The following is a 56839-nucleotide window of genomic DNA, read 5'->3' as shown; positions in this document are numbered from 1 at the left end:
GCTCAGGCTCCCCGCGCTGTCGAACACGTGCACCGATGACGTGTCCTCCACGTGCACGGGCGATGTGTTCTCCACATGTACAGGCGATGTGTCCTCGACGGCGGCTGCCGGCGGCCGTTCCCCGGCGGGGGGAGCACCGGGTGGGACGCCGATGGAGTGCAGCCCCGCCAGGCCCTGCCCGGTGGTGGCGCCGGGGTAGTGCGCGGGAATGTAGAGGGTGAAGCGGGAACCCACCCCCAGCTCGCTCTCGGCGACGATCTTGCCACCGAGCATCCCGGCGATCTCCCGGCTGATGGACAGGCCGAGGCCCGTGCCGCCGTACTTGCGGTTGGTGGTTCCCTCGGACTGCTGGAACGCCTCGAAGATCAACGGAAGCTTCTCGGCGGCGATGCCGATCCCGGTGTCCTTGACGGAGAACGCGACGACGGCTTCGGCGTTCAGAAGCGTCTGCTCCTCGAACCGCTCCCCCGGCACCCGGTCCACGCGCAGCTCCACGCTGCCGGAGTGGGTGAACTTCAGGGCGTTGGACAGCAGGTTGCGCAGCACCTGCTGGAGGCGCTGCTCGTCGGAGTACAGCTCGGTCGGCATGTTCTCGCCGACGGCGATCTCGAAGCCCAGGCCGCGGTCGATGGTGAGCGGCCGGAACGTGGCGTCGACGTAGTCGAGCACCTTGACCAGCGGCAGCGTCTTCGGGCGTACGTCCATCCGGCCGGCCTCGATCTTCGACAGATCGAGGATGTCGCTGATCAGCTGGAGCAGGTCGGACCCCGAACGGTGGATGGTGGTCGCGAACTGCACCTCCTGGTCGGACAGGTGGCCGTCGGGGTTGTCGGCCAGCAGCCGGGCCAGGATCAGCAGCGAGTTGAGCGGGGTGCGCAGCTCGTGCGACATGTTCGCCAGGAACTCCGACTTGTACCGCGAGGCGGTCGCGAGCAGAGCGGCCTTCTCCTCCAGCTCGGCGTTGGAACGCTGCAGTTCGTCCGACCGCTCGCGCAGTTCGGAGGTGAGGCGCTGCGACTGCGACAGCAGGGACTCCGTCCGGGAGTTGGCGATGATCGTGTTGATCGAGACGCCGATCGTGTTGGCGAACTGGTCCATGAAGGCCAGGTGCACATCACTGAACCTGCTGAGCGAGGCCAGCTCGATCACGCCGAGCACCTGGTCCTCGAAGAGGATCGGCAGGATGACGATGCTGGCCGGGTACGCCATGCCGAGTCCGGAGCTGATGGTGATGTAGTCCGGTGGGACGTCGGTGATGAGGATCCGCTGCTTCTCCTGCGCGGCCTGGGCGATCAGGCCGCGGCCCGGGGTGCCGGTACCGGGGAGCGGGCTGCTCCCGTCGTCCTGGTCGGTGCCGTACCCGGCGATGAACTGCAGGCCCTCGCCCTGCGGCGCGCCGGCCTCGGCCAGGAAGAACGCGCCGAACTGCGCGTTCACCAGCGGCGTCAGCTCGCGCAGGATCAGGTCGGCGACCTCCACGAGGTCGCGGTGGCCCTGCATGAGGGCGGCCATGCGGGTGAGGTTGGACTCCAGCCAGTCCTTGGCGCGGGTGGTCTCGCGGAGGTTGGAGACCATGAGGTTGATGTTGTTCTTCAGTTCGGCGACCTCGCCCTGCGCCTCGACCGTGATGGCCCGGGACATGTCGCCCTGGGTGACCGCGCTGGCCACCTCCGCGATCGCCCGGACCTGGGTGGTGAGGTTCAGGGCGAGCTCGTTGACGTTGGTGGTCAGCCGCTTCCACGTCCCGTAGACGCCCTCGACGCGGGCCTGGCCGCCCAGCTGCCCTTCGCTGCCGACCTCGCGGGCGACGCGGGTGACCTCGGACGAGAACGAGGAGAGGGTGTCGACCATCGTGTTGATGGTCGTCTTCAGCTCCAGGATCTCGCCGCGCGCGTCCACGTCGATCTTCTTCGACAGGTCGCCCTGGGCGACGGCGGTGGCGACCTGGGCGATGTTGCGGACCTGCGAGGTCAGGTTGTCCCCCATGAAGTTGACGTTGTCGGTCAGGTCCTTCCACACCCCGGAGACACCACGCACCTGCGCCCGGCCACCGAGCCTGCCCTCGGTGCCGACCTCACGCGCGACACGGGTGACCTCGTCCGCGAACGCCCGCAGCTGGTCGACCATCGTGTTCACGGTCTCCTTCAGCTCCAGGATCTCGCCGCGCGCATCGACCGTGATCTTCTTGGACAGGTCGCCGTTGGCGACGGACGTGGTCACCGTGGCGATGTTGCGGACCTGCGAGGTCAGGTTCAGCGCCATGAAGTTGACGTTGTCGGTCAGCTCTTTCCACACGCCCGAGACCCCGCGGACCTGCGCCTGTCCGCCCAGGTTGCCCTCGGTGCCGACCTCACGGGCGACGCGGGTGACCTCGTCCGCGAACGCCGACAGCTGGTCGACCATCGTGTTGATCGTCGACTTCAGCTCCAGGATCTCCCCCTTCGCCTCCACGGTGATCGTCTTGCCGAGATCCCCCTGGGCGACGGCGGTGGCGACAAGCGCGATGTTGCGGACCTGCGAGGTCAGGTTGTCCGCCATGAAGTTGACGTTGTCGGTCAGGTCCTTCCACACCCCGGAGACGCCGCGCACCTGCGCCCGGCCACCGAGCCTGCCCTCGGTGCCGACCTCACGGGCGACGCGGGTGACCTCGTCCGCGAACGCCGACAGCTGGTCGACCATCGTGTTCACGGTGCTCTTCAGCTGCAGGATCTCGCCCCGCGCGTCCACCGTGATCTTCTGGCTCAGGTCGCCGTTGGCGACCGCGGTGGTCACCTGGGCGATGTTGCGGACCTGCGAGGTCAGGTTGGACGCCATGAAGTTGACGTTGTCGGTGAGGTCCTTCCACACGCCCGAGACGCCCGGTACCTGTGCCCGCCCGCCCAGCTGTCCCTCCGTGCCGACCTCGCGGGACACGCGCGTCACCTCGTCCGCGAACGCGCGCAACTGGTCGACCATCGTGTTCACGGTGAGCTTCAGCTCCAGCAGTTCGCCGTTCGCCTCGACCGTGACCTGGCGGGTCAGATCGCCGCGCGCCACCGACGTGGTCACCACCGCGATGTCGCGCACCTGCGCGGTCAGCCTCGCGGCCATCGTGTTGACGGCCTCGGTCACGTCGCGCCAGTCGCCGACCAGCCCCTGCCCCGTGGCCTGCCCGCCCAGGCGGCCCTCGGTACCGACCTCCCGGGCGACGCGGGTCAGCTCGCTGGTGAACAGCGACAGCTGCTCCACCATGCGGTTCACCCCGTTTCCCAGGCACCGCAGATCGCCGCGGAGTTGACGCTTGCCGTCGCGCAACTCGACGCGCTGCGTGAGATCACCGTCCGCGACGGCGTCCAGGACGCGCGTGGCGTTCACGACCGGGACGACCAATGCCTCGAGCAGCGTGTTGGCCGCTTCCACGTTCGTGGTCCACGCTCCCTGCCCGGGACTGGCCGCGAGCCGCTCGTCGAGCCGCCCCAGGCGCACCACTTCCCGGCGCACCCGTTCGAGCTCCGAGGCCAGATGCGCGTTCCGCGTGATGATCTGGTTGAGCACCCCCGCCATCTCGGCGAGGACCCCGGTCGGCTGCCCCTCTGTGCGTACGGTGAAGTCGCCGTCGCAGAACGAATTCATGGCCGCGAGCAGCGGACGCAGTTCGGCCACGCGTATCCACTCGCCGTCCGACGCGGGACCGGGTCGGACGACAGGTGCGGGGCCGGTTTCGACGGGCCCCCGCTCTTTGAGCTCCGGCTCGGCAGAAGCGAGGTCCGGCTGGGTGGCAGGCTTCATGACAACCCATTCCCGGCAAGCAAAAGATCCGATTAGCTGGTTTTTAGGCTACATTCATCGTGTATGAGCCGACAGCGGACCGGCAGGGAGTGGCCAGTGGCGTCTTCCCTCGACCTGGGCGAATCCGTGTCGCGGATGCGGGTGCCCGCCGACGAACTCGCGGCCTCGGTGGCGCGCAGGTTTCTGCGCGCCGCGCTCGTCGAGCGTGCCGGCCTGCAGTTTCCCGGGGTGCCGGCGATCAGCGAGAGCGTCCTCGACGACGCCGTGCTCCTCGTCAGCGAGCTGGTCACCGGTGTCGCCGCGCAGGCCGCGTTCGAGGTCGAGGTGATCTGCCGCCTCGACGCCGGTCGCGGCTCGTCGGCGGAGGCCGAGCAGCGCGGGACCTCCGGACGGTCGGGGGTCCTCGTCGAAGTGGTGGACCCCAGCTCACCCGGCACCGCGCATGGCGGAAAAGGCACGCAAAGCGACATTCGCGGCTACAGCCGGCAGCTGATGCGCGCACTGGCCCAGTCGTGGGGGGTGACCTACCGGCACGCCGGGAAGGCCGTCTGGTTCCGTCTGGAGTGCGCGGTTGAGATCCCGCCCGAGACCGGCCGGCAGGACATCACCGAAGCCGAAGCCGTCCCCCGTGAGCTGCCTGTCCCCGGCCCCGTCACGGCCGCACCGCCGCACGACAACCGGGGCCGCAGCGTCGAGTGGGCCGAGCGCGAAGCGCAGTCGTTCCTCGCCGAGGCCGGCGAGCTCCTCGCCGGACAGCTGGACGAGAACATGGTCGCGGCGCTCGCCGGACAGCTCCTGGTCCCCAGGCTCGCCGACTGGTGCGGCGTTTGGCTGACCACGGACAGCGCCGAGATGCGGCTCTCCCACGTCTGGCACATGGACGAGCAGCGCATCCGCCCACTCCGCCTGGCGCTGGAGAACGACCTTCCGTCCGCCCGCCTGGACACGGCCGGCGCCCCGTGGCCCTGGCCCGCCTGTCCAGGCGCCGAGAAGGGCGGCTCCGCGCTCGCGTTCCCGCTGGTCGCGGGCGGGCAGTGCCACGGCATGCTCCTGATCGGCCAGGCTGGAATCCCGCACCTGACCCACGCCGTCGTGCGGCTCGTGGAGGACGTGGCCCGGCGGGTGGCCCAGGCGGTGGTCACCGCCCGCCGCTACACCCGGCAGGCGAGCATCAGCCGCACACTCCAGCGCGGCCAGCTCCCCACGTCCCTCGCCACCATCCCGGGCGTCGACACGGCGATCGTCTACGAGCCCTGCGGTGAGGGCCAGACCGTCGGCGGTGACTTCTACGACCTGTTCCCGATGGGCGGCCACCGCTGGTGTTTCCTGCTCGGCGACGTGTGCGGGCACGATCTGGAGGCGATGTCCGCCACCGGCCTGGCCCGGCACCTCGTACGACTGCTCGCGCGTGAGGGCCACGGTGTCGAGTCCCTGCTCAACCGGCTGAACCTCGCGATGGCGGAAGAGGCCGCCGAGGCCATGGCCTTCAGCGGCGAGCAGGAGGGCTCCCGCTTCCTGAGCCTGCTGTACGGGGAGTTGGAGCCGGACGAGGTCGACGGCGGCGCCCGGTGCACGATCGCCAGCGCGGGCCATCCGCTTCCGTTGCGGCTGGCGGCGGACGGCTCGGTGACTCCGGCCGCGGAACCGCAGATGCTCCTCGGCATCGACAAACTGGAGGAGTTCCATGCCAGCACGTTCACCCTCGCGCCGGGTGAGACGCTGCTGTGCGTGACCGACGGCGTGACTGAACGCCGCAGTGGTACAAGGCAGTTGGACGACGACGACGGACTGACGAGAGTGCTGCGGGGATGCGTCGGACTCGGCGCGAAGGCCGTGGCCGAGCGGGTCCGGCAGGCCGCCCACGCCTTCAGTACCGAGCCGCTCCACGACGACCTGGCCGTGCTGGTCCTGGAGGCCGTGCCGGTGCCTGCGGGCGGGACGGACGAGAAGCTGATCCTTCGGGGTGGACACGCCGACGACGGATCGTGAAGCCCCTCCACCCGCGGCTGCTCGGGCCTCGGACGAACCACGTTCGGGCCGGCGGGAACAGGTGAGTTCACGAACCGCTTCCTTCCTGAAGCCTGAACAGGGGTACCCGAATTCTGGATCGCCAAGGCCCCCTGCGGGTTCCCTCTGGAGACGAGCGGGGCCGGAAGGGCGCCATCCCCCCTTCCGGCAAGGCCGGTTCCGCCGACGAGGCGGGTCAGTGGTGGTGGCCGCTGCGGCCGAGGGTCTCCACGGGGGTCGCGCCAGGGCGGGTCCACTGCGGTACGGGGCGGCTGGTCGGGCCCCAAGTGGCGTTGCCTTCCGCGTCCGTGCGCCAGGACCAGCACGCGTCGCCGCCCTTGGGCCGGTCCTCGGGGTTGTCCTCCCACGCCTCGCCGCGGCCGTAGGGCGTCATGTCGAGCAGGCCGAGGGCACTGTTGACCCGCTCGTTGCCACGGCCCGTCGTGGAGTAGGTGAGGAACACGCGGTCGCCGTCGCGCAGGAAGCAGGTGAGGCGTCCCATGTCGCTGCCGACCGGTGCCTCCACGTCACGCACCGAGTACCAGGGCTGGGTGTAGCCCATGAACTCGACGTAGGGGGCGATCTCTGCCCAGCGGCCCGTGGTCAGGACGGCGAACGAGACGCCGCGCGCGTTGAGATAGGACGCGTCGTTCAGGTGCCAGGCCGTGGTGGTGCAGCCCTCGCACTGACCCTGGTGCGGTGCGCCGTCGTACCACATGTGCTTGTAGACCACGAGTTCGTCGCGTCCCTGGAACAGTTCCAGGAACGGGACCGGGCCGTCGGGTCCGACGACCTCGACCGTCCCGTCGAACTCCACCATCGGCAGCCGGCGGCGGGCGGCGGCGAGGGCGTCACCCTCGCGGGTGTGGGCCTTCTCCCGGACCAGGAGCTCGTCACGGGCGGTCTGCCAGGTAGCCAGGTCGACCACGGCCGGGCGGCCGGGCAGCGCGGTGGTCGAATCGTCGGGCGGGTTCGTCATGGCGTCCTCCGTCGGTGTCTCGTGCCGGGCGACGTCCCACGACGTCGCCCTGCGACGGTCACCGGAACAGACTCGCGCCCCGGCCGAAACTCATCGCAGCGAGGTCGCCTTCGGCGGAGACCGCGCGGGCCACGTCGGGGTGACTGCGTTCACAGCCGGCGCCGAACCCTGCCTTTGCCGCGGCGGCCCTCCGTGCCGTCGCGGTACACGTGGTGGACGGAGCCGGCGCCCGCTCAGGGGTTCCGGCGGTGCGTCGAGGCGCGACGGGGACGCGTACGGGAAGGTGCGCGGCTGACGGCGGCCGCACACCTTCCCGTTGAACGCTCGGGTGGATCTTCCGGTGTCAGGCGGCCGCCAGCGCGGCCAGCTCCTTCGCCTTCTCCGCCGCCTGTGTGAGGGCCTGCTCGCGCGAGGCGTCGGCCAGCGGGATCAGCTCGGACATCGCCGGGTTGACCTTGGCCAGCGTCAGCTCCGGCGTGATCACGTGCACGTCCATCTGCATCAGGCCGGTGAGCAGGCCCTGCAGGTAGGGCGTGACGAAGTCCATGCCCTCGCGCGGGGTGCCGGGCCCGTAGGCGCCGCCGCGGGAGGCGACCACGACGACCTTCTTGCCCGACACCGTGCTGGTCTCGCCGGCGGTGCGACCCATGATGATCACGTGGTCCAGCCAGGCCTTCAGGGTGGACGGGACGCCGAGGTTGTACATCGGGGCGCCGATCAGGACCACGTCGGCGGCCTCCAGCTCGGCGGCCAGCTCGTTGCGCGGGGCCATCGCGGCACGCTGGGCGTCGTCGTGGGTGGCCGGGTCGGCGAACCCGGCCGCGATGCCGGCCGCCGTGAGGTGCGGGAGCGGCTCGGCGGCCAGATCGCGGTAGACGACCGCGCCGTCCGGGTGCTGCGCGAGCCAGTTCTCCTGGAATGCCTGGGTCACCTCGCGCGAGGCGGAGCCTTCGGCCGGCAGGGCGGAGGAGTCGATGTGAAGCAGGGTGGCCATGGCCGTTCTCCTAAATCAAAGTAAGCGAGTTACGAAACCCAATGGGGCTGCCGTTGTGGTCACTAGCTTACTTTTTCTCAGCTACTTGGCAAGCGGCAGCACCCCGCCGCCCCGCGCGTACGCTGCGAGCGGCATCCGTGGGAAGCGAACCGAGGAGTGGTCATGGGCTCTGCGACGAACGGGCCGCGCATCCGGCTCCGCAACGAGCAGGAAGTCCTGGCGCGGATGCGCGGGACGCAGGACCGGATCGCGGACGCGATCACGGCCTTCTCCGGGACGATGCAGTTCGTCTACATCCACGCCGTGTGGTTCACGGTCTGGATCGTCTGCAACGAGGGGCTGCTCGGCCACGCGGCGGTCTGGGACCCGTACCCCTTCGGGCTGCTGACGATGATCGTCAGCCTCGAGGCGATCTTTCTGTCCACCTTCGTGATGGTGAGTCAGAACCGGCAGGCAGCCCGCGACAAGGTGCGCGCCGACCTGGACTTCGAGACGAACATTCGCTCGGAGGTGTGGTCGATGCACATGGGCCGTGCCCTCGGCGTCGACGCGAAGACGGTCGAGGAGGAGGTGCGGGCGCTCCTCGCGCAGAACCAGGCGAAGATGAACGGCGGCGGGCAGGCCGGCCAGTAGGCGCAAGCGCGGCATACCGCGCGCACGTCAGCCGGACCGCTGGAGCGGCGAGACCGACCGGGCGGTGACGACGCCCTTCACCACCCCGAACCGGAACCGCGTCGTGAGGGAGTCCACGTCCTCCTCGAATGCCGGCCGAGTCGCCGTAGCCGCGCTCACGTCACTGGTCGGGCAGCGTGATCCGCCGGACCGCGCGGCGGGCGGTGTCGAGGACCGTGTCACGTGTCGCGCCGCCGAGGGAGAGCACGACGCGGGTGCTCAGTCCGTCGAGGAGGGCGAGGATCTCGTCGGCGGCGGCGGGGACGTCCTGTTCGGCGAGGCCGAAGCGGCCCTGGCGTGCGCCTCTGGTCAGGAGCGTCTCCAGGTCGGTCTGCCAGGCGCGGTCGATCGTCTCCTGCGCCTGGAGGAGCTCCGGGTTGCCGGCCGTGCGGGCCCAGAGTTCGACCCAGAGCATCCACCTCGGGTCGCGGGGGCCTTCGGGCAGGTAGAGGGCGAGGAAGTCGTCCAGCCGGCGCACGGCGGTGGTGCGGCGGGCGAGGAGGGCCTCGCGTATCCGGCCGAGCCGGTCCTCGCTCCAGCGCAGCGCGTCGAGGAGGAGCCGGTCCTTGCTGCCGAAGTAGTACAGGATGTGACCGCCGGAGGTGCCCAGGCGCTGGGCGAGCTTGGACATGGTGAGGGCGGCGAGACCGTTCTCGGCGATGGCCCGCATCGCCTCTTCCAGGATGCGTTCCTGGGCGATCTCACCGTCGCGTCGTCTGCGTGTCACTTCTGCGGCCACGCGCTGCAGCCTACCCAGTGATCAGATCGCCGACGGTCGCGTGCCCCCTGGTCCGGGCAGCTGTTTCCCGCCGAACTCTTGACACCGCCGGAGGGGTGCCGCATTTTGAATGGCGTTCAAGCTTTTTGAACGCCGTACAAACTTCTCCTGCCTCGCCCAGCAAGGGACGCACGCCCATGACGCACCCCCCTGCATCACCTCCCGGAAGCACTGCCGGGTCCGCCGCCACCACGTCGCCGACCGGACGTGAACACTCCCGCGACGTGGGGAGCGCGCAGCCGTCGACGGCCGGCCTGGCCCGCGTGCTCGGCCCGGTGGGCGCCGTCCTGCTCACCCTGTCGTGCATCACCCCCGCCTCGTCCCTGTTCATCCTCGTCCCCGAACTCTTCGCGGGTCAGGGCACGGGCGCGCCGCTCACGATCGTGGTCGGCATCGTCATCTCGATCGCGGTGGGCGCGTGCTATGCCGAGCTGGGCACGCTGACGCCGAGCTCCGGCGGTGAGTACGCGATGGTGGACGGCCTGCTCGGACGTTTCCTGGGCTGGCTGACCTTCATGATGACCATCGCCATGCTCGTGGTCATCCCGCCGGTCATCGCGCTGGGCACCGCCGACTACCTGTCCGACATCGTGCAGGTGAACCCGCAGCTCGCCGGGTGCGCGGTGATGCTCGTGGCCACCGCGACAGCCGTCCTGGACATCAAGTCCAACGCCCTGGTCACCGGTGTCTTCCTCGCTCTGGAGCTGATCGCGGCGGCCGTGGTCGCGGTGTTCGGTTTCGCCCACACGCAGCGCCCCTGGTCGGTGCTGGTCCACCCGGAGGTGCACCCGGCCACGGCGGGCCAGTCCACGTTCACCGTCGCCCTGCTGGTCTCCGGCCTCGCCGCCGCGATGTTCGTCGTCAACGGCTTCGGTACCGCGTCCTACCTCGCGGAAGAGATCCGCGACCCGCGCCGCAACGTCGCCCGCACCGTCTTCTGGTCGCTCTTCCTGGGCGCCGCGGTCATCATCGTCCCCTCGGTCGCGGCCGTGGTGGGCACAGGTTCCACCGAGGAACTGTCCACGTCGGCCTTCCCCGACATGGTGCGCGCATGGGCCGGCAGCACCACCGCCACCCTCATCGACCTGTGCGTCGCCCTGGCGATCCTCAACGCGGTGATCGTGATGGTGCTGCAGAACGCGCGTGTCGTGTACGCGTCCGGCCGTGACCTGGCCTGGCCCGCCGCCGCCAACCGCGCCCTGACCCGCCTCCACCCGCGGTTCGGCTCCCCCTGGGTGGCCACCCTCGCGATCAGCCTGCCCGGTGCCGCGCTGGCGTACTTCGCGGACCTGACGACGCTGTACGAGGCCACGGGGGCCATCCTCGCGGTGGTCTACGTGCTGATGGCGCTCGCCGCGCTGGCCGCACGCCGCAAGAACCACCGCTCGAGGCCCGCGTGGCGCATGCCGCTGTGGCCGCTGGCACCTCTGGTGGTGCTCGCCTCCGTCGGCTACGTGCTGTACGAACAGGCCGGACGCGATCTGGCCATCACCGGCGCGGTGATCGTGATCGCCGCCCTCTACTACGTCCTCTACCTGCGCAGGCATCCGCAGGACCGCTGGCGGGTGACCGCACCGGCGCCCGAAGAGGACTCCTGAGCCCCGCCCCCTCGCCCGACCTGCCCCGACGCATTCTCTGGAGAACCCCGTGACCTCCCCCGCCCCCGCCGACCTGGTGCTGCGCGCCGCCCGCATCCACACCGTGGACCCCGCCCTGCCCGAGGCCGAGGCCCTCGCCGTGACGGAGGGCCGCATCGTCTGGGTCGGCGACGACGCCGGCGCCGACGCCTGGATCGGCCCGGACACCCAGGTGATCGACGCGGACAGTCGGCGCGTCCTGCCGGGCTTCGTCGACGCGCACAACCATGTCCGCCTGGGTTCCGACGAGGCGTGCGTCCAGCTGGCCGGAGCCCGGTCCCTCGATGAGATCGGCGCCCGGATCGCCGCCTGGCGCGAAGAGCATCCGGACGCGCAGTGGATCGAGGCCGAGGCGTTCGACTACTCCGTGTTCCCCGAGGGCCGTATGCCGCGGGCCGAGGACCTGGACGAACTCACCGGCGACACCCCGGCGTTCGTGCTGAGCTACGACGTGCACACCATGTGGGTCAACACCGCCGCCATGGCCCGCCTCGGCATCGACCGCACCAGTGACGAGTTGCCGTTCGGCGTTCCGGAGAAGGACCCGGTGACCGGCGAACCCACCGGTTTCGTCCGTGACTTCGCGGTGCGCGGCCTCTCCCGTGCCGGCCACCGGGCGCTGCGGGAGCTGGGCGTGCCCTGGGCGTCGCCCGAGCGTCAGTACGGCCGCCTGCTGCGCAGCCTCGACGACGCGACCCGATTCGGCATCACCACCATCGTCGAACCGCAGAACTCCCTCGACGACCTGGAGCTGTTCACCCGGGCCCGCGCCGAGGGCAGACTGCGCTCGCGCCTGGTGGCGGCGCTGTTCCATCCGCGCGGTACGAGCGACGCGGAGCTGGAGGAGTTCGCCGAGGCCGCACGCCGGTACGACGACGAGTGGCTGCGCGTGGGACCGCTCAAGCTGTACATCGACGACGTGGTGGAGCCGCGTACGGCCGCGTTGCTCGAACCGTACGCCGGCTGCCGCCACCACCGCGGCGAGACCTTCTACCACCCCGAGGAGTTCGCCGACCTGCTGGCGAAGCTCGACGCGCGCGGGTTCCAGTGCTTCGTGCACGCCACGGGGGACCGGGGCATCCGCACGGTGCTGGACGCGGTGGCCCACGCCCGGGAGCTGGTCGGCCCCCGCGACGCCCGCCACCAGGTGGTGCACGTCGAGTGCTGCGACCCGCAGGACGTGCCGCGCTTCGCCGAACTGGGCGTGGTGGCCTGCATGCAGCCGCGCCACTGCGCGCCGGAGATCGCCGGGCCGGGCCAGGACTGGGCCCACAACGTGGGCCCGGAGCGCTGGCACAAGGCCTGGCCGATGCGCAGCCTGAAGGAGAAGGGCGCGACCCTGGCGTTCTCCAGTGACTGGAACGTCGCGGAGATGGACCCGATGGTGGGCCTGTACACGGCCGTCACCCGGCGCCCGCTGGGCGGGGGCGAGGCATGGATGCCCGAGGAGACCGTGGACGTCGAGACCGCGGTCCACGCCTACACGATGGGCTCGGCGTACGCCAACTTCCTGGAGGAGGAGCGCGGTTCCCTCACGGTGGGCAAGGTCGCCGACCTGGTCGTGCTCTCCCGCGACGTGCTCGCCGTCGAACCGGAGCAGATCCCGGGCACGGTGTGCGAGATCGTCATGGTCGGCGGCGAGGTGGTCCACCGCGCCTGACCTCGCCCGGACCCGGCCCGCCCCGCATCCGCATGGGGGCGGGCCGTGGTGCACGCGTGTTTCGTGCAGCACGGCGCGTGTTTCGTGCAGGCATTCCCGCGGATGTCGTACGCATACTCGGTGGCCAAGGACCGACCAGCCCCGGATGACACGCGGAGGCACAGTTCCATGCGGACGTTCGTCTACACATCCCACCCCTCGCGGGTGGTCTTCGGTGCCGGAACGGTCGGCCGCCTCGGCGAGGAGGTCGGGCGACTCGGCTGCTCCCGGGTACTGCTGCTGTCGAGCCCGCCCCTCGCGGCGGCCTCCGCACGGGTCCGCGAGGCGCTCGGCGACCTCGTGGCGGCGGAGTTCGACGGCGCGGCCATGCACACGCCGGTGGAGGTGACCGAGCGGGCCCTCGAGGTGCTCAGGCAGTCCGAGGCGGACTGCGTCGTCGCCGTCGGTGGCGGATCGACCACCGGTCTCTCGAAGGCGCTGGCCCTGCGCACGGGCCTGCCGCAGGTGATCCTGCCGACCACCTACGCCGGCTCGGAGGTGACCCCCGTGCTCGGCGAGACCCGGGACGGGCGCAAGATCACACAGTCCTCCCCGGAGATCCTGCCCGAGACCGTCGTCTACGACGTCGACTTCACCCTCACGCTGCCACTGCCCATGTCGGTCACCAGCGGCATCAACGCGCTCGCCCACGCCGTCGAGGCCCTGTACTCGGCCGACGCCAATCCGGTCACCGACCAGCAGGCGCTCGACGCGATCTCCCGCATCGCACGGTCGCTGCCCCGTCTGGCCGCCGACCCGGCCGACCCGGACGCCCGTGCCGACCTGCTGCACGCGGCCTGGCTCGCCGGTACGTGCCTCGCCACGGTCGGTATGGGCCTGCACCACAAGCTGTGTCACACCCTCGGCGGCAGCTTCGACCTTCCGCACGCGCAGACGCACACCGTCGTCCTGCCGCACGCCATGGCCTACAACGCGCCCGCGGTGCCCGACGTGATGCGCCGCATCGCCGACGCGCTGGGCGTGCCCGACGCGCCGAGCGGCGTGTACGACCTGGTCGTCTCCCTGGGCGGTCCCACCTCGCTGCGCGACCTCGGCATGCCCGAGTCCGGCCTCGCCCGCGCCACGGAGCTGGCCACCTCGACGCCGTACCCGAACCCGCGCGAGCTGACCACCGAGGGCATCGCGGAGCTGCTGGCCGACGCCTGGCACGGTCGCCGACCCGAGGGTCCCCCCTCGACCGAGGCGAAGCTGGCCCGTCTCACCGAGCAGGTCGTGGCGAGCTTCGCGCAGGCGGCCGACCCGCGTGTGCGCACCCTGCTGAGCGGTCTGGTCCGGCATCTGCACACCTTCGTCGCCACCCACGACGTCACCGACGCCGAATGGCAGCAGGCGATCGACTTCCTCACCCGTACCGGCCGGATCTGCAGCCCGACGCGTCAGGAGTTCGTCCTGCTGTCGGACACCCTCGGCATCTCCAGCGCCGTGGACCTGCTCACCAACTCCCGTACGCCCAGCACCACTCCGTCCGCGGTGCTCGGCCCCTTCTACGTGGAGGGTCCGCCCGACACCGCGCACGGCGGCGATATCTCCAAAGGCCTGCCCGGCACCCCGCTGTGGGTGGACGTGCTGGTCACGGACACCGAGGGCGAGCCGATCAAGGACGCGGTCGTGGACGTGTGGCAGTCCAACGAGGACGGCTTCTACGACGTCCAACTCCCGGACCTGGAAGGGCCGGTGCTGCGCGCCCGGCTGCGCACCGACGCCGACGGGCGGATCACGTTCTGGTCCATCCTGCCCGCGGCCTACCCGATCCCGGAGGACGGACCGGTCGGGCAGATGCTCGCCGCGGCCGGCCGCCACCCCTACCGTGCGCCCCACCTCCACTTCATGTTCGACGCGCCGGGCCACCGCCGGCTCGTCACACAGCTGTTCGTGTCGGGCGGTGCCTACCTGGACAGCGACACCGTCTTCGGCGTCAAGGACGAACTCGTCGTCGACTTCGCGCCGCAGACCGGCCCCACCCCCGACGGCCGCACGGTCGACGGCGAGTGGCGCCGTCTCGAGTACACCTTCCGTCTCGCCCCCCTGGCCGGATGACCGAGGAGCGCCCCATGACCCTCACCGATGCGCACGACACGTTCGACACCGACGTCCTCGTCGTCGGCAGCGGCCCCGCCGGCGGTTCCGCCGCGCTGCTGCTGGCCAGCTACGGCATCCGCACCCTGCTCGTGACGAAGTACGGCTGGCTGGCCAACACCCCGCGGGCACACATCACCAACCAGCGCACCATGGAGGTCCTGCGCGACCTCAAGGTGGAGTCCGAGGCGCTCGCCCACGGCAGCCCCTCCCACCTCATGGGCGACACGGTGCTGTGCACCGCGCTGACCGGGCACGAGATCGGCCGCATCCGCAGCTGGGGCACCGGACCGGCGACGGCGAGCGAGTACGCGTCGAAGAGCCCCTGCGAGATGATCGACCTGCCGCAGACCTACCTGGAGCCGATCCTGGTGAACAACGCGGCGGCCCGCGGCGCCAAGGTGCGCTTCGACACCGAGTTCCTCAGCTTCACCCAGGACGACACCGGCGTCACCGCACTGCTGCGCGACCGGGTCCGCGGCGACGAGTTCACCGTGCGGGCCCGCTATCTGATCGGCGCGGACGGCGGGCGCAGCGCGGTCGCCGAGCAGCTCGGCCTCCCCTTCGAGGGCCAAATGGCCAAGGCCGGCAGCATGAACATCGTCTTCAAGGCCGACCTCGCCCAGTACTGCGCGCACCGGCCGAGCGTCCTGTACTGGGTGCTGCAGCCCGGGGCGGAGACCGGCGGCATCGGCATGGGCCTGGTCCGCATGGTCCGGCCGTGGAACGAGTGGCTGCTGGTGTGGGGGTACGACATCGAGCAGCCGCCGCCGGAGGTGGACGAGGAGTCCGCGCGGCAGATCGTGCGTGACCTCATCGGCGACCCCGACCTGCCCGTGGAGATCACCTCCACCTCGCTGTGGACCGTCAACCACAGCTACGCCTCGGCGTACTCGTCGGGGAGGGTGTTCTGTGCGGGCGACGCGGTGCACCGCCATCCGCCGTCCAACGGGCTCGGCTCCAACACCTCCGTGCAGGACTCGTACAACCTCGCCTGGAAGCTCGCGATGGTGATCCGCGGCGAGGCCGGACCCGAGCTGCTCGACACCTACACCGCCGAACGGGCCCCCGTCGGGCGGCAGATCGTCGAGCGCGCCAACCTCAGCCGGGACCAGTTCGGACCGATCTTCGAGGTGCTCGGCATCGGGGGCGGCGGGGGCCACGAGGCCATCGCCGAGGGGCTCGCGGCGATCGGCGCGCCGACGCCCGAGGGCGCGAAGAAGAGGCGCCTGCTGGAAGAGGCGATCCAGCTCAAGAACTACGAGTTCAACGCGCACGGCGTCGAGATGAACCAGCGCTACGCGTCCACTGCGGTGATTGCCGACGACGGCCCGGACGAAGTGTGGGAACAGGACCGGGAGTTGGTGCAGCAGCCGACCACCCGGCCCGGTGCGAAGCTGCCGCACGCCTGGCTCGTCGACGAGCAGGGCGAGCGCCTGTCCACGCTGGACGTCGTCGGCGACGGCACGTTCACCGTGCTGACCGGTCTGTCGGGCGGCGTCTGGGACACGGCCGCGGCCGCGTGCGAGACGGAACTCGGCGTGCCGCTGCGGGTGGTGCGCATCGGCGACGACAACTGCCGTGACGCGTACGGCGAGTGGAGCCGAGTCAGCGAGATCGCCGAGGACGGCGTGCTGCTGGTGCGCCCGGACGGCTGCATAGCCTGGCGTCGCGCCGGCGCTCCCGAGACCGCACGGTCGGCCCAGGACGAGCTGCTCGGCGCGCTGCGCGGGGTGCTGTCGCGGTAGCAGAGAGCGGCAGTCGAGAGAAACGGGATGGACAAGGTGATGCCCTCGGCCGCAGAGGCCCCGGCGGACGTGACGGACGGACGGCCCTTCGCCGTCGGCGACCTGCACACGGTCGAGCTGAACGAGGCCTACGCGGCCCAGGCGCTGGCCTGCCTCGCCGCCCTGCCGGCACTCGACCCGGACGTGGTGAACCCGCGCGGCGGCGCCATCGCCATCGGCCACCCGCTGGGCGCCTCGGGCGCCCGCATCACCGGCGCGGTGGCCCACCAGCTGGCCGCCGCAGGCAGTTGCACGGGCCTGGCGGCGCTGTGCATCGGGGGGCAGGGGACGGCGCTGGTCCTGGAGCGGTGAGGTGCGGGCCGGGTGAGGGGCCGGGTGCCGGGTCCGGCACTGGCGCGCGGGGCCGCGGGACGCCCGGGGCGCCGAGCCGGGGACTGCCCCCTCCGTGGCCGGAACCCCGACGCGGAGCCCCGAGACCCTGAACCGGCCCCCCGGGCTCAGCCGGAGCGGCGCAGGGCGGCCGGGGTGGTGCCGAGGCGGGCGCGCATCACGCGGGTGAGGTGTTCCTGGTGGGAGAAACCGCAGGCGGCAGCCACGTCCGCGATCGGTTCGGAGCCGGTGCGCAGCATCCGGCAGGCGCCCTCGAGGCGCAGATTGAGCAGGAACTGGTGCGGTGACCGCCCTGTGCTGGCGCGGAACCTGCGGGTGAACTGGCTCGGGCTCAGCGCGGCCGCGGCGGCGAGGTCCGCGATCGGCAGCGGTTCGGCGAGGCGCTGCTCCATCAGCTCGCGCACGGCGGCGAGCTGCCGCTCGGACAGCCCGGACCGGTCCGGCGCGGGTGCGCTCGCTCCGGCGCCGTGGCGGCGTACGAGCTGCGCGGCGAGCATCCCGGTCAGCTGGTCGGTGTACGTGCGGGCCGACGGCTCCCAGGTACGCACGGTGCCCTCCAGCGCGAGCATGAGTTGTTCGGCGAGCGGATCGCTGGTCCCGAGCTCCTCGGACAGCTCCACGGGCCGCCCGCCGTTCGCCTCGCGCAGCGCGTCGTCGGCGAGGTAGGCGTGGATCGTCTCCAGCGGGCCGCCGAGCTCGACGTCCAGGGCCCGGCCGGCCGGCTGCAGGAAGAGCCCGCCGGACGGGATCGTCCGGGTGCGTCTGTCCGCGCCCTGCCCCCGCCCCACGGTGACGGGGCCGCTGAGGTGCAGGATCAGCAGGTGGGTAGGGGCGGGTTCGAAGGCCGCCCGGTAGGGCTGCTCCTCCTGCCTGGACAGGTACAGCCGGTCCCAGCCGAGTCCGGAGCTGCTGCGCCGTGTGCGCACACCGGGCTGTTTCAACATGCCGACCGTGTCGGCCAGGCCTAGCTCCGCCATGGTGCGACCTCCTCACGGCATCCCACTTCGTTGAAGGGTAAACCAGAGGCGGGGCTCACGAGAAGCACCGGGATCCCTCCGATGAAGATCACGACCCCCGAGGGGCCGCTGTTTGCCGACGACCGCCGACGGGGAACCTGGGCCGGAGTCCGAAACGCGACCGGCCCGTGGCCCTCTGTCCCCCACGGCCTCGGCGGCGACACAGGTCCCGAAAGGAAGGCTTCCATGGTGGACGAGCTGAGCGACCACTTCGACGTGGTGGTACTCGGTGCCGGCCCAGGCGGCTACGTCGCCGCGATCCGCGCCGCCCAGCTGGGCAAGCGCGTCGCCGTCGTCGAGCAGAAGTACTGGGGCGGCATCTGCCTGAACGTGGGCTGCATCCCCACCAAGGCCCTGCTCCGCAACGCCGAGCTGGCGCACATCTTCACCCGGGAGGCGAAGACCTTCGGCATCCGTGTCGACGGGCAGGTGTCGTTCGACTACGGCGAGGCGTTCCGCCGCAGCCGCAAGGTCGCCGACGGCCGGGTCAAGGGCGTGCACTTCCTGATGAAGAAGAACAAGATCACGGAGATCGACGGCCACGGCACGTTCCTCGACCCGCACACCCTCCAGGTGTCCGGTTTCGACGGCGACACGCGCACCATCGGCTTCGACCACTGCGTCATCGCCACCGGCGCCACCCCCAAGCTGCTGCCCGGCACCCGCCGCACCTCCCGCGTGGTCACCTTCGAGGAGCAGATCCTCGCCGAGGAACTGCCGCAGTCGATCATCATCGCGGGCGCCGGCGCCATCGGCGTCGAGTTCGCCTACGTCCTGCACAACTACGGCGTGAAGGTCACGATCGTCGAGTTCCTGGACCGCCTCGCCCCGCTCGAGGACGCCGAGGTCTCCGCCGAACTCGCCAAGCAGTACCGCAGGCTGGGCATCGACGCGCTCACCTCCACCCGCGTGGACGCCATCGACGAGTCGGGGCCCCGGGTCCGGGTCACGGTCACCGGCAAGGACGGCACCCCGCAGGTCCTGGAGGCCGACAAGGTCCTCCAGGCCATCGGCTTCGCACCCAATGTGACGGGCTACGGCCTGGAGAACACCGGTGTGCGCGTGACGGAGCGCGGAGCGATCGACGTCGACGGCCACTGCCGTACGAACGTCCCGCACCTGTACGCGATCGGCGACGTCACCGCGAAGTTGATGCTCGCGCACGCGGCGGAGGCGATGGGCGTGATCGCCGCCGAGACGCTCGCGGACGCGGAGACCATGGAACTGGACTACGCGATGATCCCGCGGGCCACCTTCTGCCAGCCGCAGATCGCCAGCTTCGGCTACACCGAGGCACAGGCCCGGGAGCTGGGCTACGACGTCAAGGTGGCGAAGTTCCCGTTCACCGCGAACGCCAAGGCGCACGGGCTGGGCGACGCCACCGGCTTCGTGAAGCTGATCAGCGACGCGACGCACGGCGAGCTGATCGGCGGCCACCTCATCGGCCCGGAGGTCACGGAACTGCTGCCCGAGCTGACCCTGGCCCAGCAGTGGGACCTCACCGTCCACGAGGTCGCCCGCAACGTGCACGCCCATCCGACCCTCGGCGAGGCGATCCAGGAGGCGATCCACGGACTGGCCGGGCACATGATCAACCTGTGACGCGACGGTACCGTCGCCGCCCGGGCCGAGCCGGTCCGGGCCGCTGCCCCTGGGGCAGGAACGCGCTCCGCTGCCGTGGTGGCTGACCGTGTGGCCGTTCCGCCGCCAGGTGCGGGCGGGGCCCGGGAAAGCGGCCCGGCTGCTGTCTCGGCAGCCCTTACCGGCGCGCGCCCGGGGTGGGTGCCTCGGTGCGGTCGGTCACGAAGCTCTCGGCGGGGCGCCATGTCGCGGTCGCCGAGGTGGAGTTCTTCCAGCGGAGCCGACCGCTTTCGGCGGCACCGGTCGGGGTGGGCCGTCCCAGCCGACAGCCGGGACGGCTCACCCCGCGGTGTCACGGTGGGCCCGGGTCACGCGCCGACGTACGTCGAGAGGTGTTCGCCGGTCAGGGTGGAGCGGCCGGCGACGAGGTCGGCCGGGGTGCCCTCGAAGACGATCCGGCCGCCGTCGTGGCCCGCGCCGGGGCCGAGGTCGATGATCCAGTCGGCGTGCGCCATGACCGCCTGGTGGTGCTCGACGACGATGACCGACTTGCCGGAGTCGACCAGCCGGTCGAGCAGGCCGAGCAGCTGCTCGACGTCGGCGAGGTGGAGACCCGCGGTCGGCTCGTCGAGGACGTAGACACCGCCCTTGTCGGCCATGTGGGTGGCCAGCTTGAGCCGCTGCCGCTCACCGCCGGACAGCGTGGTGAGGGGCTGCCCGATGCTGAGGTAGCCGAGCCCGACGTCGGCGAGCCGCTGGAGGATGCGGTGCGCGGCCGGGGTGTGCGCCTCGCCGGAGCCGAAGAACTCCTCGGCCTCGGTCACCGACATCGCGAGCACCTCGCTGATGTCGCGGCCGCCGAAGTGGTGGTCGAGGACGGACGCCTCGAACCGCTTGCCGTCGCACTCCTCGCAGGTCGTGGAGACGCCGGCCATGATCGCGAGGTCGGTGTAGACGACGCCGGCGCCGTTGCAGGTGGGGCAGGCGCCCTCGGAGTTGGCGCTGAACAACGCCGGCTTGACCCCGTTGGCCTTGGCGAACGCCTTGCGGATCGGGTCGAGCAGACCGGTGTAGGTGGCGGGGTTGCTCCGCCGCGAACCGCGGATCGCGCCCTGGTCGACGGAGACCACGCCCGAGTCGGTGGGGATCGAGCCGTGGACGAGCGAGCTCTTGCCGGAACCGGCGACGCCGGTGATGACCGTGAGCACGCCGAGCGGCACGTCCACGTCGACGTCGCGCAGGTTGTGCGTCGCCGCGCCGCGGATCTCCAGAGTGCCGGTGGGCTTGCGCACCGTCTCCTTGAGGGAGGCCCGGTCGTCGAAGTGGCGGCCGGTGAGGGTGCCGCCGGCCCGCAGTCCCTCGACGGTGCCCTCGAAGCAGACGGTGCCGCCCGCCGTGCCGGCGCCGGGGCCGAGGTCGACGACGTGGTCGGCGATCGCTATCACCTCCGGCTTGTGCTCCACGACCAGCACGGTGTTGCCCTTGTCCCGCAGCCGCAGCAGCAGGTCGTTCATCCGCTGGATGTCGTGCGGGTGCAGGCCGGTGGTGGGCTCGTCGAAGACGTAGGTGACGTCGGTGAGCGACGAGCCGAGGTGGCGGATCATCTTGACGCGCTGCGCCTCGCCGCCTGACAGCGTGCCCGCCGGCCGGTCCAGCGAGAGATAGCCGAGGCCGATCTCCACGAACGAGTCGAGGGTGTGCTGGAGCGCGGTGAGCAGCGGCGCCACCGACGGCTCGGCGAGGCCGCGCACCCAGCCGGCCAGGTCGCTGATCTGCATCGTGCAGGCGTCGGCGATGCTGATCCCGTCGATCTTCGAGGACCTGGCGCCCTCGCTCAGCCGGGTTCCGTCGCAGTCGGGGCACGTGGTGAAGGTGACCGCACGGTCCACGAACTCGCGGATGTGCGGCTGCATCGACTCCTTGTCCTTGGAGAGCATCGACTTCTGGATCCGCGGGATCAGACCTTCGTAGGTCATGTTGATGCCCGCGATCTTCATCCTGGTCGGCTCGCGGTACAGGAAGTCGTGCAGTTCCTTCTTGGTGAACCGGCGGACCGGCTTGTCCGCGTCGTAGAAGCCGGACTCGGCGTACAGACGCGAGTTCCAGCCGCCGCCCTTGTAGCCGGGGACGGTGATCGCGCCCTCGCTCAGCGACTTGGAGTCGTCGTAGAGCTGGGTCAGGTCGAGGTCGGTGACCGAGCCCCGGCCCTCGCAGCGCGGGCACATGCCGCCGGTGATGCTGAAGCTGCGGCGTTCCTTCACCTTCTGTCCGCCGCGCTCGACGGTGACGGCGCCCGCTCCGCTGATGGAGGCGACGTTGAAGGAGAACGCCTTGGGCGAGCCGATGTGCGGCTTGCCGAGCCGGCTGAAGAGGATGCGCAGCATCGCGTTGGCGTCGGTTGCGGTGCCGACCGTGGAGCGCGGGTCGGCGCCCATCCGCTGCTGGTCCACGGTGATCACGGTCGTCAGCCCGTCGAGCACGTCGACCTCGGGCCGCGCCAGCGTCGGCATGAAGCCCTGCACGAAGGCGCTGTAGGTCTCGTTGATCAGCCGCCGCGACTCCGCCGCGATGGTGTCGAACACCAGGGAGCTCTTGCCCGAGCCGGAGACGCCGGTGAACACGGTCAGCCGCCGCTTCGGGATCTCGACGCTGACGTCCTTGAGGTTGTTCTCCCGTGCGCCGTGCACACGGATCAGCTCGTGACTGTCGGCAGCGTGCGGCGCGGGCGACTGCGGATCCGTCTTCTTTGCCATGCTCTTCGGTCTCCATCTGTCGGGCGGGGCGGGGGGCCTGTCGGGCGGGGTGTGCCGTCTGCACGGCCCCCGTGGGCGTCGCCTGGTCGATCCAACCAGCTGCGAAGGGTGCGTCCGGTCTCTTCTCGTCCGCCGCCACCCTAGGTACAACTCGGCGCCCCGCGCTTCTCCGATCCTGATCGCTTGCGTCATCGCAGGTCAGGGGCGCAGGTCAGGGGCGCTGTCAGTGGTCGGTGTTAGCTTCGACCCATGAACCCGCAAGACCTCGCCAACCTCGCGCACCTGCGCCGGGCACGCGACCTGATCGACCGGGAGTACGCCCGCCCGCTCGACGTGCCGACCATGGCCCGGCATGCGCACATGTCGCCCGCGCACTTCTCGAGACAGTTCCGGGCGACCTACGGCGAGACGCCGTACAGCTATCTCATGACGCGCCGGATCGAGCGGGCGATGGCGTTGCTGCGGGGCGGTATGAGCGTGACGGAGGCGTGCATGACGGTCGGCTGTACCTCGCTCGGTTCCTTCAGCTCGCGCTTCACCGAGGTGGTGGGTGAGACGCCGAGTGCGTACCGCGGCCGGGAGCACAGCGCCGTGACGGCGATGCCCGCCTGCGTGGCGAAGCTGCACACCCGGCCGACCAGGACCGCGCCGGGCAGGACCGCGCCGGGCAGGACCGCGCCGGGCAGGACCGCGCCGGGCGGGAGCGAGGAGGCGGCGGGGCAGGCGGCGGCCTAACGTTGGCCGCATGAGCATCGCGCTGCAGTACTGCCACATCACCGTCAACGACCCGGACGAGTCCCTCGCCTTCTACCGCGACGCCCTCGGCCTGGAGGTGCGCAATGACGTCGCTTCGGGCGGCTTCCGCTGGGTCACCCTCGGCAGCCCGGACCAGCCGGGCCTCGAGATCGTGCTGTCGGAGCCGCACGCGGGCCGCTCCGCGGCCGACGGCGACGCCCTGCAGGAACTGCTCACCAAGGGTGTCCTGCCGAACATCGTCTTCCGGGTCGGCGACCTCGACGCGGCCTTCGAGAAGGTGCGGGCGTCCGGTGCCGAGGTGATGCAGGAGCCCATGGAGCAGCCCTGGGGTCCCCGCGACTGCGCCTTCCGCGACCCCTCGGGCAACATGGTCCGCCTCAACGAGGCACTGAAGGACGAGCAGGCCCCCTCGAACTGACACACACGCAAGCTGACACCCACGGACTGACACCCGCGCTCTGACGCCCGCGCCCTGACACCCGACGACGCACCAGCCGCCACCCGAGCGTACAAACGCGGACAAACATCACATTGATCACATCTTGCTGACATAGTGCCGTCATGGACCACACGCCTGCCGTCCGTCGGCCGACCCGTGCGGCCCTCGCGCTGACCGGTGCGGTCGGCGTCGCGGGGGCCGTCGTCCTCGCCGTCACCGTGCCGTTCGGTGAGGACGGGGCGCCGGCTCGCTCCGGGCGACCGGCCCCCGGCGCCTTCGCGCACCCGGCCGGGGAGGTTCCGGCTCCCGGCGCCCGTGGCATCGGCGACCCGCTCTTCCCGCTCGACGGCAACGGCGGCTACACGGTCCGCCGTTACACGCTGGACTTCGACTGGCGCGCCCCCCGTACGCCGTTCCCCGCGACCACCACCATCAGCGCGACCGCCACGCAGGCCCTGTCCCGCTTCGACCTCGACTTCGCGGGCAACACGCTGCGCTCGGTCACCGTGGACGGCGCCCCGGCCAAGGCCGAGCGCGACGGTGACGAGCTGGTGGTGACGCCGGCCCGGCCCCTCGCCCGAGGGCGTGCGTTCACGGTCCGGGTCGCCTACACCGCTGATCCGACGCAGCGACGCCATCGCAGCGACGCCATCCAGGACTACGGCTGGGTACCCACCGCCGACGGCACCCTGCTGTCCCCGCAGCCCGACGGCGCCAAGATGATCTTCCCGGTGGACGACCACCCCAGCCTGCGGGCGCCGTTCACCTTCCGCGTGACCACGCCGGCCGGCCTGACGGCGGCGGCGAACGGCCGGCTCGTCGAACGCGTCCGGCAGCCCGACGGGCGGATCCGGTGGACGTACGACTCCGAACATCCGCTCGCCGCCCAGCTGGTCCAGCTGGCCATCGGGAAGTTCACCCTGACGCGGAGCACGGGTCCGCACGGACTCCCGGTGCGGGACGTGGTGCCGACGGACCTGGTCGGGGACACCGAGGCGTACCGCTCGCTCACCCCGGACCATCTGGCCTGGCTGGAGCAGCGGCTCGGACCCTACCCGTTCCGCCGGTACGGCGTGCTCGTCGGGGAGACCGACCTACCGGTGGCGCTGGAGACGCAGTCGCTGTCCGTCGTACCGAGCGCCGACCTGCTGGGCGACCGGGTCGCCGCCGAACGCAACCTGGTCCACGAACTCGCCCACCACTGGACCGGCGACAGCGTGGCGATCCGGCGCTGGTCCGACCTGTGGCTGAGTGAGGGGCACGCCCGCTTCTACGAGCTCCTCTACTCCGACACCCACGGCGGTGTCGACATGGAGGACATGATGCGGTCCGCGTACGAGCAGCACGACCAATGGCGTCACGACGACGGCGCGCCCGCCGAGCCCACCGCTTCGAGCCTGTTCCGGCAGATGCGCTACGACGGCTCGGCGCTGGTGCTCTACGCCCTGCGGGAGAAGGTGGGCGAGGACACCTTCGAGCGGATCGAGCGGTCCTGGGTGACCACCTATCGGGGCCGGGTGGCCGGTACCCGAGACTTCGTCAGGCTCGCCTCCGAGGTGGCCGGTGAGGATCTGACGCCCTTTCTGACGCCGTGGCTGTACGGGGCGCACACCCCCCGGATGCCGGGGCATCCCGACTGGCAGGCGGGCCCCGTCGAGGAGGACTGAGCCCTCCCCCGGCGGGCGGGACGGTCTGCCGCCGACCGGGTGGCCTGTGCCCGGGTGCTGGTCCACGCGGTTGACGCTCGGCGCGCAGGGCCGCGCGAGGCAAGGAAACGTGGGGTGACGTGACGGGCAGCCATCGGTGCCCCGGTCGCATGTTCCTGCCCACGCCAACCCCGTTGGAGACACCCGTATGAGAAAACGCGTCGCCCCCCGCGTCTCCAGTGCCGTACGCGGGCACCGGCGGATCATCTGTGTGACCGCTTCGGCGGCGCTTCTGGTGCCGTTGCTGATCGACCGATCGGGCGATGTCGGTGCGCCGGCCGACGAACGCCTGCAGGACGACTACACGGCCGCGGCGGACGAATTCCATGTGCCCCGAAGCGTGCTGATGGGAGTGTCCTATCTGCAGTCGCGCTGGGACTCCCATCCGGGCACCCCGAGCGTCGTCGGCGGCTACGGGCCGATGCACCTGGTGGACGATCTCAGACCCGAGGCGCGGAAGGCGCCGCACCACTCGAACACCCTGCCCGGCGCGGCGACCGCCCCGCCGCCCGCCGCGCAGCAGCGCAGCTCCCCCCAGGCGGCGAACCTGCGCCGGGCCGCGAGCCTGCTCGGCCTCCCGGCCGAACGGCTGCGCAGCGACGACAAGTCCAACGTGCGCGGCGGCGCGGCCCTCCTCGCCGCGGCCCAGCGCCAGCTCGGCAAGCCGTTCAGCGCCAACCCGACGGACTGGTGGGACGCCGTCTCGCGCTTCCCGGGCACGGGCGACACCACGACGGCGACGACCTACGCCAACGACGTCTTCGACGTGATCCGCCAGGGCGCGCGCCGCACCACCGACGCGGGGCAGCGCGTCGTTCTCCTCGCCAGCCCCCAGGTGCACGCGCACGCTCCGGCCACTCAGGGCGCGCCCCGCTCGAAGAACGCGGAGTGCCCGCCGGAGCTGGCCTGTTCCTGGCTCAGCGCACCCTACGTCGAGTACGACGACGGCGAGGCCTACGGCAATCACGACGTGGCCGACCGGCCCAAGGACCAGAAGATCGACTCCATCGTCATCCACGACACCGAGGCGCCCCTGGCGTCGATGCTCCAGACCATCCAGCATCCGGAGGAGGCGTCGTGGCACTACTCCATCCGCTCCAGCGACGGCCAGATCACCCAGCACGTCAAGCTCAAGGACGCGGCCTGGCACTCCGGGAACCAGTTCGTGAACGGCCGCTCGATCGGCGTCGAGCATGAAGGTTTCCTCAGACAGCCCGACGCCTGGTACACCGAGCAGATGTACCGGAACTCGGCCCGGCTGGTGCGGTACTTGGCGAAGAAGTACCAGATCCCGCTCGACCGGCAGCACGTCTTCGGCCACGACAACGTGCCGTCCCCGACCGAGTCCTCCATTCCGGACATGCACGACGACCCGGGGCCTTTCTGGGACTGGCGGCACTACTTCGACCTGCTCGGCGCGCCGCTGCGGGCCACCGCCGGACCGGACAGCGACGTCGTGATGATCCTGCCGGACTACAACCGCAACAAGCCCAAGTTCACGGGGTGCGCCGCGAGCGGTGCGCCGTGCGCGCCGCACGGCTCCAGCGCCGTCCGTCTGTACACGGAGCCGTCCGAAAACGCCCCGCTCATCCAGGACCCGGGCCGGCACCCCGAGGGCGAAGACTCCACGGTGGACGTCAACGACCTGGGGTCGCGGGCCTCCGCGGGCCAGCTGTTCGCGGTCGCCGACCGGCAGAACGAGTGGACGGCGATCTGGTTCCAGGGGCACAAGGCCTGGTTCAAGAACCCGCAGGGCAACCCGACGGCCGTCGGCGCGCGGGCCCGGACGGTGACGCCGAAGGCGGGTCTGGACGAGGTCGAGGTGTTCGGCCGTGCGCTCCCGGAGCAGGACGCCTATCCGGAGGGCGTGGACGAGCAGGACCAGTCGCCGCTCCCGTACACCCTCAGCCCGGGCCAGCGGTACGTGACGCAGTCCCTGGTACACGGTGCCTACGTCGACAGGTCGACCTTCGACACCACACCGGCCCCGGTGGTGAAGGGGCAGGAGGAGTACTACGAGATCCAGCTCGGCCACCGGCTCGCCTACGTCCGGGCGAGCGACGTGGACGTGGAGGAGCCGCCGGCCGCGGCCGGCCCGTCCGGAAGCACGACGGCGGGCAGCCCCGGGCAGACGGCGGACACCAGCGTGCACTGACCCGGCGGCAGGCCGGACCCCAGGTACCGAGGCCGGCCTTGCGCCCCGAGCGAGGCCGGCCTCACGACCGTACGGAGGTCGGCCTCGACCGTGCCCGTCAGAGGTCGGGCGGCGTTCGTCGCAAGTGCGCGGCGTTCCCCGGGGTGCCGACGCGTCCGTCAGAGGCCGGCGGACCGGTACGTGGGCCGGCCGTCCACCACCGTGAGCACGACCGGCACGTCGGCCAGCTCGGTGTCGGGGACCTCCAGGGGGTTCTCGGCCAGGGCCGTGAGGTCGGCGCGGTGACCGACCGCGAGCCGGCCCGCGACGTCCTCCTCCCCGGCGACCCAGGCCGCGTTCACGGTGACGCCCTGGAGCGCCTGGAGCGGGGTGAGGGCCTGCTCGGGCCCGTGCGGGGGCAGGGACAGGTCGGCCGGGCGGCGGTGGCGGGCGCCCGCCATGACCTGGAGCGGCGGGAACGCAGCGATGGGCCAGTCCGAGCCGAGGACGACCCGCGCGCCGGCCTCCCACAGGTCACGGCAGCGGAACGCGCGCCCGGCACGCTCCTCGCCGAGCCGGCGCGACCAGTTGTCGGTGTGGTCGGCCCGGGTGAACTCGCAGCAGTGGGTGGGCTGCATGGACGCGGCCACGCCGAGCCGCGCGAACCGCGTCACGGTGTCGTCGGGCACGGTCTCGATGTGCTCGACGCGGTGCCGTACGGGGGCCGGGTGCTCCGCGTGCGCCTTCTCGACGGAGTCGAGCACATGGCGGACCGCGGCGTCACCGATCGCGTGGGTCGCGGTGGGCACGCCGGCCCGGTGGAGGGCCGCGATCACCTCGGTGTAGCGCTGCGGGTCGGGCCAGAAGGCGTGGCCCGACTCGCCGTGGCAGTCGGGGGCCTCGAGCCAGGCGGTGCCGTTGTCGATGGTGCCGTCCATGAACAGCTTGGCGCCGTCGACCCGCCACAGCGCGCCGCCGGTGCCCTGGAGCCGGGCGAGCGCGGCGACGGCCTCGTCGTCGGCCTCCGGGCGGACCCAGGGGGCGACCCGCAGCCGCAGCGGCAGCGCGTCCTCGGCCTCCAGCGCGGCGTAGACGGAGAGGCTGTCGCCGTTCGCGTCCATGGCGTGCCCGCCGGTCAGGCCCGCCGCGGCCATGGCGCGCAGCACCTCGGCGGTGCGGGCCCGCAGCTCGCTCTCGGTGGGCCGGGGCGCGACGGCCTCGACGAGTTCGCAGGCCGCGTCCTCCAGGAGCAGGCCGGTGGGCCGTCCGTCGGCGTCGCAGACGATCTCGGATCCCTGGTCGAACGTGCGCGGGCCGTCCACGCCGGCCAGTTCCAGCGCCCGCGCGCTGGCCAGCGCCGAGTGGGCGTCGAACAGGTCGATGAGGGCGGGTACGCCGTCCAGGACCGGGCCGAGCGCGGCCGATCCGACCCTCTCGCCGCCGAAGGCGTTGGGGTCCAGGCCCCAGCCGCGCAGCCAGGCTCCCGGCTGCAGCGACTTCACGGCCTCGGCGAGGGCGGCTCGTACGGCGCTCAGGTCGCGGCAGCCGGACAGGTCGACACCCATGGTCCGTTCGGCGCCGGACACCGGATGCAGATGCCCGTCGGTGAAGCCGGCGGTGACCACGGCTCCGCGCAGGTCGACGACCGTGCTGCCGGGGCCGGCGAGGGCACGGGCCTCCCGGTCGTCGCCGAGGAAGCTGATCCGTCCGTCCTGCGCGGCGAGCGCGGTGTGCGGAAGGAGCCCGCCCGTGCCGGGATCGAGCAGCCGGGCGGAGAGCAGGACGAGATCGGCGGGCACGGGGGCTCCTTCGTGCGTGATGCGGTGGTCGTACGGGACGGGGGTCAGCCGCAGGCGGGGTCCAACGCCCCGGCGGGCAGGCCGAGTTCGCGCTCGGCGAGAGTGACGGCCATGCGGCTCGCGGCCGGGGGCCGGTCGGGGGTCGCGGTGTTGGCGTGGGCGCCGAGTCCGTCGAGGACGACGAGTATCTGGATGGCGGTCACCAGGGGGTCGTCGGTGCGGAACTCGCCCGCCGCGACGCCGTCCCGGACGAGGCTCTCCAGGCGCCCGCGCCAGGCCCCTTCCTGCTCGGCGACCCGGTCGCGCAGGGCGGTCCGGTAGCGGCTGAGGTGGCGGGCGTTGATCCACAGCCGGCTGATGGTGTCGAAGGCGTCCCCGGACGTACGGGCGAGGAAGCGGGCCATGCGCCGTGTGGGCGTCTCCTCGGGGGTCCCGGCCGGGAGGAGGCTGTCCAGCTCGCCGGTCGCGGCACTGCCGAAGGCCTCGGCGACGAGATCCTCGACCGAGGGGAAGTAGTGACTGATCAGTCCCGGGCGCACGTCGAGCTCCTCGCCGATCCGGCGCAGGGTGACGCACTCCAGGCCCTCGGCCAGGGCGACGGCGGCGGCCGCGTCGACGATCTCCGCCCGCCGGGCGGCCGGGTCCTTTCGGATCCTTTTTCGCTGAACGCTTGACGACATACCCGGGATGCTATTGAGTGTGCGACCAATAAGCAACTGGTCACGTGCCCAATAAGCGACCAGGCAGTTCGCACCGCTCCCGGAGGGCCTCATGGCGTCCACGCTCCACGACCCGTATCCCGACGCGCACCACACAGCCGCCGACGGGATCGCGGCCGCTTCCCCGGCTCCCGAGCGCTCCGGCGGCATCGAGTCCCACGGCATCGACCACATCCCCGACTCCGAGCGCCGGGGTCGCCCGCGCGAGCTGTTCTCGGTGTGGGCCGCCGCCAACGTGAACTACCTCAGCCTGGTCGTCGGCGGCGCGCTGGTCCTGATGGGCCTGAGCCTGTGGCAGGCGCTCGCGGTGATCGTCGTGGGCAACGCCTTCTGGCTGCTCACCGGTCTGCTCGCGGTCTCGGGACCGGCGGCCGGCGCGCCCAGCGAGGTCGTCACCCGCGCGATGTACGGCGTCCTCGGTAACCGCGTGAACAATGCCGTGACCGGCTGGACGATCTCCGTCTGCTACTTCGCGCTGAACCTGGCCGCGGCGGCCACCGCCGCCTTCTCCCTCGTCGCGCGGACGGGCCTGCCGGTGAACGCCGGTGTGAAGGCGCTCGTCGTCGTGGTCATCGCAGCGGTCACCCTGGCCATCAGCGTCTGGGGCCACTCCGCGATCGTCAGGCTCTACGTGCCGATCACGCTCGCGCTGACGGCCGTGTTCGCCGTGGTGGCCGTGGTCGTCGTGCGGCACACCGACTTCGGCTACGTCCCCGAGCACCGGCTGACCGGCAACGCCCTGTGGGCGACCGTGCTGGCCGGCGTCGCACTGATCGCCTCGGGTCCGCTGTCGTACACCACGAGCGCCGACTTCTCCCGCTACCTGCCGCGCACCGCGTCCCCGAAGGCGGTGGCCGGATGGACCGCGCTCGGCGGGTTCCTGCCGGGCACCGTGGTCTGCTCCCTGGGCGCGTTCGCCGCGACCGCCGTCGACATGAGCGACCCGCAGCGTGCGCTGGAGGGCCTGCTGCCCGGCTGGTTCGGACCGGTCTTCCTGCTCGCGCTGATCCTGGGCACGGTCGCCCTGAACGCGCTGACCGCCTACAGCGCCGGCCTCGCCCTCCAGGCCGTCGGCCTGCGCATCAAGCGCTCGCGCAGCGTGCTGGTCGACGGCACCGTCTCCGTCTCGCTGACCCTGTACGCCCTGCTCGTGTCCGACTTCCTGGACACCGTCGGCAACGTGCTCCAGCTGACCGTCGTCCTGCTCGGCCCCAGCATGGCCCTCTACGCCACCGACATCGTCCTGCGCCGCAACCGGTACGACGGCATCGCCCTCGGCGACGAGACCCCGAACAGCCCCTTCTGGTACACCGGCGGCGTCAACTGGGCCGGTGTGCTGTCGCTCGGCGCGGGCGTCACCGCGGCCGCGCTGTGCGTCGACACCACCTACAGGGGCCCGGTCGCCGCCGCGCTCGGCGACATCGACCTCGCCCTTCCGGCGGGGCTGATCGTGACGTCGGCGCTGTACACGCTGACGATGCGCGGGGCGCGGGTGCGCGGCACGATGTGAGCGGCCGGGCCGCGCCGCTCACCCGTCGCCGAGGAACCCCGGGTCGCCCGCCCCCGTCCGGCGGGCGAAGTCCGCGGCCACGCCGAGGACTTCACGCCCCTCCTCGCGTCGGTCACTAACGGCGGGCGGTCACCTCGATCTCGATCACGAGTCCCGGCACGATCAGCTGACTGACCTGGACGGTCGTGGAGGTGGGGAAGGGCCCGTTCGCGTAGATGCTTTTCCGATACGGCAATGCACCGACCAGGGCGGACATATCAGTCACATACATGTTCTCGCGCACGACATGGCGGAAATCGAGGCCGTACTTGGCCAGGCTCTCCCTGATGCGCTCGTAGACGAATACCATCTGAGCGTTCAGGTCGCCGGGAGACACAGGATTGAAGTCCTTGTCGAGAGCCGCGGTGCCCGACAGCCACACAGTGTCGTCCACTCGGGCGCCCTGGGAATAGCCGAGTGACTTCTGCTGGGACTCCCAGTAGTAGAAGAGATCGGTGCGATTGGAGGCCGCCGACGCGTCGGAGGCCGGTATTTGGCTGGCGACGGCGGCTATTCCCGTGGCGCCGGCCCCTGCCAGAAAGCGGCGGCGTACCACTTTCCCGCCCACGGACTCGCCCGAGTCCGCCCGTCTTGGAGTGCTCACCTTTGAGGCCTCCTTCGAGGAGGGATGTCGGATGTCGACTCTTGCGCGGTCGAATTTCGCCGCTCTGAGCGCACGCCTCCATCTCGTTGTCCGAATGAATGCAAATGCCTGCACAGCGGATGGACGACCAAGAGTCATGATGGTTGCGCGGAGCGTAAGACACGCCTGAATGACGCGTCAACCATTTCCACGCGCGCGGAGGGGACCGAGGCAACAGACGGGTAATTCCCCACAAGAGCACCTGTTTCAGGGCCACGGGCGTCGGCCGGGCCGGCCAAGGACGCCTGATGGACACGAAGCTGACGAGCCGTGAGACTGGACGCCGCCACGCCCACGCTCGCCAGGACGGTGCCCATGGAAGAGGAAGTCCCGCGCGTCGAACTCACCCCGCAGGCCGCCGAACTGCTGCGCAGGCTGCGCGCCGAGCACGGCCCGCTGATGTTCCACCAGTCCGGTGGCTGCTGCGACGGCAGCGCGCCGATGTGCTACCCGGACGGCGAGTTCCGCACCGGCGGCTCCGACGTCCTGCTGGCCGAACTCGCCGTGGACGGCGTCGAGGAGCCGGTGACGTTCTGGATGTCGCGAAGCCAGTACGAGGTGTGGAGCCACACCCGGCTGATCGTGGACGTGGTACCCGGACGAGGGAGCGGGTTCTCCCTGGAGGCACCCGAGGGGGTACGTTTTCTCACCCGTTCTCGCGTAGTCGACGCCTAGCCACCCCGCGGGACCGCGCCGTCTGCTGCACTTCCCCCGAGTTCCCAAACAGTTGACGAGACATCAGGGGGCGCGATGACGCGACGCCGACGGCATTTCGCAGCGGGCAGATCGGTTCTCACGGTTCTCACGGCGTTCGGCGCACTGGCCGGTGCCGCCCTGTCGGGGGCGGCGCCGGCCGGTGCCGTACCGGCGGGCAGACACATCGCGCCGGGCGTCTCCTACCGGCAGTTCGACGTGCCGACGGCGGCGGGCACGGCGCACGCCCATCTGCTCACCGTGGAGCTGGGCAATCCGCACGTCCGCCTCGACCTGCTGTATCCGGGTGCGGTGGCCGCCCGCGCGACCGTCTCGAAGCTGGCCGACTCGGCCGGCGCGGTCGCGGGCGTGAACGGTGACTTCTTCAACATCACCGAGACCCAGCACCCGGGCGTCGAGGCCACCGGCGCGACCGTGGGCCCGGCGATCGCGCACGGCGAGGTGCTCAAGGCGGCGGTGCCCAAGGGCCAGCGGTTCGGGCCCTCACTGCCGCCGGGGACCACCACACAGGACGTGTTCGGCGTCGGCACCGACCGGCGGGCCCGGCTGGACCGGCTCGGCCTGGTGGGCTCGGCCGGCACCCCGGACGGGAATCTGCCGCTCAAGGGCCTCAACCAGTACGCGCTGCCGGTGAACTCCGTCGGCGCCTTCACCGCGCGCTGGGGCAGCGTGTCCCGCCTCCGCGCCACCTGCGGCACCGACACCGACCGGGCGGCGCCGTGCAGCACGGACACCCATGAGGTGACGGTGCGGGCCGGCCGGGTGGTCTCGGCCGCCGACACCCCGGGCAGGGGGGCGATCGGCGCCGGCACGACGGTCCTCGTGGGACGCGAGGCCGGCGCCCAGCAGTTGCGCAAGCTGTCGGTGGGCGACCCGGTGACGGTCACGCACGACCTGGTGGCCGCGTCGTCCGACGTCCCGTACGAGTTCGCGCTCGGCGGCTACCCGGTCCTGCGGGACGGCCTGCCCCTGTCAGGGCTCGACGACAGGACCTCGGCCGTGCGCACCTGCGTCGGCTTCACTCGGGACGGACGCCAGATGCTGCTCCTCGCCCTGGACGGGGCCGTCGCCTACCGCAGCGGGATGACCATCGCGGAGGAGGCGGGCACCATGCGCGGGCTCGGCGCCGCGAACGCGTTCAACGTCGACGGCGGCGGCTCGACGGAGATGGTCTCCCGGGCGTCGGGCGCGAGCGCCGTGACGGTGCTCAACCATCCGAGCGGGGGCGCCGAACGCCCGGTGCCGAACGGCATCGGGGTCTTCACCACCCCCTGACTCAGGGTTTCAGACCGCCCACCAGCTGGGCGGTCGCGGTGAGTCCGCTCTGGATGGTGGGGGCGATGCTGGTGCTGGCCATGAAGAAGCCGAACAGCATGCAGACCACGGCATGCGAGATCTTCAGCGCGCCGTTGCGCATGAAGATCACGGCAATGACCAGTAGCAGCAGCACCACGGACATGGAAACGGCCATCGGGAACCTCCTCCGCCACGCCCCTTGAGCGGCGTTCGGCCGCAAGTGTGGCGTAGCGGAGGGTTTTCCCGGGCGGCTGACGTGTCCCCCGATCGTGTGGTGTTACGCCTGCGGGTGGGCGTCGAGGAAGGCCTCCAGGCCCCCGAGGTCGTCGGTGTTGAGGTAGTCGACACCGCCCGCGAGCAGTTCGCTCCACAGGACGTCCCGGGCGGGGCCGGCGGCGTCCGGGGTGGCCCAGAACCGGATCTGCTGCCCGCGCGCGTGCGCGGCGGCGGTGATGCCGCGCAGCTTCCGCCGCTCGGCGTCCGGGAACGGGCCCACGCCCTGCCAGGTGAAGTTCAGGGTCCAGTTGTCGCTGATCAGCGGGGCGAAGGAGGCTGGGGCCGAGGTTTTGAGGCGTGCATCCGTCACCCAACAGGCCTTTGTCCATGGGGAGTTGGCTGAAGTGCTTTCCCTTGTTCACTTCGTCGGAGGGCGGGCACGCAACAGCCCGCCCCAGGTGGGGCGGGCTGTACGCGCCATGGGTCAGGGCGCCTGAAGATCGACCAGTTCGGCCAACGCGGAGCGGTGCGCGCCTGCGGTGCCGTAGGCGATCGAGTCGGCCTTGGCCCGCTTCAGGTACAGGTGGACGGGGTGCTCCCAGGTCATGCCGATCCCGCCGTGCAGTTGCAGCGCCTCCTCGGCGGCGTGGACGGCGACGGGGGCGGCGTAGGCCTGGGCGACGGCCACCGTGAGGTCGGCGTCGTCGCCGGTGGCCAGCGCGTCCGCGGCGGCGCGGGCGGCGGCCCGCAGGTTCACGACTTCCAGCCACAGCTGGGCGAGCCGGTGCTTGAGCGCCTGGAACCCGCCTACGGGCCGGTTGAACTGCTTGCGCTCCTTCAGATACCGGACCGTCTCGGTCAGCGCCCAGTCGGCGACACCGAGTTGCTCGGAGGCGAGCAGTCCGGCGGCGGCGCGCAGGGCTCGTCGTACGGCGGGTTCGGCGTCGCCGATCCGGCGGCCCGGGGCGCCGTCGAGAGTGACGGTGGCGAGCGGCCGGGTGAGATCCAGGGCGATCTGCGGGGTGACGGTCACCGCGTCGGCGGGCACGGCGTACAGCCCGCCGTCGTCGGCCGGGACGAGCAGCACGTCGGCGGCGGCCGCGTCCGCGACGCCGGTCAACTCGCCGCGCAGGGTGCCGTTCTCCAGCCGCACGACCGGGAAGGCGGCGCCGGGGGCGGTGTGCAGACCGACCGCGAGGGCGCCGACGGTGCGCCCGGAGGCGAGTCGGCCCAGCAGTTCCCCGTCCCCGCAGGCGAGCAGCGCCTCGGTGGCCACGACGGCGCTGGTGAGGTAGGGCACGGGTGCGACCGCTCGCCCCAACTCCTCCAGCACCACGGCGACTTCGCGGTGTGTGGCGCCCTGGCCGCCCTGCGCCTCGGGGATCAGCAGTCCCGCGAGGCCCATGTCGTCGGCGAGGGACTTCCACAGGGCGAGGTCGTGCGGGGCGTCCGACTCGGTGCGGGTGATGACGTCGGCTGCGGCGCAGTGGTCCGTGAGCAGATCGCGGACGGCGGCGCGCAGCGCCACCTCCTCCTCGGAGTACAGGAGGTCGCGCTCGGCGCTCGCGGCGTCCGGCGTGTTCGTCGCGTTCGGCGTGCTCATCGGGCGAGGTCCTTCCAGGCGACGTCCTTGTCGGTGCGCGGCTCGGCGGGCAGGCCCAGGACGCGCTCGGCGACGATGTTCAGCAGGATCTCGCTGGTCCCGCCCTCGATGCTGTTGCCCTTGGAGCGCAGGTAGCGGTAGCCGGCGTCACGGCCGGTGAAGTCGACCAGCTCGGGGCGGCGCATGGTCCAGTCGTCGTACAACAGGCCCTCCTCGCCGCGCAGTTCGACCTCCAGGCCGCTGATCTTCTGATTGAGGCGGGCGAAGGCGAGCTTCATGCCGGCGCCCTCCGGGCCGGGCTGGCCGGCGACGAGCTGCTGGCGCAGGCGCTCGGCGGTGAGCCGGGAGACCTCGGCCTCGACCCAGACGTCGAGCAGTCGCTGGTGCAGGTCGTGGGTGCGCAGTTCGGGGCGTTCCCGCCAGGTCTTCGAGACGGGGCCGATCATGCCGCCCTCGCGGGGCAGCCGCATGCCGCCGATGGCGACGCGTTCGTTGTTGAGCGTGGTCTGGGCGACCCGCCAGCCGTCGCCGACCTCGCCGAGGCGGCGGGAGTCGGGGATGCGGACGCCGGTGAGGAAGACCTCGTTGAACTCGGCCTCGCCGGTGATCTGCCGCAGCGGCCGCACCTCGACGCCCGGGTCGGTCATGTCGCAGATGAAGTAGGTGATGCCCGCGTGCTTGGGCACGTCCGGGTCGGTGCGGGCGATGAGGATGGCCCAGCGGGCGAGGTGGGCACTGGAGGTCCACACCTTCTGCCCGTCGACCACCCAGCCTCCCCCGCTCTCACGGACGGCACGGGTGCCGAGCGCGGCCAGGTCGGAGCCGGCGCCCGGCTCGCTGAACAGCTGGCACCAGACCTCCTCCCCCGTCCACAGCGGCCGCAGGTAGCGCCGCTTCTGCTCGTCGGTGCCGTAGCTCAGGACGGTCGGGGCGGCCATGCCGAGGCCGATGCCGATACGCCGGGGGTCGTTGTCGGGTGCGCCGGCGGCCTGCAGTTCGGTGTCCACGACGGCCTGGAGGGAGCGCGGGGCGCCGAGTCCGCCGAGGCCCTCGGGGTAGTGCACCCAGGCGAGTCCGGCGTCGAAGCGGGCCCGCAGGAAGTCGAGGGGGTCGGTGCTCGCGGGTGGGTGCGCGGCGAGCAACTCGGCGGTGCGGCGCTTGAGTTCTGCGGCGTCCGTCATGCCGTGGCTCCCTTCTCCATCAGCACGGCCACCCGGCCGGTGGTCACCCCGTCGGCGACCCGCTGCACGGCGCCGGCGGCCCCTTCCAGCGGTACCCGCTCGCTCAGCAGCGGCCTGATCGCGCCGCGCGCGGCCAGCTCGGAGAGCTGCTCGTGGCAGTGCAGGACGAGCGCGGGGTTCTTGGTGTTGTACAGACCCCAGTGGAGGCCGAGGATCGAGTAGTTCTTCACCAGCGCGTGGTTGAGCGCCGGGCTCGGGATGGTGCCACTGGCGAAGCCGACGACCACGATGCGGCCTTCGAAGGCGACCACCTTGGCGGACTGGGTGTAGGCCTCGCCGCCGACCGGGTCGTAGATCACATCGGCGCCGCGTCCGCCGGTGGCCTCCTTCACGGCGGCGACGACGTCCTCGGCGCGCCGGTCGACCACCACGTCGCAGCCCAGCTCGCGGGCGACGGCGGCCTTGCCGGCGCCTCCCACGACGCCGATGACGCGGGCCCCGGCGGCCTTGCCGAGCTGGACGGCGGCGCTGCCGACACCGCCGGCCGCCGCGTGCACGAGCAGGGTCTCCCCCGCCCGCAGGTTCGCCCGGCGGTGCAGGCCGAACCAGCCGGTCTGGTAGCCGATGTGCAGCGCGGCGGCCTCGGCGTCGTCCAGCGACTCGGGCGCGGGCAGCAGGGCGCGGGCGTCGGCGACGGCGTACTCGGCGAAGCCGCCGTACGGCAGCGCGGGGTTGGCGATCACCCGGCGGCCGTCCTCGGTCTCGCCGCAGATCTCCACGCCGGGCGTGAAGGGCAGCGGCGGCCGCACCTGGTACTGGCCCCGGCACAGCAGGGCGTCCGGGAAGTTGACGTTGGCGGCGCGCACGCGCAGCAGCACCTGTCCGTCGCCGGGCGTGGGCCGCTCCACGTCCACGAGACGCATCACCTCGCTCGGCTCGCCGTTCTCGTGCACTTGCCATGCCTGCATGCGGGGCCTCCACGGGACTGGACTGCGTCGTCTGACCGGGCTCGACGGCTCGACGGCATACTAAGCGGTCGCTTCGCATTGAGGGAACAGTGGGCGTCAGCCGGCCTGCCCACGCCGCGCCGGCCGCGCCCGCACATGCATCCGCTCCCCCTGCGCCCCGAACAGGCTCAGGAACTCCACGGGCCCCTCCCCCGTCGACCCGAACCAGTGCGGCACCCGCGTGTCGAACTCGGCCGCCTCCCCCGCCGACAGCACCACGTCGTGCTCCCCGAGGACCAGCCGCAGCCGCCCCGAGAGCACGTACAGCCACTCGTAGCCCTCGTGGGTGCGCGGGTCCGGCTCCTGCCTGCGCTTGGGTTCGTGGACCTTGAATGCCTGGAGGCCGCCGGGCTGGCGGGTCAGCGGCCAGAAGGTGCGGCCGTCCCGCTGCATGGGCCTGGCCCGCACCCGGGGGTCGCCGACGGGCGGGGCGCCGACCAGTTCGTCCAGCGGGACCTGGTGGGCCTGGGCGATGGGCAGCAGCAGCTCCAGGCTGGGCCTTCGCAGGCCGGACTCCAGCCGGGACAGCGTGCTGACGGAGATGCCGGTGGCCTCGGACAGCGCCGCCAGCGTCACCTCGCGCTCCTTGCGGAGCCGCCGCAGTCGCGGGCCCACTTCCACCAGTACGTCTTCGGTACTCATGGCTCATATTGCAGAAGCGGCAAATATGTTTGTCAATCCGGCAGGCGCTGGGCAACCGTCGCACCATGGCTGACAAGAACACGTACGAAGTGGTCGTCGTCGGGGGCGGCGCGGCCGGGCTGTCCGCCGCGCTGGTGCTGGGCCGGGCCCGGCGTCGCACGCTGGTCGTCGACGCGGGCGAGCCGCGCAACGCACCGTCCGCGCACATGCAGGGCTATCTGTCCCGGGACGGCATGTCACCCGCCGAGTTCCTGGCCGTCGGGCGCGAGGAGGTCGCCCGGTACGACGTGGACCTGGTGCGTGACCGGGTCGTCGGGGCGAGCAGGGACGAAGGCGTCACGGACTTCGCCGTGGTCCTCGAGAGCGGCCGGACCGTACGGGCCCGGCAGCTGGTCGTGGCCACGGGTCTGAAGGACGAGCTCCCGCCGGTCCCGGGCCTGGCCGGACGCTTCGGCCGGGACGTCGTGCACTGCCCGTACTGCCACGGCTGGGAGGTCCGCGACCTGGTGACCGGTGTGCTCGCCACGAGCCCGCTGAGCGTGCACCAGGCGCTGATGGTCACCCAGTGGTCCAAGGACGTGCGGCTCTTCCTGCACCAGGTCCCGCAGTCGGAGCTGACCGACGACGACCTGCGCAGGCTGGCCGCCGCCGGCGTCGCCGTCGTGCCCGGCGAGGTCGCGGAGCTGGTGATCGCCGAGGACCGGCTCACCGGGGTCCGGCTGGCTGGGGATACCCCCTCCGGGGGAGGCACGGTCCACGAATGCGAGGTGCTCTACGCCGCCCCGCGGCCCGTGCCGCAGAACGAGCTGCTGCTCCGGCTGGGCGCCGAGATGCGCGAGACGCCCTTCGGCGGCTACCCGGTGATCGACGAGCGGGGCCTGACGAGCGTGCCCGGCCTGTGGGCGGCGGGCAACGCCAGCGGCTTCGCCGAACAGGTGGTGAACGCGGTCAGCCGGGGCTACCGGGCCGGGGCGGCGATCAACGGGGAGCTGCTCTTCGCCGATCTGGACGCGGCCGTGCGGGTGTAGGGGCCCTGTGCCCGGTGCACCATGGCCTCATGCTGCTGACCCGGCTCGCCGAGGTGTCCCGGGAGGTCGCCACGACGGCGGCCCGGTCCCGCAAGACGGCCCTGCTCGCGGAGCTGTTCCGGGACGCGGAGGCGGAGGACGTGCCGATCGTCATCCCGTATCTCGCGGGGCGGCTGCCCCAGGGGCGGCTCGGCGTGGGCTGGAAGGTGCTGAGCCGCCGGGTCCCGCCGGCCGCCGAGCCGTCCCTGACCGTGCGCGAGGTCGACGCCCGGTTCACCGAGCTGGGCGCGGTGTCCGGCCCCGGCTCGCAGGCGGAGCGGGCACGGATCGTCGGCGAGCTGATGGGCGCGGCCACCGAGGGCGAGCAGCGTTTCCTGCGCGGCCTGCTCACCGGCGAGGTCCGCCAGGGCGCCCTGGACGCCGTCGCGGTGGAGGGTCTCGCCGAGGCGACCGGCGCGGACCCGGCGGACGTGCGGCGGGCGGTGATGCTCGCCGGGTCGCTGCAGACCGTGGCGCGGGCGCTGCTCGCCGGGGGCCCCGGGGCGCTGGAGCGGTTCCGGCTCACCGTGGGCCGTCCGGTGCTGCCGATGCTGGCGCAGAGCGCGTCCTCGGTCGGCGAGGCGGTGGAGAAGCTCGGCCCGTGCGCGGTCGAGGAGAAGCTGGACGGCATCCGTGTGCAGGTGCACCGGGCGGGCAGCACGGTGCGGATCCACACCCGGACCCTGGACGACATCACCGGCCGGCTGCCCGAAGTGACCCGTGCCGCCCTGGCGCTCGCGAGCGAGCGGTTCGTCCTCGACGGCGAAGTGATCTCCTTCGACGCGGACGGCCGGCCCCGCTCTTTCCAGGAGACGGCGGGCCGGGTCGGCTCCCGGACCGACGTGGCGAGGGCCGCCCTGGAGGTGCCCGTCACGCCCGTCTTCTTCGACGCGCTCCTGATCGGCGACCAGGACCTGCTCGACCTGCCGTTCTGCGAGCGGCACGCGCTGCTGGCCGATCTGGTGCCCGGCCCGATGCGGGTGCGCCGCACCGTGGCGGCGGGGCCGCAGCACATCCCCGAGGCGGAACGGTTCCTCGCCGCAGCCCTGGCCCGGGGCCACGAGGGCGTGGTCGTCAAGGCGCTGGACGCCCCCTACAGCGCGGGCCGGCGCGGCGCTTCCTGGCTCAAGGTCAAGCCCGTGCACACGCTCGACCTGGTCGTGCTGGCCGCCGAGTGGGGCCACGGCCGCCGCACCGGCAGGCTCTCCAACCTGCACCTCGGCGCCCGCGCCCCGGGCGGCGGCTACGCCATGCTCGGCAAGACCTTCAAGGGCATGACCGACGCGATGCTCGCCTGGCAGACGCGGAGGCTGCGGGACCTGGCGATCGAGGACGACGGCCGGGTGGTCACCGTCCGCCCCGAACTCGTGGTCGAGATCGCCTACGACGGTCTGCAGCGCTCCTCGCGCTATCCGGCGGGCGTCACCCTCCGCTTCGCCCGCGTGGTCCGCTATCGCGAGGACAAACGCCCAGAGGAGGCCGATACCGTGGAGGCCCTGCTGGCGGCCCACCCGGAGGTCACACCGTGACGGTGCGTGCGACGAAGCGCAGCGCGGGACTGTTGTTGTTCCGGCACACCGACGACGGTCTGGAGGTGTTGCTCGGCCACATGGGCGGCCCGTTCTTCGCGCAGAAGGAGAGCGGGGCGTGGACGGTGGTCAAGGGCGAGTACGGTCCGGACGAGCCCGCCTGGGAGGCGGCCCGGCGGGAGTTCCGGGAGGAGCTGGGGCTGGCGCCGCCCGACGGGGAGGCCGTACCGCTGGGCGAGGTCGCACAGGCGAACGGCAAGATCGTCACGGCCTGGGCGGTCGAGGCCGACCTGGACCCGGAGACGATCACGCCCGGCACGTTCACGATGGAGTGGCCCCCGCGCTCCGGCCGGACGCGGGAGTTCCCGGAGCTGGACCGGGTGGCGTGGTTCGGCGTGGACCGGGCCCGTGAGCTGATCGTCACCGCGCAGGCCGCGTTCCTCGACCGACTGGCCGAGTACTCGGGCTGAACAGGCGATCACACGTTGCGTTTGGCCGCGCCGCGCGCGAAGGTCGAGACACAGCCCGTTTCCAGGGGAGGCAGCCATGCCCATCGCGACGGTCAACCCGGTGAATGGCGAGACGCTCAAGACGTACGAGCCCATGGGTGAAGAGGAGCTGGAGCGCCGGCTCCAGCTCGCCGAGGCCACGTTCCGCACGTATCGGACGACCACGTTCAGCGAGCGCGCCCGCCTCCTGAACAAGGCCGCCGATCTCCTGGACGAGGACCTTCATGAGATCGCGCGGATCATGACCACCGAGATGGGCAAGCCGGTGAAGCAGGCCCGTGCGGAGGCCGCCAAGTGCGCCAAGGCCATGCGCTGGTACGCGGCGCGGGCCGAGGAGCTGCTGGCCGACGAGACGCCGGCCGAGCCGGACGTGCGGGACTCCGGGGCCTCCAGGGTCCGGGTCAGCTACCGCCCGCTGGGCCCGGTGCTCGCGGTGATGCCCTGGAACTTCCCCCTCTGGCAGGTGATCCGCTTCGCCGCGCCCGCGCTGATGGCGGGCAACGTCGGCCTGCTCAAACACGCCTCGAACGTCCCCCAGACCGCCCTGTACCTGGAGGACCTGTTCCACCGGGCGGGCTTCCCGGAGGGCGCCTTCCAGACGCTGCTGATCGGGGCGGGCGCGGTCGACGACATCCTGCGCGACGAGCGGGTGCGGGCCGCGACGCTCACCGGCAGCGAGCCCGCCGGGCGCGCGGTCGCCTCCACCGCCGGCGAGATGATCAAGAAGACGGTGCTGGAGCTGGGCGGCAGCGACCCCTACGTGGTCATGCCCTCCGCCGACCTCGACCGGGCGGCACAGGTCGCCGTGACCGCGCGCGTGCAGAACAACGGGCAGTCCTGCATCGCCGCGAAGCGGTTCATCGTGCACACCGACGTGTACGACGCCTTCACCGAGAAGTTCGTCGCCGGCATGAAAGCGCTCAAGGTCGGCGACCCGCTGGAGGAGGACACCGAGGTCGGGCCGCTCTCCAGCGAGCAGGGCCGGGCCGACGTGGAGGAGCTGGTCGACGACGCCAGGCGCAGCGGGGCCGAGGTGCTGTGCGGCGGGGCGCGTCCCGAGGGACCGGGCTGGTACTACCCGCCGACGGTGCTCGCGGGCATCACCCGTCAGATGCGCATCCACCGCGAGGAGGCGTTCGGCCCGGTCGCCACGCTGTACCGGGTGGACGATCTGGACGAGGCGATCCTGATCGCCAACGACTCGCCGTTCGGGTTGAGTTCGAACGTGTGGACGCGGGACGAGAACGAGATCGAGCGGTTCGCGCACGACCTGGAGGCCGGGGCCGTGTACGTGAACGGGATGACGGCCTCTCATCCGGCCTTCCCCTTCGGCGGGGTGAAGCGCTCGGGCTACGGACGTGAGCTGTCCGGGCACGGAATCCGGGAGTTCTGCAACATCACCACGGTTTGGCAGGGTGCGTGAGCGCCGCACGGCTAGCATCCGGTTTGTGAACCGCGAAGTGACTCTGCCCCTGATCGTGGACGACCGTGGGGTCCTGCAGGTGGCTGCGGCCGACGTCAGCAAGTTGCTGCGCACGGTGGGGGTCCGGTGGCTGCATCTCGTCGAGGACGGGGAGCAGGGGCTGGACGAGGACACGGTCGCCGCGCTGACCATCGAGCTGGCGAAGCTGGCCGATCGCATCGACGTGGCGTGCATCGCCCACAGCAGCGGGGCGCCGTAGAGGTTCGGTCACATTTTCGAGCACGGGTGGGGCGGGCCGGCCTCACCCACTCGGGCGGCCGTACGCCGACACCATCCGGTGCCCCCCTTGGGTGTTGCCCGCCCGGATGCCCTCAACTGGCCTTTGGCCTGCGGGAACAGGAGGCGGACGGGAGGCCGGTAGCACAGCGTCGTCCCCGATTCGGAGTAATCAGAATCGAGATCGTCGCCCTCGCGGGTGAGTCTGAATGGACCACCTTCTGACCGGCGGGCAAAGGCCTGCCGGACGGCGAAAGCAGGGACGGCTCATGGCGACTTTGTGCAGACCCTCGGTGTCCGTGCCGGAACACGTGATCACGATGGAGGAGACGCTGGAGCTGGCACGCTCCCGTCACGCGGACCACCCGCAGCTTCCACTCGCCCTCCGGTTGATCGAGAACACCGGAGTGCGCACTCGGCACATCGTGCAGCCCATCGAAGAGACCCTGAAGCACCCCGGGTTCGAGCAGCGCAACAAGCTCTACGAGGCGGAGGCCAAGGCCCGGGTCCCGGCGGTCATCCGGCAGGCGCTGGACGACGCCGAACTCCTCAGCTCCGACATCGACGCCCTCATCTACGTGTCGTGCACGGGCTTCATGATGCCCTCGCTCACGGCGTGGCTCATCAACGAGATGGGCTTCCCGAGCACCACCCGGCAGCTCCCCATCGCCCAGCTGGGCTGTGCGGCCGGCGGTGCGGCCATCAACCGGGCGCACGACTTCTGTTCGGCCTACCCGGAGGCCAACGCACTCATCGTGGCCTGCGAGTTCTGCTCGCTGTGCTACCAGCCCACCGACCTCGGCGTCGGCTCGCTGCTCTCCAACGGCCTGTTCGGCGACGGCATCGCGGCCGCCGTGGTGCGCGGCCGGGGCGGCACGGGAGTCCACCTGGAGCGCAACGGCTCGTACCTGATCCCCAAGACCGAGGACTGGATCGCGTACGACGTCCGGGACACCGGCTTCCACTTCCTGCTGGACAAGCGGGTGCCGACCACCATGGAGCCGCTCGCCCCGGCGCTCCAGGAACTCGCCGGCACGCACGGCTGGAACGCGTCGGAACTGGACTTCTACATCATCCACGCGGGCGGACCCCGAATACTCGACGACCTCAGCAAGTTCCTGCAGGTCGACCCCGAGGCCTTCCGGTTCAGCCGGGCCACGCTCACCGAGTACGGGAACATCGCGAGCGCCGTCGTCCTGGACGCACTGCGCCGGCTCTTCGACGAGGGCGGTGCCGAGCATCAGGCTCGCGGACTGCTGGCCGGCTTCGGTCCCGGCATCACCGCCGAGATGACGGTGGGCCGCTGGGTGAAGAACGGCGCGACGGCACGATGAGCGAGGAGACTCTCGCCGAGAACGAGACCCGGACCGAGGCACAGCCGCCGATCCGGCCATGGCCGGCGCTCGACCTCACCGGGACGGACTTCGACCCGGTTCTGAGCGAGCTGATGCGCGAGGGCCCGGTCGTCCGCGTCGCACTGCCCAACGGCGAGGGCTGGGCGTGGCTGGTCACCCGGTACGAAGACGTACGGGCGGTGGCCAACGACCCCCGGTTCAGCCGCGAGGCGGTCATGAACCACCCGGTCACCCGGCTCGCCCCGCACTTCATACCCGACCGGGGCGCGGTCGGCCTCCTCGACCCGCCCGACCACACCCGGCTGCGCCGCGCGGTCACTCCCGCCTTCACGGCCAAGGGCGTGGAACGGGTCCGGGACACGGCCCGAGCCATGCTGGACGAGCTCGTGGACGAGCTCATCCGGGGCGGGCCGCCCGCCGACCTCACCCATGCGGTGCTCAGCCCCTTCCCCATCGCGGTGATCTCCGAGCTGATGGGCGTGCCGGGGGCCGACCGGCACGACATGCACACCTGCACCCAGATGATCCTGTCCTCCGCGCACGGCAAGGAGGTCAGCGAGAAGGCCAAGCGCGAGATGGGCGCCTACTTCGCCGACCTCATCGGGCAGCGCGAGGGCAGCACGGCCGAGGACGTCACCTCGCTGCTCGGCGCCGCCCTGGGCCGGGGCGAGGTGACGCTGGAGGAGGCCGTCGGTCTCGCCGTCCTCCTCCAGATCGGCGGCGAGGCGGTCACCAACAACAGCGGGCAGATGTTCTACCTGCTGATGACCCGCCCCGACCTGGCCGAGCACCTCCGCCACCATCCCCCGTCGCGTCCGCGGGCCATCGACGAACTGCTGCGGTACATCCCGCACCGCAGCGCCGTCGGCCTGTCCCGGGTCGCGACGGAGGACGTGGAGATCAGAGGCCACCGGATCCGGACCGGCGAAGCGATCTATGTGTCCTATCTGGCCGCCAACCGCGATCCGGACGTCTTCCCCGACCCGGAGACGATCGACCTCTCCCGCAGCCCCAACCCGCATGTGTCGTTCGGCTTCGGCCCGCACTACTGCCCGGGCGGCCAGCTCGCCCGGCTGGAGTCGGAGCTGCTGGTCGACGCGCTGCTGGACCGGGTGCCGGGGCTGAAGCTGGCCGTCCCGCCGGACCAAGTGCCCTTCAGGAAGGGCGCGTTGATCCGCGGGCCCGCGGCCCTGCCCGTGACGTGGTGAGCTACCCATGACGACGACCGAAGGTCTTGCGGTACCCGAAGGGCCGGCGGGACGCACGGCCCGCCAAGTGGCGCCGGCTCAGCCCGAACCGCCCTTCCTGGAGACGACGGAGCCCGAAGGGCTGCTGGTCCCCCCGGGGCACGGACGCGTGGTCGAGACGGCGGCCCAGCGGGTCACGTTCAAGGTCACGGGCACCCACTCGCGGATGGCCTCCACCTTCGAGGTACAGGTCCCGCCCGGGTTCGACGTGGGCGCCCATGTACACACACGCAGTGAGGAGTTGTTCTACGTCCTCGAAGGCGAACTGGACGTGCTCGCCTTCGAACCACTGATCCGCACTCCTGACAACTGGCAGAGGTGGGAGTCGAGTTCGGGCAAACGGGTGGTCCGCGCCACCCCTGGCACGGTCATCGTCGTACCGCCCGGCTGCCCGCACGCGTTCGCGAATCCGACGGACACGCCCGCGAAGATGTTCTTCCAGTCGTCTCCGCCGCCGGATCACGAGCTCTACTTCGAGGAACTCCTGGAGATCCTCGACAGCGGCGGCCCACCCGACCAGGAGGCCATCGAGGCCCTGAGGGTGAAGTACGACATCGAACAACTGACACCCCTCAGGCACAGGTGAGCACCTAGGGGCGAGGGGAACTGCGCGACCGGCCACGATCAACGGATCGCCCGCATCACGCAGTTCCCCCCTCCCTCCCCGCGGCCCTACCGAATCGGCATCCCCGACAACGTGCGCGCGATGACGAGCCGCTGGATCTCGCTCGTCCCCTCGAAGATCGTGTAGATCGCCGCGTCCCGGTGCATCCGCTCGACCGGGTACTCACGGGTGTACCCGTTGCCGCCCAGGATCTGAATCGCCTGCGCCGTCACCGTCTTCGCCGTCTCACTGGCGAACAGCTTCGACATCGACCCCTCGGCCGAGGTGAACGGCTTGCCGCTCACGGCCATCCACGACGCCCGCCACACCAGCAGCCGCGCCGCGTCGATCTGCGTCCGCATGTCGGCGAGCTGGAAGGCGACGCCCTGGTTGTCGATGATCGGCCGCCCGAACTGCTCGCGCGTCTTCGCGTAGTCGAGGGCGACCTCGTAGGCGGCCCGGGCGGTACCCAGCGCCATGGCTCCCACGGCGGGCCGGCTCGCCTCGAACGTGGCCATCGCCGCGTTCTTCACGCTCCCCCAGCCGGCGGCCGGGGGGACCCCCACCCCGCCGCCGGCCTTCGCCTTCTCGCGGACCCGGGCGAGCCGCTCGTCCAGCTTCTCCTTGCCGCCGAGCAGGCAGGAGCCCGGGACGCGGACGTTGTCGAGGACGACCTCGGCGGTGTGCGAGGCACGGATGCCGTGCTTCTTGAACTTCTGGCCCTGGGTGAGGCCCTCCGTGCCCGGCGGGACGATGAAGGAGGCGTGGCCCTTCGAGCCCAGCTCGGGGTCGACGCAGGCGACGACGACGTGGACGCCCGCGATGCCGCCGTTGGTCGCCCAGGTCTTCGTGCCGTTGATCACCCACTCGTCCTTGGCCTCGTCGTAGACGGCACGCGTGCGTATGGAGGCCACGTCGGAGCCGGCGTCGGGCTCGGAGGAGCAGAAGGCGGCGACCTTGACGTCGTTCTGGTCGCCGTACATCTGCGGGATCCAGGTGCCGATCTGTTCCTCGGTCCCGTTGGCGAGAACGCCCACGGCGGCCAGACCGGTGCCCACAATGGAGAGGGCGATGCCCGCATCACCCCAGAACAGCTCCTCCATGGCCATCGGTATACCGAGGCCGGTGGGGTCGAAGAACTGCTGCGCGTAGAAGTCGAGGGAGTAGATGCCGACCTTCGCGGCCTCCTGGATGACCGGCCAGGGAGTCTCCTCACGCTCGTCCCATTCGGCGGCCGCGGGGCGGATCACGTCGGCGGCGAAGCCGTGCAGCCAGTCCCGGACCTCCTTCTGTTCGTCGTTGAGCTCCATGGTGAACTCGGCCATGTCCCCTCCAGCGGCGGAACGTGCGATGTTACTTGCGGTAACCCGAGTCTGTTACTCACCAGTAGGAAAAGTCAACTCCTGATGACGCCTCGGCATCCCGTTCGATGTCACCGGCAAGGTCAGTGTTAGTTTGCGCAGGCGTCACCGAACCAGCACGGGTGGGGAGAACTCATGGACACCACGCAGCGGACCGATCAACAGCGGTCCGCCGACCGCCGACGGCGCGAGCTGCTGGAGGCCGCCGACAGGGTGGTGCTGCGCGACGGCCCGCAGGCGTCGATGAACGCGATCGCGGCGGAGGCGGGCATCACCAAGCCGATCCTCTACCGGCACTTCGGTGACAAGGGCGGTCTTTACGCGGCCTTGGCCAAGCGGCACACGGACGCACTGCTCGACTCCCTGCGGGCGGCGCTGGACGCTCCGGCCGAACGGCGCGAGCGGGTCGAATCCACCCTGGACACCTACCTCGCGGCGATCGAGGCGCGGCCCCAGGTGTACCGGTTCCTGATGCATCCGGCGGAGGCGGGCCAGGGCGGCGACCACGGCTTCGACGTCGGCAAGCACAGCGCCCCGCTGCTTCGGCGGATGGGCGAGGAACTGGCCCAGGTCATCGAGGAGCGCTTGGATCTCGGACCGGAGAGCCAGCGGCTCGCCCGGGTGTGGGGCCACGGCATCGTCGGGATGATGCACGCGGCCGGGGACTGGTGGCTCGGGGAACGGCCGTGTCCCCGGGCCGAACTGGTCAGATCGCTCGCCGATCTGCTGTGGGGCCGGCTCGCGGCGGCCGGGGACAGGATCGGCGGCCCCGGGTTCTGACGCTCGTCTCACGGACGCGGGCCGGCGGGGGCCGGTCACGCCCGGCCGGCGGGACCGCACCTCGAACACGGCCCCGCACCCCTAGCCGAGTGCGCTCCCCCGGTGCCAGGAAGACCGCTCGATCTGCCGCGTCAGTCTGCGCCCTCGCCGGCCCGTCAGGTGGTCGGCGTAGACCCGGCCCTCCACGTGGTCGGTCTCGTGCTGCAGGCAGCGCGCGAAGAATCCCGTGCCGTGCACGGTGACCGGCTCCCCCGTCGTCGTGAAGCCCTCGACCACCGCGTGGTCGTACCGTTCCGTGCCCGCTTCCAGACCCGGCAGGGACAGGCAGCCCTCCGGGCCGCGGATCACGACACCGTCCGCTTCCACGAGCCGCGGATTCACGACATGTCCGAGATGCCGCACATCCTCGTCGTCTGGACAGTCGTAGACGAACACCCGCAAAGGGACACCGATCTGGTTCGCGGCCAGGCCCACCCCCTGGGCCGCGTACATGGTGGCGAACAAGTTCTCCACGAGGGCGGCGAGTTCGGGGCCGAAGTCGGTGACGTCCTCGCAGGGCCGGTGCAGAACGGGGTCACCGAGCAGGGAAAGGGGCCGGACGCGCCCGTGGGCGCCCGGGATCGAGCCGTGTCGCATGGCGGCAAGGGTACGGTTCGTTCGAGCTCATGCCCGCCGCGAGGCGTGGGCCGGGATTCGGGTGTGCGAATGAATCTCGATAGGCTGAGCTCCACACCACGTTGCCGGATGGCCCCAGGCGCGGCGCGTACGCAAGGAGGATCGAGAACTGATGGCAGGCAACTCGGACCCGCTCACGCCGCGGGCCAAGCTGGCCGTGACCGCGGGCAAGGCGGTCGCTGCGGCCTCTCGCGCCGCAGGGCGCGGCAGCGGGTCGGTGATCGGTGGCCGGGTCGCGCTGAGACTCGACCCCGACCTGCTCGCCCGGCTCGCCCAGAACCTGGACGTGACCCTGGTCTCGGCGACCAACGGCAAGACCACGACCACCCGGCTGATCGCCGAGGCGCTGCGCGCCGCGGGCCCGGTCGTGTCGAACGCGCTGGGCGCCAACATGCCGGCCGGCATCACCTCCGCGCTCGCGGGCGGCTCGGAAGCGAAGTTCGGCGTCATCGAGGTCGACGAGAAGTACCTGGCCGGTGTGGCGCGGGACACCAGCCCGAAGTGCATCGCGCTGCTGAACCTCTCCCGTGACCAGCTGGACCGCGCGGCCGAGACCCGCATGCTCGCGGAGAACTGGCGCGAGGGCCTGGCCGGCTCCAAGGCGGTCATCGTCGCCAACTGCGATGACCCGCTGGTGGTGTGGGCCGCCTCCTCCTCCCCGAACGTGATCTGGGTCGCGGCCGGGCAGATGTGGAAGGACGACGCCTGGTCCTGCCCGTCCTGCGGCGGCGTGATGCAGCGCCCCGGCGACGACTGGTTCTGCAACGAGTGCGGTTTCCGCCGGCCGACGCCGAGTTGGGCGCTCTCCGGCGACCACGTCCTCGACCCGCACGGGTCCGCCTGGCCGATCCACCTCCAGCTGCCGGGCCGCGCCAACAAGGCGAACGCGGCCAGCTCCGCGGCCGTCGCCGCCGTCTTCGGGGTGCCGCCGCAGGTCGCCCTGGAGCGGATGTACCAGGTGCAGGCCGTCGCCGGCCGGTACGACGTCGTCCAGTTCCAGAGCCGCGACCTGCGGCTGCTGCTGGCCAAGAACCCGGCCGGCTGGCTGGAGACGTTCTCCCTGATCGACCCGGCACCCGCCCCGGTGATCCTGTCCGTGAACGCGCGCGGGGCCGACGGCACCGACACCTCGTGGCTGTGGGACGTCGACTACACGCGGCTGACCGGCCACCCGATCTTCGTCCTCGGTGACCGTAAGCTGGACCTCGCCGTCCGCCTGGAGGTCGCGAACCAGCAGTTCCAGGTCTGCGACAGCCTCGACCAGGCCGTCCAGGCGGCCCCGCCGGGACGCATCGAGGTCATCGCGAACTACACCGCGTTCCAGGACCTGCGCCGTCGCGTCGGCAACTGATCATCGAAGGGCGATCACCTCATGAGCGACAACCAACTGCGGCTGGTGTGGATCTACCCGGACCTGCTGAGCACCTACGGCGACCAGGGCAACGCGCTCGTCGTGGAGCGCCGGGCGCGCCAGCGCGGCCTGGACGTGGCCCGGCTGGACGTGCGCAGCGACCAGCCGATCCCCACCTCCGGTGACATCTACCTCATCGGCGGCGGCGAGGACCGGCCGCAGCGGCTGGCGGCCGAGCGGCTGCGCCGCGACGGCCATCTGCACCGGGCGGTGGAGAACGGCGCGATCGTGTTCTCCGTGTGCGCCGGCTACCAGATCCTCGGCCACGAGTTCATCAACGACCTCGGACAGCGCGAGCCGGGCCTCGGCCTGCTCGACGTGGTGTCGGTGCGCGGCGAGGGCGAGCGGTGCGTCGGCGACGTCCTCGCGGACATCGACCCTCAGCTCGGCCTGCCCCAGCTGACCGGTTTCGAGAACCACCAGGGTGTGACCCATGTGGGCCCGAACGCCCGCCCCCTCGCCCAGGTGAAGATCGGCCGGGGCAACGGCACCGGGGACGGCACGGAGGGCGCGTACAACGGGACCGTGTTCGGCACGTACATGCACGGGCCGGTCCTCGCGCGCAACCCGCAGATCGCCGACCTGCTGCTGAAGCTGGCGCTCGACGTGAACGCGCTGCCGCCGGTCGACGACCACTGGTACGAGGCGCTCCGCACCGAGCGTGTCGAGGCCGCGCAGCAGCCCGCGTAGCGCGGGCGACGTCCCGGAACCACGGCAGCGCTTTCCGGCACGGCCGGGGCTTTCCGGCAGGGCCGGAGCGGGCCCGCCTGACGGTCCGTCCGCTCACATGTGCGGGCGCGTCCAACAGGCGGACGCCCGCTACGGCGCCACCCCCTCACGCCGGTAGGCTGGCCGGAAATCCGCCGGACGACGTGGTCCGGTTTTCCGGCCCACGTTGAGAAGGTATTGCGGGCTATGCGCATTGGTGTCCTCACGTCCGGCGGCGACTGCCCAGGCCTCAACGCCGTCATCCGGTCCGTCGTGCACCGCGCCGTCGCCGACCACGGTGACGAGGTCATCGGCTTCCGGGACGGCTGGAAGGGCCTCCTGGAGTGCGACTACACGAAGCTCGACCTCGACGCCGTGGGCGGCATCCTGGCGCGCGGCGGCACCATCCTGGGCTCCTCCCGGGTCCGCCCCGAGCATCTGCGCGACGGAGTGGAGCGGGCCCGGGGCCATGTCGCGGAACTCGGTCTGGACGCGATCATCCCGATCGGCGGTGAGGGCACGCTGAAGGCGGCCCAGCTGCTGTCGGCGGGCGGGCTGCCCATCGTGGGCGTGCCCAAGACCATCGACAACGACATCGCCGTCACCGATGTCACCTTCGGCTTCGACACGGCCGTCACCGTGGCCACCGAGGCCCTCGACCGGCTGAAGACCACCGCGGAGTCGCACCAGCGCGTGCTGATCGTGGAGGTCATGGGCCGGCACACCGGCTGGATCGCGCTGCACTCGGGCATGGCGGCCGGCGCCCACGCGATCGTCGTGCCGGAACGGCCCTTCGACATCGAGGAGTTGACCCGTCAGGTCGGCGCGCGGTTCGAGGCGGGCAAGCGGTTCGCCATCGTGGTCGCCGCGGAGGGGGCCAAGCCGCGCCCCGGCTCCATGGAGTTCGACGAGGGCGGCAAGGACATCTACGGCCACGAGCGCTTCGCGGGGATCGCCGGGCAGCTGTCCGTCGAGCTGGAGCACCGGCTCGGCAAGGAGGCTCGGCCGGTCATCCTCGGTCACGTCCAGCGCGGTGGTACGCCGACGGCGTACGACCGGGTGCTCGCCACGCGCTTCGGCTGGCACGCGGTGGAGGCCGTGCACCGCGGTGAGTTCGGCATGATGACGGCGCTGCGCGGGACCGACATCGTGACGGTGCCGCTGGTGGAGGCCGTGGAGACGCTCAAGACGGTTCCCACGGAGCGGTACGACGAGGCGGAGTGCGTCCTGTAGTGGCGAAGTGCGTCCTGTAGTGGCGGAGTGCGTCCTGTAGTCCGCCCGGGAACAACCCGCCTGGAACACCCGGCGGCAACCCGCCCCCGGTCACAGCCGTGACCGGGGGCGGTTCTAGTCTGGGGCGGACAGACTTGCACAACCCCCACGAATCAGGAGCCGTCGGATGGATCACAGCGGGCACGGCATGATGACGGATCTGCCGCCGTTCACGCTGGGGCGGGGGCTCCAGTGGTCGACGGATCCCTTCTTCCTCGTCGCCTGTCTGGCCGGGCTGGCCCTGTACGGCTGGGGTGTCGTGCGGCTGCGGCGGCGGGGCGACAGCTGGCCCGTCGCCCGTACGGTGTCGTACGTCGCCGGTGTGCTCACCGTCCTGCTGGTGATGTGCACCGGGCTGAACGACTACGGCATGGTGATGTTCAGCGTGCACATGGTGCAGCACATGGTGATCAGCATGCTGTCGCCGATCCTGATCCTGCTGGGCGCGCCGGTCACGCTGGCGCTGCGGGCGCTGCCGACGGCCGGCCGGGGCCGCAAGGGGCCGCGGGAACTGCTGCTGGCGCTGCTGCACAGCCGGTACATGCGGATCATCACCCACCCGGCGTTCACCATCCCGATGTTCATCGCGAGCCTGTACGCGCTGTACTTCACCCCGCTGTTCGACTTCCTGATGGGGTTCCGGGCCGGGCACATCGCGATGATGGTGCACTTCCTCGCCGTGGGCGTGGTGTTCTTCTGGCCGATCATCGGTGTCGACCCGGGGCCGCGGCGCCCGGGTCATCTGATGCGCATGCTGGAGCTGTTCGCGGGCATGCCGTTCCACGCGTTCTTCGGCATCGCGTTGATGATGGCGTCGGAGCCGATGATCTCCACGTTCCAGCACCCGCCCGCCTCGCTCGGCATCGAGGCGCTCTCCGACCAGAGCGCGGCCGGCGGCATCGCCTGGGCGTTCAGCGAGGTCCCGTCGGTGCTGGTGCTGATCGCGCTGCTGTTCCAGTGGTACGGCTCCGAACAGCGGCAGGCCAAGCGCAAGGACCGGGCCGCCGACCGGGACGGTGACAAGGAGCTGGAGGCGTACAACGCCTATCTGGCCTCTCTCAACGCGCGCCAGGGCTGAGTCCGCGGTATGCCGCTCGGGCCGGAATCGGGGCACCATGGTGGAGGACGGACCATGAGGAGGGTGCCGCGATGCCCGGTTCCACGAACGGTTCCACCAAGGCGATGGGGGCGCTGACCGTCGGCGGGCTCGTCCTCGTCACGGCGTACACGGTCGCGCTCGGCAGCAACGGCTGGCTGTGGTTCGGGTGGGTGGTCCTGGGTCTCCTGACGCTCGCCATGGTCCTGACCCAGTCATAGGGGCCCCTAGCCCGCGCGCCGCGCGAGCGGGGCTGATTACAGTTCCCGCATGAACAGCAAGGCCCCTTCCTTCGACGATCTCGACCGCAAGATCATCACCGCGCTGATGACGAACGCCAGAACCAGCTTCGCCGAGATCGGCGCGGCGATCGGGCTGTCGGCCACGGCGGTCAAGCGGCGCGTGGACCGGCTGCGCGAGACCGGGGTGATCACCGGGTTCACGGCGACCGTGAAGCCGTCCGCGCTCGGCTGGCGCACGGAGGCGTACGTAGAGGTGTACTGCGAGGGCGCGGCCCCGCCCCGGCGCCTGGCGGAGGTCGTCCGCAACCATCCGGAGATCACGGCGGCCATGACCGTGACCGGGGGCGCCGACGCGCTGCTCCATGTGCGGGCGCGCGATGTCGAGCACTTCGAGGAGGTGCTCGAGCGGTTCCGCGCGGAACCGTTCATCCGGAAGACGATCAGTGTGATGGTGCTGTCCCACCTTCTCCCCGAAAGCCCGGAAGCGGGCGCCACCCAGCCCGCACCCGAGTGACCTGCGCCCAAACCTCGAATGCGCGCAGGGGTCGTGCGTTGTCCCAGGTGAGAACGCAACGATGCTGCGCGCACACGCAGCTTTTCTTGCTTGTCGAGTCCCCGTGCCGCTTTCTACCGTTGTCTCACCCCCAAGTGACTCACCGATAAGCGGAGGAAACCCTCTGTGGCCGAAAGTCGTGTGGCGCGCCCCCGGCGCTTCCTCGTCTGCGAACCCAGACATTTCGCGGTCCAGTACGCGATCAATCCCTGGATGCATCCCGACACACCCGTGGATGTGGACCTGGCCCAGGAGCAGTGGCAGGCGCTGATCCGCGCCTACCGCGCCCACGGCCACACCGTCGACTCCGTCGACCCGGTCGCGGGCCTGCCCGACATGGTCTTCTCCGCGAACGCCGCGTTCGTGGTCGGCGGCCGGGTCTTCGGCTCCCTGTTCCACGCGGCGGAGCGGCGCCCCGAGTCCGTCCACTACGACACCTGGTTCAAGGCGGCGGGCTACGACGTGTACCGCCCCGAGGCGGTGACCGAGGGCGAGGGCGACCTGGTGTGGACCGGCAGGTACGTGCTGGCGGGCACCGGTTTCCGCACCACCCGCGAGGCCCACCGGGAGGCGCAGGAGTTCCTCGGCCACCCGGTGATCGGGCTGACGCTGGTGGACCCGTACTTCTACCACCTGGACACGGCGCTGTTCGTACTCGACGACGACAACGTCGCCTACTACCCGGAGGCCTTCTCGGAGGGCAGCCGGGAGGTGCTCCAGCGCCTGTTCCCGGACGCGGTGCTCGCCACCCGCGACGACGCGATGGCGTTCGGGCTCAACTCCGTGTCGGACGGCCGGCACGTCTTCATCGCACCCCAGGCCGAGGTGCTGGCCGCGCGCCTGGCCGACCACGGTTACGACCCCGTCCCCGTCGACCTGTCGGAGTTCCACAAGGCCGGCGGAGGCATCAAGTGCTGCACCCAGGAGATCCGCTGATGACCGCACCCGCGCACTCGCGCACGTCCGACGACCTGATCCGGGCGGAGGAGCCGGTACTCGCGCACAACTACCACCCCCTGCCCGTGGTGGTGGCGCGGGCGGAGGGCACCTGGGTGGAGGACGTCGAGGGCCGCCGCTACCTGGACATGCTGGCGGGCTACTCGGCACTGAACTTCGGCCACCGGCACCCCGCCCTGATCGAGGCCGCGCACCGCCAGCTGGACCGGCTGACCCTCACCTCCCGCGCCTTCCACAACGACCGGCTCGCCGAGTTCGCCGAGCGGCTCGCGGCACTGACCGGCCTGGACATGGTGCTGCCGATGAACACCGGCGCCGAGGCGGTGGAGAGCGGCATCAAGCTGGCCCGCAAGTGGGCGTACGACGTGAAGGGCGTCCCGGCCGACCGGGCGACGATCGTGGTCGCGGCGGACAACTTCCACGGCCGTACGACGACCATCGTCAGCTTCTCCACGGACGAGACGGCCCGTGCCGGGTTCGGCCCCTTCACCCCCGGTTTCCGGGTCGTGCCGTACAACGACCTGGCCGCGCTGGAGGAGGCGGTCGACGAGACCACGGCCGCGGTACTGATCGAGCCCATCCAGGGCGAGGCCGGCGTGATCATCCCGGACGAGGGCTACCTCGCCGGCGTCCGTGAGCTGACCCGCCGCAAGGGCTGCCTGTTCATCGCGGACGAGATCCAGTCCGGCCTCGGCCGCACCGGCCGTACCCTCGCCGTCGAGCACGAGGACGTCGTCCCGGACGTGCTGCTGCTCGGCAAGGCGCTCGGCGGCGGCATCGTGCCGGTGTCGGCGGTGGTGGCCCGGCGCGAGGTCATGCAGGTGCTGCACCCGGGCGAGCACGGCTCCACGTTCGGCGGCAACCCACTGGCGGCGGCGGTCGGCACGGCGGTGGTCGAGCTGCTGGAGACCGGTGAGTTCCAGCGCCGCGCCACCGAGCTGGGCGTGATCCTGCGCGGCGGCCTGACCACGCTGCTCGGCAAGGGCGTGACCGGGTTCCGGGCGCGCGGCCTGTGGGCGGGCGTCGACGTCGACCCGGCCCTGGGCACCGGCCGGGAGATCAGCGAGCGGCTGATGCGCGAGGGGGTCCTGGTCAAGGACACCCACGGTTCCACGATCCGCATCGCTCCCCCGCTGACCATCACCGCCGACGAACTGCACTCGGCGCTGGGCTCGCTGGAGAAGGTGCTGGGTTCCTGACCCGCGTGCCGGGTTCGTGAGAGGGGTGGGGGCGGCCGCCGGCCGCCCCCCG

47 protein-coding genes and 2 pseudogenes (1 of these 49 cut by a window edge) are annotated in these 56839 nt (G+C 71.3%); 32 read left to right on the top strand and 17 right to left on the bottom strand.

Going from position 1 to position 56839, the window contains the following annotated elements:
* Positions 1-3612, bottom strand: partial view of a HAMP domain-containing protein gene (locus tag ACWD5D_RS22765; protein ID WP_451374670.1) — the 5' portion only. Its footprint begins 612 nt before the window's first position; the window shows 3612 of its 4224 coding nt (coding positions 1-3612); it begins with the start codon at positions 3610-3612; its stop codon lies off the left edge, out of view.
* A gap of 291 nt (positions 3613-3903) precedes the next feature.
* Between ACWD5D_RS22765 and ACWD5D_RS22760 the strand changes: the two genes are divergently transcribed.
* On the top strand, positions 3904-5757 hold the full coding sequence (locus ACWD5D_RS22760) for a SpoIIE family protein phosphatase (RefSeq protein WP_451374669.1): 1854 nt from the start codon (positions 3904-3906) through the stop codon (positions 5755-5757).
* Positions 5758-5971: 214 nt separating this feature from the next.
* Here the strand turns inward: ACWD5D_RS22760 and ACWD5D_RS22755 are convergent, their stop codons facing one another.
* Together ACWD5D_RS22755 and ACWD5D_RS22750 are read right to left on the bottom strand one after the other, a co-directional pair.
* Entirely contained in the window at positions 5972-6754 is a 783-nt protein-coding gene (locus tag ACWD5D_RS22755) for a DUF899 family protein (protein WP_451374561.1), read from the bottom strand.
* 343 nt (positions 6755-7097) lie between these two features.
* The gene (locus ACWD5D_RS22750) at positions 7098-7748 is read right to left on the bottom strand and encodes an FMN-dependent NADH-azoreductase (protein ID WP_451374560.1); all 651 of its coding nucleotides are present in this window, start codon (positions 7746-7748) and stop codon (positions 7098-7100) included.
* Between the two features lie 162 nt (positions 7749-7910).
* On the opposite strand from ACWD5D_RS22750, the gene ACWD5D_RS22745 reads away from it, so the two are divergent.
* Positions 7911-8381, top strand: coding sequence for a DUF1003 domain-containing protein (locus tag ACWD5D_RS22745; protein WP_451374559.1), 471 nt, complete (start codon positions 7911-7913; stop codon positions 8379-8381).
* Between the two features lie 160 nt (positions 8382-8541).
* On the opposite strand, the gene ACWD5D_RS22740 is transcribed toward ACWD5D_RS22745, so the two are convergent.
* Complete coding sequence (locus ACWD5D_RS22740) at positions 8542-9159, bottom strand: TetR/AcrR family transcriptional regulator (RefSeq protein WP_451374558.1); 618 nt, start codon at positions 9157-9159, stop codon at positions 8542-8544.
* 263 nt (positions 9160-9422) lie between these two features.
* Here ACWD5D_RS22740 and ACWD5D_RS22735 point away from each other — a divergent pair, with 263 nt between their 5' ends.
* From ACWD5D_RS22735 to ACWD5D_RS22715, 5 genes and pseudogenes are all read left to right on the top strand, one after another.
* Entirely contained in the window at positions 9423-10796 is a 1374-nt protein-coding gene (locus tag ACWD5D_RS22735; RefSeq protein ID WP_451374557.1) for an APC family permease, read from the top strand.
* A 49-nt stretch (positions 10797-10845) separates the two neighbouring features.
* Positions 10846-12495 carry an amidohydrolase gene (locus ACWD5D_RS22730; protein WP_451374556.1) on the top strand — a complete coding sequence of 550 codons (1650 nt, stop codon included), beginning with the start codon at positions 10846-10848 and terminating at the stop codon, positions 12493-12495.
* Between the two features lie 168 nt (positions 12496-12663).
* A complete protein-coding gene (locus ACWD5D_RS22725; protein ID WP_451374555.1) occupies positions 12664-14592 on the top strand; it encodes a maleylacetate reductase and hydroxyquinol 1,2-dioxygenase domain-containing protein in 1929 nt (642 codons plus the stop codon).
* 14 nt (positions 14593-14606) lie between these two features.
* Positions 14607-16379 carry an FAD-dependent oxidoreductase gene (locus tag ACWD5D_RS22720; RefSeq protein ID WP_451374554.1) on the top strand — a complete coding sequence of 591 codons (1773 nt, stop codon included), beginning with the start codon at positions 14607-14609 and terminating at the stop codon, positions 16377-16379.
* Positions 16380-16385: 6 nt separating this feature from the next.
* Positions 16386-16730, top strand: a pseudogene (locus ACWD5D_RS22715) (hypothetical protein); the annotation flags it as partial.
* 146 nt (positions 16731-16876) lie between these two features.
* Here ACWD5D_RS22715 and ACWD5D_RS22710 read toward each other — a convergent pair.
* The gene (locus tag ACWD5D_RS22710; RefSeq protein ID WP_451374553.1) at positions 16877-17746 is read right to left on the bottom strand and encodes a helix-turn-helix domain-containing protein; all 870 of its coding nucleotides are present in this window, start codon (positions 17744-17746) and stop codon (positions 16877-16879) included.
* Between the two features lie 225 nt (positions 17747-17971).
* Here ACWD5D_RS22710 and lpdA point away from each other — a divergent pair, with 225 nt between their 5' ends.
* Complete coding sequence (gene lpdA / locus ACWD5D_RS22705; protein WP_451374552.1) at positions 17972-19387, top strand: dihydrolipoyl dehydrogenase; 1416 nt, start codon at positions 17972-17974, stop codon at positions 19385-19387.
* A 347-nt stretch (positions 19388-19734) separates the two neighbouring features.
* Here lpdA and ACWD5D_RS22700 read toward each other — a convergent pair whose 3' ends face one another.
* Positions 19735-22119 (bottom strand): ATP-binding cassette domain-containing protein, encoded by a 2385-nt coding sequence (locus ACWD5D_RS22700; protein WP_451374551.1) that lies wholly within the window; start codon positions 22117-22119, stop codon positions 19735-19737.
* Between the two features lie 249 nt (positions 22120-22368).
* On the opposite strand from ACWD5D_RS22700, the gene ACWD5D_RS22695 reads away from it, so the two are divergent.
* The 4 genes from ACWD5D_RS22695 to ACWD5D_RS22680 all read left to right on the top strand — a co-directional run bounded on the left by ACWD5D_RS22695 (position 22369) and on the right by ACWD5D_RS22680 (position 27175).
* Complete coding sequence (locus tag ACWD5D_RS22695; protein ID WP_451374550.1) at positions 22369-22854, top strand: helix-turn-helix transcriptional regulator; 486 nt, start codon at positions 22369-22371, stop codon at positions 22852-22854.
* A gap of 10 nt (positions 22855-22864) precedes the next feature.
* A complete protein-coding gene (locus ACWD5D_RS22690; protein WP_451374549.1) occupies positions 22865-23293 on the top strand; it encodes a VOC family protein in 429 nt (142 codons plus the stop codon).
* A 143-nt stretch (positions 23294-23436) separates the two neighbouring features.
* Complete coding sequence (locus ACWD5D_RS22685) at positions 23437-24981, top strand: M1 family metallopeptidase (RefSeq protein WP_451374548.1); 1545 nt, start codon at positions 23437-23439, stop codon at positions 24979-24981.
* 187 nt (positions 24982-25168) lie between these two features.
* Positions 25169-27175 (top strand): N-acetylmuramoyl-L-alanine amidase, encoded by a 2007-nt coding sequence (locus tag ACWD5D_RS22680; RefSeq protein ID WP_451374547.1) that lies wholly within the window; start codon positions 25169-25171, stop codon positions 27173-27175.
* A gap of 158 nt (positions 27176-27333) precedes the next feature.
* Here ACWD5D_RS22680 and ACWD5D_RS22675 read toward each other — a convergent pair whose 3' ends face one another.
* Both ACWD5D_RS22675 and ACWD5D_RS22670 read right to left on the bottom strand, forming a co-directional pair.
* On the bottom strand, positions 27334-28953 hold the full coding sequence (locus tag ACWD5D_RS22675; RefSeq protein ID WP_451374546.1) for an amidohydrolase: 1620 nt from the start codon (positions 28951-28953) through the stop codon (positions 27334-27336).
* A 44-nt stretch (positions 28954-28997) separates the two neighbouring features.
* Positions 28998-29633, bottom strand: a complete 636-nt coding sequence (locus ACWD5D_RS22670) for a TetR/AcrR family transcriptional regulator (RefSeq protein WP_451374545.1) — start codon at positions 29631-29633, stop codon at positions 28998-29000.
* 91 nt (positions 29634-29724) lie between these two features.
* On the opposite strand from ACWD5D_RS22670, the gene ACWD5D_RS22665 reads away from it, so the two are divergent.
* Positions 29725-31182 (top strand): purine-cytosine permease family protein, encoded by a 1458-nt coding sequence (locus ACWD5D_RS22665; RefSeq protein ID WP_451374544.1) that lies wholly within the window; start codon positions 29725-29727, stop codon positions 31180-31182.
* 115 nt (positions 31183-31297) lie between these two features.
* Here the strand turns inward: ACWD5D_RS22665 and ACWD5D_RS22660 are convergent, their stop codons facing one another.
* Positions 31298-31825 carry a RidA family protein gene (locus tag ACWD5D_RS22660; protein WP_451374543.1) on the bottom strand — a complete coding sequence of 176 codons (528 nt, stop codon included), beginning with the start codon at positions 31823-31825 and terminating at the stop codon, positions 31298-31300.
* Between the two features lie 354 nt (positions 31826-32179).
* Here ACWD5D_RS22660 and ACWD5D_RS22655 point away from each other — a divergent pair, with 354 nt between their 5' ends.
* Positions 32180-32539 (top strand): DUF779 domain-containing protein, encoded by a 360-nt coding sequence (locus ACWD5D_RS22655; protein ID WP_451374668.1) that lies wholly within the window; start codon positions 32180-32182, stop codon positions 32537-32539.
* Between the two features lie 75 nt (positions 32540-32614).
* Positions 32615-33853 (top strand): phosphodiester glycosidase family protein, encoded by a 1239-nt coding sequence (locus ACWD5D_RS22650; protein WP_451374542.1) that lies wholly within the window; start codon positions 32615-32617, stop codon positions 33851-33853.
* Between the two features lies 1 nt (position 33854).
* Here ACWD5D_RS22650 and ACWD5D_RS22645 read toward each other — a convergent pair whose 3' ends face one another.
* The 6 genes and pseudogenes from ACWD5D_RS22645 to ACWD5D_RS22620 all read right to left on the bottom strand — a co-directional run bounded on the left by ACWD5D_RS22645 (position 33855) and on the right by ACWD5D_RS22620 (position 38523).
* The gene (locus ACWD5D_RS22645; RefSeq protein WP_451374541.1) at positions 33855-34049 is read right to left on the bottom strand and encodes a hypothetical protein; all 195 of its coding nucleotides are present in this window, start codon (positions 34047-34049) and stop codon (positions 33855-33857) included.
* 102 nt (positions 34050-34151) lie between these two features.
* Positions 34152-34445 (bottom strand): annotated as a pseudogene (locus ACWD5D_RS22640) (hypothetical protein); the annotation flags it as partial.
* Positions 34446-34574: 129 nt separating this feature from the next.
* The gene (locus ACWD5D_RS22635) at positions 34575-35693 is read right to left on the bottom strand and encodes an acyl-CoA dehydrogenase family protein (RefSeq protein ID WP_451374540.1); all 1119 of its coding nucleotides are present in this window, start codon (positions 35691-35693) and stop codon (positions 34575-34577) included.
* Complete coding sequence (locus ACWD5D_RS22630; RefSeq protein WP_451374539.1) at positions 35690-36874, bottom strand: acyl-CoA dehydrogenase family protein; 1185 nt, start codon at positions 36872-36874, stop codon at positions 35690-35692. The genes ACWD5D_RS22635 and ACWD5D_RS22630 overlap by 4 nt, the downstream gene beginning before the upstream one ends.
* Positions 36871-37842, bottom strand: coding sequence for an NADPH:quinone oxidoreductase family protein (locus ACWD5D_RS22625; protein WP_451374538.1), 972 nt, complete (start codon positions 37840-37842; stop codon positions 36871-36873). The genes ACWD5D_RS22630 and ACWD5D_RS22625 overlap by 4 nt, the downstream gene beginning before the upstream one ends.
* Positions 37843-37938: 96 nt before the next feature.
* Positions 37939-38523, bottom strand: coding sequence for a helix-turn-helix domain-containing protein (locus ACWD5D_RS22620; protein WP_451374537.1), 585 nt, complete (start codon positions 38521-38523; stop codon positions 37939-37941).
* A 65-nt stretch (positions 38524-38588) separates the two neighbouring features.
* Here ACWD5D_RS22620 and ACWD5D_RS22615 point away from each other — a divergent pair, with 65 nt between their 5' ends.
* From ACWD5D_RS22615 to ACWD5D_RS22580, 8 genes are all read left to right on the top strand, one after another.
* Entirely contained in the window at positions 38589-39551 is a 963-nt protein-coding gene (locus ACWD5D_RS22615) for an NAD(P)/FAD-dependent oxidoreductase (RefSeq protein WP_451374536.1), read from the top strand.
* Positions 39552-39580: 29 nt separating this feature from the next.
* The gene (locus tag ACWD5D_RS22610) at positions 39581-41119 is read left to right on the top strand and encodes an ATP-dependent DNA ligase (protein ID WP_451374535.1); all 1539 of its coding nucleotides are present in this window, start codon (positions 39581-39583) and stop codon (positions 41117-41119) included.
* Complete coding sequence (locus ACWD5D_RS22605) at positions 41116-41589, top strand: NUDIX domain-containing protein (protein WP_451374534.1); 474 nt, start codon at positions 41116-41118, stop codon at positions 41587-41589. The genes ACWD5D_RS22610 and ACWD5D_RS22605 overlap by 4 nt, the downstream gene beginning before the upstream one ends.
* 76 nt (positions 41590-41665) lie before the next feature.
* Entirely contained in the window at positions 41666-43051 is a 1386-nt protein-coding gene (locus ACWD5D_RS22600; RefSeq protein ID WP_451374533.1) for an NADP-dependent succinic semialdehyde dehydrogenase, read from the top strand.
* Positions 43052-43076: 25 nt separating this feature from the next.
* Positions 43077-43310, top strand: coding sequence for a DUF6213 family protein (locus tag ACWD5D_RS22595; protein WP_451374532.1), 234 nt, complete (start codon positions 43077-43079; stop codon positions 43308-43310).
* 286 nt (positions 43311-43596) lie between these two features.
* Complete coding sequence (locus tag ACWD5D_RS22590) at positions 43597-44661, top strand: type III polyketide synthase (protein WP_451374531.1); 1065 nt, start codon at positions 43597-43599, stop codon at positions 44659-44661.
* Positions 44658-45890: a cytochrome P450 gene (locus tag ACWD5D_RS22585; protein ID WP_451374530.1), complete on the top strand. Its 1233-nt coding sequence runs from the start codon at positions 44658-44660 to the stop codon at positions 45888-45890. The genes ACWD5D_RS22590 and ACWD5D_RS22585 overlap by 4 nt, the downstream gene beginning before the upstream one ends.
* A 7-nt stretch (positions 45891-45897) precedes the next feature.
* Complete coding sequence (locus ACWD5D_RS22580; RefSeq protein ID WP_451374529.1) at positions 45898-46515, top strand: cupin domain-containing protein; 618 nt, start codon at positions 45898-45900, stop codon at positions 46513-46515.
* 86 nt (positions 46516-46601) lie between these two features.
* Here the strand turns inward: ACWD5D_RS22580 and ACWD5D_RS22575 are convergent, their stop codons facing one another.
* Positions 46602-47858, bottom strand: coding sequence for an acyl-CoA dehydrogenase family protein (locus ACWD5D_RS22575; protein ID WP_451374528.1), 1257 nt, complete (start codon positions 47856-47858; stop codon positions 46602-46604).
* Between the two features lie 171 nt (positions 47859-48029).
* Between ACWD5D_RS22575 and ACWD5D_RS22570 the strand changes: the two genes are divergently transcribed.
* Complete coding sequence (locus tag ACWD5D_RS22570; RefSeq protein WP_451374527.1) at positions 48030-48674, top strand: TetR family transcriptional regulator; 645 nt, start codon at positions 48030-48032, stop codon at positions 48672-48674.
* 81 nt (positions 48675-48755) lie between these two features.
* Here ACWD5D_RS22570 and def read toward each other — a convergent pair whose 3' ends face one another.
* Positions 48756-49310, bottom strand: coding sequence for a peptide deformylase (gene def / locus ACWD5D_RS22565; RefSeq protein WP_451374526.1), 555 nt, complete (start codon positions 49308-49310; stop codon positions 48756-48758).
* 151 nt (positions 49311-49461) lie between these two features.
* On the opposite strand from def, the gene ACWD5D_RS22560 reads away from it, so the two are divergent.
* From ACWD5D_RS22560 to rocD, 8 genes are all read left to right on the top strand, one after another.
* A complete protein-coding gene (locus ACWD5D_RS22560; protein WP_451374525.1) occupies positions 49462-50700 on the top strand; it encodes a MurT ligase domain-containing protein in 1239 nt (412 codons plus the stop codon).
* Between the two features lie 21 nt (positions 50701-50721).
* Positions 50722-51450, top strand: coding sequence for a type 1 glutamine amidotransferase (locus tag ACWD5D_RS22555; RefSeq protein WP_451374524.1), 729 nt, complete (start codon positions 50722-50724; stop codon positions 51448-51450).
* A 225-nt stretch (positions 51451-51675) separates the two neighbouring features.
* Complete coding sequence (locus tag ACWD5D_RS22550; protein WP_451374523.1) at positions 51676-52701, top strand: 6-phosphofructokinase; 1026 nt, start codon at positions 51676-51678, stop codon at positions 52699-52701.
* Positions 52702-52867: 166 nt separating this feature from the next.
* Positions 52868-53818 carry a cytochrome c oxidase assembly protein gene (locus tag ACWD5D_RS22545; RefSeq protein WP_451374522.1) on the top strand — a complete coding sequence of 317 codons (951 nt, stop codon included), beginning with the start codon at positions 52868-52870 and terminating at the stop codon, positions 53816-53818.
* Positions 53819-53889: 71 nt separating this feature from the next.
* Positions 53890-54057, top strand: a complete 168-nt coding sequence (locus ACWD5D_RS22540) for a hypothetical protein (RefSeq protein WP_451374521.1) — start codon at positions 53890-53892, stop codon at positions 54055-54057.
* 49 nt (positions 54058-54106) lie between these two features.
* The gene (locus tag ACWD5D_RS22535; RefSeq protein WP_451374520.1) at positions 54107-54592 is read left to right on the top strand and encodes an Lrp/AsnC family transcriptional regulator; all 486 of its coding nucleotides are present in this window, start codon (positions 54107-54109) and stop codon (positions 54590-54592) included.
* A gap of 165 nt (positions 54593-54757) precedes the next feature.
* Positions 54758-55567, top strand: a complete 810-nt coding sequence (gene ddaH / locus ACWD5D_RS22530) for a dimethylargininase (RefSeq protein WP_451374519.1) — start codon at positions 54758-54760, stop codon at positions 55565-55567.
* Positions 55567-56787: an ornithine--oxo-acid transaminase gene (gene rocD, locus ACWD5D_RS22525; RefSeq protein ID WP_451374518.1), complete on the top strand. Its 1221-nt coding sequence runs from the start codon at positions 55567-55569 to the stop codon at positions 56785-56787. Before ddaH ends, rocD begins: the two co-directional genes overlap by 1 nt.
* Positions 56788-56839 lie beyond the last annotated feature (52 nt).

Source organism: Streptomyces sp. NPDC002520, from assembly GCF_053595235.1.
The sequence above is the reverse complement of the archived record's forward strand: the minus strand, read 5'-3'. Positions and strand labels throughout refer to the sequence as shown.

Coding starts and splice junctions, on each gene's coding strand:
- ACWD5D_RS22760 (WP_451374669.1), top strand. CDS start 3,904: ATGCGGGTGCCCGCCGACGAACTCGCGGCCTCGGTGGCGCGCAGGTTT.
- ACWD5D_RS22755 (WP_451374561.1), bottom strand. CDS start 6,754: ATGACGAACCCGCCCGACGATTCGACCACCGCGCTGCCCGGCCGCCCG.
- ACWD5D_RS22750 (WP_451374560.1), bottom strand. CDS start 7,748: ATGGCCACCCTGCTTCACATCGACTCCTCCGCCCTGCCGGCCGAAGGC.
- ACWD5D_RS22745 (WP_451374559.1), top strand. CDS start 7,911: ATGGGCTCTGCGACGAACGGGCCGCGCATCCGGCTCCGCAACGAGCAG.
- ACWD5D_RS22725 (WP_451374555.1), top strand. CDS start 12,664: ATGCGGACGTTCGTCTACACATCCCACCCCTCGCGGGTGGTCTTCGGT.
- ACWD5D_RS22720 (WP_451374554.1), top strand. CDS start 14,607: ATGACCCTCACCGATGCGCACGACACGTTCGACACCGACGTCCTCGTC.
- ACWD5D_RS22710 (WP_451374553.1), bottom strand. CDS start 17,746: ATGGCGGAGCTAGGCCTGGCCGACACGGTCGGCATGTTGAAACAGCCC.
- lpdA (WP_451374552.1), top strand. CDS start 17,972: ATGGTGGACGAGCTGAGCGACCACTTCGACGTGGTGGTACTCGGTGCC.
- ACWD5D_RS22700 (WP_451374551.1), bottom strand. CDS start 22,119: ATGGCAAAGAAGACGGATCCGCAGTCGCCCGCGCCGCACGCTGCCGAC.
- ACWD5D_RS22695 (WP_451374550.1), top strand. CDS start 22,369: ATGAACCCGCAAGACCTCGCCAACCTCGCGCACCTGCGCCGGGCACGC.
- ACWD5D_RS22690 (WP_451374549.1), top strand. CDS start 22,865: ATGAGCATCGCGCTGCAGTACTGCCACATCACCGTCAACGACCCGGAC.
- ACWD5D_RS22685 (WP_451374548.1), top strand. CDS start 23,437: ATGGACCACACGCCTGCCGTCCGTCGGCCGACCCGTGCGGCCCTCGCG.
- ACWD5D_RS22680 (WP_451374547.1), top strand. CDS start 25,169: ATGAGAAAACGCGTCGCCCCCCGCGTCTCCAGTGCCGTACGCGGGCAC.
- ACWD5D_RS22670 (WP_451374545.1), bottom strand. CDS start 29,633: ATGTCGTCAAGCGTTCAGCGAAAAAGGATCCGAAAGGACCCGGCCGCC.
- ACWD5D_RS22665 (WP_451374544.1), top strand. CDS start 29,725: ATGGCGTCCACGCTCCACGACCCGTATCCCGACGCGCACCACACAGCC.
- ACWD5D_RS22655 (WP_451374668.1), top strand. CDS start 32,180: ATGGAAGAGGAAGTCCCGCGCGTCGAACTCACCCCGCAGGCCGCCGAA.
- ACWD5D_RS22650 (WP_451374542.1), top strand. CDS start 32,615: ATGACGCGACGCCGACGGCATTTCGCAGCGGGCAGATCGGTTCTCACG.
- ACWD5D_RS22645 (WP_451374541.1), bottom strand. CDS start 34,049: ATGGCCGTTTCCATGTCCGTGGTGCTGCTGCTACTGGTCATTGCCGTG.
- ACWD5D_RS22635 (WP_451374540.1), bottom strand. CDS start 35,693: ATGAGCACGCCGAACGCGACGAACACGCCGGACGCCGCGAGCGCCGAG.
- ACWD5D_RS22630 (WP_451374539.1), bottom strand. CDS start 36,874: ATGACGGACGCCGCAGAACTCAAGCGCCGCACCGCCGAGTTGCTCGCC.
- ACWD5D_RS22625 (WP_451374538.1), bottom strand. CDS start 37,842: ATGCAGGCATGGCAAGTGCACGAGAACGGCGAGCCGAGCGAGGTGATG.
- ACWD5D_RS22620 (WP_451374537.1), bottom strand. CDS start 38,523: ATGAGTACCGAAGACGTACTGGTGGAAGTGGGCCCGCGACTGCGGCGG.
- ACWD5D_RS22615 (WP_451374536.1), top strand. CDS start 38,589: ATGGCTGACAAGAACACGTACGAAGTGGTCGTCGTCGGGGGCGGCGCG.
- ACWD5D_RS22610 (WP_451374535.1), top strand. CDS start 39,581: ATGCTGCTGACCCGGCTCGCCGAGGTGTCCCGGGAGGTCGCCACGACG.
- ACWD5D_RS22600 (WP_451374533.1), top strand. CDS start 41,666: ATGCCCATCGCGACGGTCAACCCGGTGAATGGCGAGACGCTCAAGACG.
- ACWD5D_RS22590 (WP_451374531.1), top strand. CDS start 43,597: ATGGCGACTTTGTGCAGACCCTCGGTGTCCGTGCCGGAACACGTGATC.
- ACWD5D_RS22585 (WP_451374530.1), top strand. CDS start 44,658: ATGAGCGAGGAGACTCTCGCCGAGAACGAGACCCGGACCGAGGCACAG.
- ACWD5D_RS22580 (WP_451374529.1), top strand. CDS start 45,898: ATGACGACGACCGAAGGTCTTGCGGTACCCGAAGGGCCGGCGGGACGC.
- ACWD5D_RS22575 (WP_451374528.1), bottom strand. CDS start 47,858: ATGGCCGAGTTCACCATGGAGCTCAACGACGAACAGAAGGAGGTCCGG.
- ACWD5D_RS22570 (WP_451374527.1), top strand. CDS start 48,030: ATGGACACCACGCAGCGGACCGATCAACAGCGGTCCGCCGACCGCCGA.
- def (WP_451374526.1), bottom strand. CDS start 49,310: ATGCGACACGGCTCGATCCCGGGCGCCCACGGGCGCGTCCGGCCCCTT.
- ACWD5D_RS22560 (WP_451374525.1), top strand. CDS start 49,462: ATGGCAGGCAACTCGGACCCGCTCACGCCGCGGGCCAAGCTGGCCGTG.
- ACWD5D_RS22555 (WP_451374524.1), top strand. CDS start 50,722: ATGAGCGACAACCAACTGCGGCTGGTGTGGATCTACCCGGACCTGCTG.
- ACWD5D_RS22550 (WP_451374523.1), top strand. CDS start 51,676: ATGCGCATTGGTGTCCTCACGTCCGGCGGCGACTGCCCAGGCCTCAAC.
- ACWD5D_RS22545 (WP_451374522.1), top strand. CDS start 52,868: ATGGATCACAGCGGGCACGGCATGATGACGGATCTGCCGCCGTTCACG.
- ACWD5D_RS22540 (WP_451374521.1), top strand. CDS start 53,890: ATGCCCGGTTCCACGAACGGTTCCACCAAGGCGATGGGGGCGCTGACC.
- ACWD5D_RS22535 (WP_451374520.1), top strand. CDS start 54,107: ATGAACAGCAAGGCCCCTTCCTTCGACGATCTCGACCGCAAGATCATC.
- rocD (WP_451374518.1), top strand. CDS start 55,567: ATGACCGCACCCGCGCACTCGCGCACGTCCGACGACCTGATCCGGGCG.